Genomic DNA, 56664 nt, shown 5'->3' with positions numbered 1-56664 from the left:
ATTCGTATCGAATCGCCGCAGTCCGGCAAAGGCTATGGATTAGGGCTGGCGATTGCCCGCAAAGTGGTGATGGCGCACGGGGGGCATATTGAGGCAGATAACGGCCCTCACGGGGGATTGACCGTGCGTATCTTTATTCCTCGTTGGCAAGAGACCGCATCGCAAAGTCATTGATTAGCGCGTTTTATTAACGGCAACCTGGTGTATTTGTCCGAAACTTACTTTTCGGTGGATACGCCACTCCCGTTTCAGGATGCCCCAGATGCTTTCGGATTATCTCTGCCCTATCAATAATGCGTCTTTTCGCTTTCCTTCCAACGTCTCTTTTGGCTATAGGCTGGCAGCGCAGCCGCTACGACTCTTGCAAGAGGTTATCGTCGTCAGCAACGATGGCGCAGAGCCCACGGTGCCGTCTGCCCGTTGTGCTTTGCCTGCCTTGTCAGTACTGGCGGCCAATGCCTGCGTAAGTCGCATTACTCAGGTTAACCCGTTTTCTCAACCTGAAGATATTGTGCCGGTGGCGCGCTTCATCGGGGATAACCGGGAACGTCCCCTCGCCGTGCAACACGCGTTGCGTCAGGCGTTTTATCAACGCTGGAAATCCCTTTCTCTTGGCAGGCATGACTGGTTGGCAGAGGCGGTTTCACTAGAGCGCGTATTGGCGGGGCAATCATGCAAGACAGTGGCCGAGGCGCATGGCATTCCTGACCGTAGCGTACTCATGCATCGACTGAATATGCTGGCGGTTGATGGTGAGGCTGGCGCGCGGGTCTATGCCGGCGAATGCTGTTATGCCGTGGCGGAGAACTACGGGATTGAATCTGACAGTTTCGCTTTCAACGCATTGCAAAAGTGCGCAGTGATGGGACGGGCAGGGGAACGGGTGCGCAACGGTGAGTCATGCCTGCAAGTGGCAGAGGATCATGGCATTTGCATGCTGTATGAGTCGATGGATATGTTAGAGATGATCGCCGTAAACGCCTGTGCCGGAGAACGGGTACGTAATGGTGAGTCCTGCCGATTGGTCGCCAGAGAACACGGCATCAGTCCTTTATTTTCGGCGATGTGTGCGCTGGAGAACATTGCGGTGAAGACGGTCGCCGGGGCGCGAGTGCGGCAGGGAGAACCCTGCTATCGGGTGGCGTGGGAGCAGGGTATTCATCACTGCCACAGTGCGATGCATTTTCTGGAGATGATCGCGGTTGATACTTTTGGCGCTCAGCGGGTGCGAAACGGGGAATGCTGCGCATTAGTGGCCCAGTCGCTGGGGATTTCGTTGGTCGGGGATGCGGTAAAGGTATTAGCAGCCCTCGAAATGGCCTCTGTCGGTGCGGCAAAGCGCCCGCGTTTACGGTAAATAGGGTGGCAATAAATAGAAAACCCACAGTCAACGTACTGACCGTGGGCTGGTATGAGGTGCTGTACTCAGAAAAGCGTTACTTCTTGATACGGATAACCGGTGTTTCACCGACAACAACGGTGCCGCTCAACTTGGTCAGCTCTTTGATTTCGTCCATGTTGGAGATAACCACCGGCGTCAACGTCGATTTGGCCTTTTCTTCCAACAGCGCCAGATCGAATTCAATGACCAGATCGCCTTTCTTCACGTGTTGGCCTTCTTCCGCGATGCGTTTAAAGCCTTCGCCTTTCAGCTCAACGGTATCAATGCCGAAGTGGACGAACAGCTCAATTCCGCTGTCGGATTCGATAGAGAATGCATGGTTAGTTTCAAAAATCTTGCCGATGGTGCCATCAACCGGCGCCACCATCTTGTTGCCAGTCGGTTTAATGGCAATACCGTCCCCGACAATTTTTTCAGCAAAAACAACGTCAGGAACGTCTTCGATATTGACGATTTCACCAGACAGCGGTGCAATGATTTCAATGCTGCCAGTATCTTTTTTGTCATCAGATACCAGAGATTTCAGTTTATCGAACAAACCCATGATCTTCTCCTAATCATTAATATTGGGTCAGCATAGCAGAATCAGCAGAGCGTTTTTTCTTTGATGAATCGGCTCACTACATCGCTCAGTTCTTGCGCTGTGGGCTGGGAGAGCGCTTGTTCTGCCAACGCTTTGGCATCGTCGTAATTTGCATTACGAATGATCTTCTTGATGCCAGGAATTGAGATTGCACTCATGCTGAATTCATCCAAACCCATACCCAATAATAGCAGTGTAGCACGTTCGTCACCAGCGAGCTCGCCGCACATCCCCGTCCATTTGCCTTCGGCATGAGATGCGTCAATGACTTGCTTGATCAAACGCAATACCGCTGGCGACATCGGGTTATAGAGATGAGAGATAAGCTCATTACCGCGATCAACTGCCAGAGTATACTGGGTTAAGTCATTTGTCCCAATACTAAAAAAGTCCACTTCTTTCGCCAGATGGTTGGCAATGGCGGCCGCAGCCGGTGTTTCAACCATTACGCCCACCTCGATGCTCTCATCGAAGGCCTTCCCTTCCGCTCTCAACTGCGATTTCAGCAGTTCCAGTTCGGCTTTCAGCGCACGCACTTCTTCCACGGAAATGATCATCGGGAACATGATACGCAGCTTGCCAAACACCGATGCGCGTAAAATAGCGCGCAGCTGTGCGTGAAGAATTTCTTTACGATCGAGACAGATACGAATTGCACGCCAGCCAAGGAACGGGTTCTCTTCCTTCGGCAGGTTCATGTAAGGCAGATCTTTGTCGCCGCCGATATCCATGGTGCGCACGATAACCGCCTGCGCCCCCACGGCTTCCGCCACGGCCTTGTAGGCCTGGAACTGCTCTTCTTCTGTCGGGAACGCATCGCGGTCCATAAACAGGAATTCGGTGCGGTACAAGCCAACACCTTCTGCGCCGTTGCGCTCGGCACCGGCAACGTCACGCACGGTACCGATGTTGGCGCACACTTCTACCTGGTGCCCGTCGAGCGTGATGGCAGGCAAATCCTTCAGTTTTGCCAACGCATCTTTTTCAGCGTAGTACTGTGCTTCCAGCGCTTTCAACTGTTCGATAACGTCCGGCGTCGGGTTCTGATAAATCTTGTTGTTCACGCCATCCAGAATCAGATAATCGCCGTTTTTCACCTGTTTCGTGGCATCAGAGGTGCCGACAATCGCGGGCAGCTCCAGAGAACGCGCCATGATGGAGGTGTGGGAGGTCCGGCCGCCGAGATCGGTAATAAAACCCAGCACCTTGTCCAGGTTCAACTGTGCGGTTTCTGATGGCGTCAAATCGGTGGCGATCAGGATAGACTCTTCCTGAATATCGCCAAGATCGATAATCGGCATACCGAGAATGTTTCTCAGCAGGCGTTTACCGATATCGCGCATGTCGGCAGCGCGCTCTTTCAGGTATTCATCGTCCAGTTCTTCCAACGCTTTCGCCTGATTCTCAATAACCGAGTAGGCTGCCGCATCGGCAGAGTGATGGTCCTTTTTGATCAGGGCTATGATTTCCTGCTCGAACTCTTCATCTTCAAGCAGCATGATGTGCCCTTCGAAGATGGCTTCTTTCTCAGCGCCCAGGGTTGCACCTGCTTTGGTCTTGACAGCTTCCAACTGTGCGGAAGCCTTGGACCGGCCACTCAGAAAACGTTCGATTTCTTGTTCAACGTCTTCAGCAGTAATTTTCTTCCGGCTGATGACGATTTCGTCTTCCTTCAATAACAGTGCGTTACCGAAAGCAAAACCGGGTGATACTAATATGCCTGAAATCATAACCCTACCTTCACTCGAAACTGATGTTCACACGAAAAGCCTGCCGATTACTCAAGTTCGGCCATCAGCTTAACCAGATGTTCAACGGCTTTTTGCTCGTCTTCACCTTCTGCGGAAAGGGTAACGACAGTGCCTTGCGTCAGGCCAAGGGTCTGAAGCTTAAATAAACTTTTTGCGCTGGCGCTTTTTCCGTTGGAGGTAACGGTAATTTCGCTGGTAAACCCTTTGGCTTCTTTAACAAACTGAGCCGCAGGACGGGTGTGCAGGCCATTCGGAGCGGTAATAGTAACTTCTTGCTGGAACATTCTGTTTTCCCCAACTATGGTTTGGATTCGTGTTGTGGAACTAAAGTTTAGTGTATTTACCCAACTTTAGTCTGTTAGGTCAGCCCCATTTATGTTACGGGGTCGCCTTTGATGCGGCAAGGTTCAGACGAAACGCCTTCCTTGAATATATACGCCAAATAGCACCGCATTCCAGCCCAGTGTCCGATAACGTTGCTGCCACTGTGTTAAAAAACGGGGGCATTGCCATCAGCAGGAACAGGGTACGATGTTACGGTTATTAATTTCGCGCATCAAAATAATTGTTCGGTTAAATACTAAACCTGGACCAAAAAAGCAATCATTGATGGGTATAAACTTTGAACCCGACCACAAAAAAAGCACCTGTGAAGGTGCTTTTATGCCGTCAATGTAACGAAGGATTACTGCTGCAATTCTTGTTCTGTGAACAGATCGGCAAACAGCGCAGTACTGAGATAACGCTCACCGGAGGAGGGCAGAATCACCACGATGGTTTTGCCTTCAAACGCGGGTTCTTTCAGCAAATTCAGCGCGGCAGCCACGGCAGCACCGGAAGAGATCCCGGCCAGGATACCTTCTTCTTCCATTAGGCGACGCGCGGTTGATATAGCTTCTTCGTTAGAAACGCGCTCAACGCGATCCACCAGAGACAGATCGAGGTTACCGGGAATGAAACCGGCGCCGATCCCTTGGATCTTGTGCGGGCCAGGCTTGATTTCTTCCCCTGCCAACGCTTGCGTGATCACCGGAGAATCAACGGGTTCAACCGCCACGGTGGTAATAGCTTTGCCTTTGGTATTCTTGATAAAACGGCTGACGCCGGTCAACGTACCGCCGGTACCAACACCGGAGATAAACACGTCCACTTCACCATCGGTGTCTTCCCAGATTTCCGGGCCGGTGGTTTTTTCATGAATTTCAGGGTTAGCCGGGTTGCTGAACTGTTGCAGCAACAGGAAACGGTTCGGGTCGCTGGCAACAATCTCTTCTGCCTTGGCGATGGCCCCTTTCATGCCTTTCGCGCCTTCGGTCAGTACCAGTTTGGCACCCAGCGCTTTCAACAGTTTGCGCCGCTCAATGCTCATGGTTTCTGGCATGGTCAGGGTCAATTTGTACCCGCGGGCCGCAGCAACGTAGGCCAGAGCAATACCGGTGTTACCGCTTGTCGGTTCGACCAGTTCAACGCCAGGTTTCAATATGCCGCGTTTTTCCGCATCCCAAATCAGGTTCGCGCCGATACGGCATTTAACGCTGAAACTGGGGTTGCGCGATTCCACTTTTGCCAGAATTCGTCCATTACCGATACGGTTCAGGCGAACCAGCGGCGAGTGGCCGATGGTGTAGGAGTTATCTTCATAGATTTTGCTCATGGCCAGTCCTTATAACTGTATGAAATTTTTACCAACAAGATAGAGCATACTCACTCCTCCCTTTCAGGGAAGGAAAGAATTGCTATATCGTTATGTTCTTAAGAAATATCTTTTCATTACAGTCGGAAAAAACTACCGCGTTCCCGCAGATACCGAAAGATGACGATACCTGTCTACCCACAATGCGGTTGCACCGCAGACGGCGACGGGCATCACCACCAAATTCAGGAACGGCACCAGCGTGAACACACTGACCAGCGCGCCGAACTGCAAGTTATTGAGTTTATGACGTCGTAACGCTTCGCGCATGGCGGGAAAGCTGATTTTGTGATTGTCGAAGGGATAATCGCAATACTGAATGGCCAACATCCACGCGCTGAACCCGAACCACAGCAGCGGTGCCACGGTTTGCCCGATGCCGGGAATAAGATACAGCAACAACAGCACGATGGCGCGCGGCAGGTAATAGGCGAGCTTCTGCACTTCGCGCTTCATGATACGCGGGATATCTTTAACCATGCCCATTACGCCGCTATCCGGCAGGGCCTTTCCGGTCAGCCGCGCCTCAAGTTGCTCGGCCAGCAGTCCGTTAAACGGTGCCGCGATAAAATTGGCAATGGTGCTGAAAAAATAGCCAAATACCAACAGGATAGAAATGACGGCGAGCGGCCATAGCAGGTAGCTTAACCATTGCAGCCACTCCGGCACATGGCCCATCAGCCGGGCAATCCATTCTCCCATGCGGGAAAACAGCCACCAAAAGGCACCGCCCATCAACAGCACGTTGAGCAGCAGGGGAATGATGACAAAGCGCCGTATACCCGGCAGCGACATCAGTTGCCAACCTTGTGCAAAATAGTAAATGCCTGAACGCGGTGGCGTAGCGGGGGACGGGGTTACCATGACATCCTGTTCCTCAGTGTTGGGGTGATCCGGATCTTTGATGCGATCGGGATAGTTTGTGTGATCTGCATCATATCGGGATGATTTTCTGCTGACCAGTGACCCTTTGGACGAAAAAAAAGCAAAAAAGTGCGCCCGGTATATCTTTATTCCTATAAAATACTGTGCAGGCTTGCACTTGTGTACGCAGGCAAATAGAGTTAGGGGTACGAAAAAGTTGCCGCGGTGGCAATAAATTGAATTAACTGGGATAGCAATGATGCAGGACTTGCGTCTGATATTAATCGTTGTGGGCGCGATCGCTATAATTGCGCTACTGCTTCACGGCTTGTGGACGAGCCGTAAAGAGCGCTCGTCCCTTTTTCGTGACCGTCCGGTGAAACGCCTTAAGCAAAAGCAGAAGCGAGAAGATGCTGCGCCGCTTGAGGAGCTTGATGAAGGGGTCGGCGAAGTCAGAGTCACGCGAACTCGTGCAGAGGAAGAACCGGCATTGGGAACGTTCAGTGAGCCTGCACCGCCATCTGCATCCTCATCGCCTTTCGCTTCCGCGGCCGAACACGTTCGTACCGATTACGATCCGTTGTTAGGGGCGACCACCGCGCCACGCTCGGCGCCTGAGGTGCACGCCGACCGCGTTGCACAGGACGATCGCGCTGCGCCTTTGCACCCAGCCCCGGTAGCGCCTGCACCGCACGTTGACGTGCAGGCCGCAGAGCAAGACGCGTCCGAACGGGATACTGACCAACCGCACGTGCAAAATGCGAGCAGTACAGCGCAAGAAACGGTGCTGGTGCTGCACGTCGCTGCTCATCAGGGCAGTATCATTGGCGGTGAAGTGCTGCTGCAAAGCGTGTTGCAGGCAGGGTTCCAGTTCGGTGAAATGAATATTTTCCATCGCCATGTTAATCCTGCGGGCGCAGGGCCGGTGCTGTTCAGCCTGGCCAACATGGTGAAACCCGGCTCATTCAGTATCGACGATATGGCCGAGTTCTCCACGCCGGGTGTCTCCATTTTCATGATGGTGCCTTCCTACGGTGACGCGAGCCAGAACTTCAAACTGATGCTGCAATCTGCACAGCGCATTGCCGATGACGTTGGCGGCGTGGTGCTGGATGATGAGCGCCGTTTAATGACGCCGCAGAAAGTTGAAGCCTACAAGGGCCGTATTCGTGATGTGCTGCGGACTCATGGATAAACGTGATGGTGTAACCGCAAAGCCTCCTACGTGGAGGCTTTGTTTTTTCAGGGGATAGGGTGAGTTGACGTGGCGAGTAGCAATGGGTTAAAGCAGGATCTGGGGGTGATTCAGGGAGTGGGGCTGCTTTCCACTTCGCTACTGGGTACCGGTGTGTTTGCGGTGCCCGCCATTGTGGCGCAACTGTCGGGTAACGACAGCCTGTGGGCCTGGCCGCTGCTGATTGTGTTGGTGTTTCCGATTGCCATTGGCTTTGCCGCGTTAGGACAGCATTTTCCGAATGCCGGTGGGGCGGCTCACTTTGTCAACCTGGCGTTTGGTCCACGTCTGGCCCGCGTGACGCGCTGGCTGTTTCTTTCCGTGATCCCACTGGGGTTGCCTGCTGCGCTGCAAATTGCCGCTGAATTTTGGGCGCCGTTTATCGGCCACAGCAGGATGGGCATATTGGCGGTGCAACTGTTGACGCTGGTCGCCATTTGGCTGCTTGGGTCACGCAGCGCGGGCTCAAGTGCTTCCATTCAAACGTTGATTGCCGTGCTGGTGGTGCTGCTGGTCGCCGCCATTTGGTGGGGCGGAGAGATCAATCCCACGCATATCGCCTGGCCTGCACTGAGTGCTGTCTCTTGGCCGAACACCTTTGATTCACTCGCCGTGATGTTTTGGTGTTTTGTCGGGCTGGAAGCGTTTGCTCACCTTTCCACCGAGTTTCGCAATCCCGAGCGTGATTTCCCACGCGCGTTGATGATCGGCATGCTGATTGCTGGCATCGTCTATTGGGGCTGTACCGTGGCGATTTTGCAGTTGAATGTCTATGGCAGTGATATCCCCCCGACCTCGCTGCTGTTGAGTATTGTCGCGGACCTGTTTGCCAGCCAGTGGATCTATTGGGCCGCCTGCCTCGTCGGTTATCTGGCGTGCTTTGCCAGCGTGAACATATACACCCAAGGCTTTGCGCGACTGGTGTGGTCGCAGGCAGCGCCGGGGAGTCGTTTGGGGAGGCTTTCGCGAGCCCAGGTGCCACTCAGTGCGCTGTCGGCGGTGGTGCTGTGTAGCATGGTCTGTTGTCTGCTGATTTACTGGCTATCTTTGCCTTTAGCGACGCTGATCGTTTATGCCAATGGCATTTTTGTTCTGGTTTATCTGCTGTGCATGCTGGCTGGGTGCCGGTTGTTGAAAGGTCGGGCCCGCCTGATGGCGGTTATCGGCAGTGTATTGTGCTGCGCACTGTTGGTGATGGTGGGGGCTAAATCGCTCTATGCGTTGATTATGTTCGCTGTGTTGTGGTGGGGTTTACCGCGTAAGTCACAGCAACTGGCAGCAGAATAACCGCACCAGTACCGGCCAACGGGTGGCCGGTACTGGTGATGAAGCCGGGCAGCTTACGAGGGCTGCTGTTCAGCCGTTGCGGTTTTTTCCGCGTCCAGCCTGGCTTCCAGTTCGGTTAAACGCTGTTCCAGTCGCGCCAGCTTTTCACGGGTGCGCAGCAAAACCTGCGTTTGTACATCGAACTCTTCGCGGTTCACCAGATCCAGCTTGGTGAACTGCGCTTGCAGCACCTGGCGAATTTTTTTCTCGGCGTCTTCGCCCAACTCACGTATGCCTTTTGGCATGGATTCATGCACCTGGCGCGCAATTTGCTCAATCTTTTTCGGGTCAATCATGCCGTTTTCCTGATAGGTTCGTGTCATCTGTACTGTCAGTGTAATGCGTGAATGAAAAGGGATAAACCAAAACTCGCCCTGTAATGCTTTGTGTCGGATTCTTAAAGAAAAATTTTACAAATAGGCTAGCAGATATCACATTTTATCCATTGCGCTAATTGCCCCGCTCAGGCAATAGGGTTATAGTTACCACGCTTACTTCTCAGGGCGGGGTGTAATTCCCCACCGGCGGTAAACCAGACAGCGCAGGGTGTTAAAACATCGTGCTTTCGTCTGGAAGCCCGCGAGCGCTCGCCGTAACGTTATCAATAATTTATTATCGATATGCGTGGCGAGGTCAGCAGATCCGGTGAAATTCCGGGGCCGACGGTTATAGTCCGGATGGGAGAGAGTAACGGTATCCTGTTGGGTTTATGCCCACTCGCGTTATTTTGTTAGTCATTGCCCGGTGCGTATTGACACGCATTCGTCGCAATGGTTACTCCTCAAGCTCGCCCTGGTTCTGGTAATCCATAATAAACATGAGGTTTTTTTACCATGAATCAGACATTACTTTCTGCATTTGGCACACCATCTGAACGCGTTGAACGTGCGCTTGAAGCGCTGCGTCAAGGCGTTGGTGTTATGGTGTTGGACGACGAAGACCGCGAAAACGAAGGCGACATGGTATTTGCCGCCGAGAACATGACCGTTGAGCAAATGGCGATGACCATTCGCTACGGTAGCGGTATCGTCTGCCTGTGCCTGACCGAAGAGCGCCGCCGTCAACTGGAACTGCCCATGATGGTCGAGCATAACACCAGCCACTATCAAACCGGCTTTACTGTCACCATTGAAGCTGCCGAAGGCGTGACGACCGGTGTGTCTGCGTCTGACCGTATGACAACCGTTCGCGCTGCCATTGCCGATGACGCTCGCGCAAGCGATCTGAATCGCCCTGGCCACGTCTTCCCGCTGCGCGCTCAACCGGGCGGCGTACTGACTCGCGGTGGTCATACCGAAGCGTCTGTCGATCTGGCAACGCTGGCAGGTTTCAAACCGGCCGCTGTGCTGTGTGAACTGACCAATGATGACGGCTCCATGGCGCGTGCGCCGGAAGTGATCGCCTTTGCCAAACAGCACGGTATGCCGGTACTGACCATCGAAGATTTGGTCGCCTACCGTCAGGCAGCGGAACGCAAAGCCAGCTGATCGCTCTTCTTGGGCCGGTGAGACCGGCCCCTAAAAACGCAGTCTGTGCGCCTTACGCGCTGGGCTGCGTTTTTCTTGCCAGTAAGGTGGCGAAGCGCAGTTTGATGCGATTGCCATTCTCGTCGGTTTTATGCAACTCACCCACCTCTTCGTTGTATTTCAGGATATCCCACCCGGCGTAATACTCACGCAGTTCGTTGTGCTGGAAGGTGAAGGAGAAAGGCAGCGGGCAGGGGAAATCCTCGGTGGACATGGCTGCCACGATCAGGTTATAGCCGCCCTCTACGGTGCATTCCTGCAAGTTACGCACGATAAAAGGAATGCGCTCGCGCTCCAAAAACATCAACACCACGGTGGAGATGATCAGGTCATACTGTTCGTCTAGCGCGGCTTTATTAATGTCGTACAGGCTGGCGCGAATGCCGGAGAGGTTTTCGCCGTTGATGATATCTTTCAGCGACGAGATGCTGTTGAGATTTTTGTCATATGCAGTAACGTCAAACCCGCGCAGGTTCATGTAAAGGGCGTTTCTGCCGCCACCGCAACCAAGATCGAGCGCTTTGCCCGCCGGTATTTGCTCCAGTGCCGCCACCACTTCGGAGTGGGTTGCCGTCAGGCCGTGTTTTTTGGCGTAATAGTCTTCGGCGGTGCAGTAAAACGCTAACTGACACTCCAAATCCGCTGAGGCACTGACGATACGGTGCCAGGCTTGCGGTTCAACAAACGGCGGCTGGTTCTGTTCGGTAAATTGGTAGGTCTCAATCACTGAGCCATCTTCATGCAGCATGGCGAACGTCAGCTCTCCTTTCAGGACGGTCAGCTTGGCCCATGTACCCACTTGCGTGTTGTGTTTTTCTTGAAACGCGGCGGGCAGCGTCTGTGCATTCCACTGCGGTAGGGTTTTATAACAGATCAGGTTTTGCATCATACACCTCGGAGAGCTTATACATTCTTATCGCGTTTTACCGCGTTGCGGGTAGTTTATAAAGCCTGACAAAGAATAGCTATAAAAATGTATTTAAAATGCATCTTTAATAATGGGAGTATGAGCGATAAGGGGTTGACGTTCCGCGTCGAATAACGCTGAAGAAGAAGATGGCGCCAGGATGAGCCGCATGGATGCGGCGAAAGCTCCCGCCGCGTAGGGAACGCGTCGGGAGCGGTCCGTCCGGCGACAGCTTTTTCTGAAGGCACCGCGAAGCGGCGTTATTCCGCAAAAAGCGCGGGGTCACGGGGTGTGGGCGACTGCACACCCCGTGTCGGGCGCGTGCCACGCGGTTAGCAGAGAGAGGCGAACAGGTTCGCGCACGAAATATGACGCCTATGTCTGCATAAAGATCCGCTCATCCTGGCGTTACCCGTTTCCTCAGCGTCATTCAACGCGGGTTAACATCAAAAGATATCTGGTGCCATGCTAAAACAACAACCCTACGCGCAGCGAGTGCACTTGTTCGATTGGATCACCTGAAAGAAGTCATTCCCCTTGTCATCCACCAGAATGAACGCCGGGAAGTCTTCCACTTCGATTTTCCAAATCGCTTCCATACCCAATTCGGGATATTCAACACAGGTCAGGCTCTTGATGCTGTTCTGCGCCAGAATCGCTGCCGGGCCGCCAATGCTGCCGAGATAGAAACCGCCGTGTTTATGGCAGGCGTCGGTCACCTGCTGGCTACGGTTGCCCTTCGCCAGCATGATTTTGCTGCCGCCGTTGGCTTGCAACAGATCAACGTAGGAGTCCATGCGCCCTGCGGTGGTTGGCCCCAATGAACCGGAAGCATAGCCTTCCGGCGTTTTGGCCGGGCCCGCGTAGTAAATCGGGTGATCTTTCACGTATTGTGGCAACCCTTCACCGTTGTCGATGCGCTCTTTGAGTTTGGCGTGAGCAATATCGCGCGCCACAATAATGGTACCGGACAGAGAGAGACGCGTGGAAACCGGATACTGAGACAGCGTTTTCAGGATCTGTTCCATCGGTTGGTTAAGATCGATCTTGACCGCTTCACCTTCCCCGGCCTCACGCAGAGACTCAGGAATGTATTTGCCAGGGTTCTGCTCTAACTGCTCCAGCCAGATGCCATCGCGGTTGATTTTCGCCTTGATGTTGCGGTCAGCGGAGCAGGAAACGCCCATGCCAACCGGGCAGGAAGCGCCGTGACGCGGCAGACGAATAACGCGGATATCGTGAGCGAAATATTTACCGCCGAACTGTGCGCCTAACCCCAGATCCTGTGCCGCTCTCAGCAATTCATTTTCCAGTTCGACGTCGCGGAAGGCTTGCCCATGTTCATTGCCGCTGGTAGGCAGCGTATCGTAGTATTTGGTGGAAGCCAGCTTCACGGTTTTCAGCGTACTTTCCGCGGAGGTACCGCCGACAACAAAAGCGACGTGGTACGGCGGGCAGGCGGCGGTGCCCAGTGAGCGCATTTTTTCTACCAGATAGTTTTTCAGTTTTTCTGGCGTCAGCAGCGCTTTGGTTTCCTGATAAAGGTAGGTCTTGTTGGCAGAACCGCCCCCTTTGGTGACAAACAGGAATTTGTATTCCGCCCCTTCCGTACTGTACAGGTCGATTTGGGCCGGCAGGTTGGTGCCGGTATTGACTTCCTTGTACATATCCAGTGCGGCGTTCTGCGAATAGCGCAGGTTATCTTCAATAAAGGTGTTATACACGCCGCGTGACAGCGCTTCGGCGTCATTGCTCCCCGTCCAGACCCGTTGGCCTTTTTTACCGACGATGATCGCGGTACCGGTATCCTGGCAGGTCGGCAAAATGCCCTTGGCGGCAATTTCCGAGTTGCGCAGGAATTGCAGCGCAACGTATTTGTCGTTTTCGCTCGCCTCCGGATCGTGCAGGATATCAGCCACTTGCTGTTGGTGAGCCGGACGCAGCATAAACGATGCATCGTGGAAGGCCTGTTGTGCCAGCAGGGTCAACGCCTGCGGGTCGATCTTCAGGATCTCTTCGCCTTCAAACTGGGTGATGGAAACATAATCGCTGCTGATCAGGCGATATTGGGTGTTGTCTTTGCTTAGCGGAAAAGGTTCTTGATAATAAAATGGTTTATTCGACATGTTTTTCTCACTTGCAACAAATTAAAAGAAAGATTCGGTATCCTTTGAAGACTTTCTGTCTTGCATATGGTTATCATTTTTATGTGCAATTTTTCAGTCATGCATTAGCACAATTATCCTGACCATGGTAGGGGTTTCTGGCGCGACGTACCACTTTGGTATATCACAGTTTTTGCATTGAATCGGCGGGTTTGTACATCCTGGGCGATAAAAAAAACGCAGTGAAAATGGCGAAAATGCAATAATGCGCCAGGTGGACATTGATGCTTATTATATTGCGTAACTTGTTTAATAAAAATAAGTAAATTTATCGACTTATTTTCCCTTTAAATAATGTGGTTTTTTTATCGCGTCGCTATGAAAATAGTCGGTCTGCGATGATCTATCAAGGTCTCATCTATTTCAGGACAAGGTCGGATCTTTTTGCATCAGCAAATTATCAATCATCCAAAACCCTGCCGGTCCTGGCGGATACTGTTTTGACCACACCACATCCATTTCAATCAGTTGCGGCCAACCTGCCACCGAGAGTTCCACCAATATCTGATGACCAAACTGGGCGACCAACCAACGTGGCAGGATGCTCCAGCCAAACCCCTGTTCTGCCATTTCCAGTAGCATAAGGTAAGAAGGGGCAGACCAGATGACGCCTTCCTCTGGCTGACGCTGATTGCGTGTATAGGTATTCAGACAAAGCTGGCGTACCGTTGCCAACTGCTGCGGCGTGACAGACGGCTGCTGTGCCAACGCATGCTGTGCGGCAACAAAGAGGGTCATTTCGGTTTTAACGTGCAACCGCGAGGCGCTGATTTCTGTCGGATACTGTGGTTGGGTGCGAATCACGCCCATGTGCGCACGCTGCGCCTGAAGCAGGTCGATGGCATCCTCATCCTCGGCGATCAGACACTCGAATTCGATATCAGGAAAACGGGCAGAAAACGCGTGCAGCAAGGGATCATAATGATCCGCTTTCCACATATCCGACAACACAAAGGTCAGGCGCGGCTCAATGCGGTTAGCCAGGCGCACCGCCAGCGCATCCAGCGTGTCGCTGGCAGCAAGAATGGCCTGAACGTGCACCCGCACCTTATGACCATCATCGGTCAGTCGCGGTTGGTGCCCGGAACGATCGAACAGTACCAAACCGAGATCGGCTTCGAGGTTGGCAATCGCCGCGCTCACGGTGGATTGGCTTTTGCGTAACTGGCGCGCAGCGGCGGAGAAGGAGCCGGTTTGTGCAGCGGTAACAAAGGCAATCAGGGATTCGGGGGAATATCGCATCACCGCTCTCTTCTCAAGTCCATCGATTTTATCGATGGATATTAATTTCACTCTTCCAGTAATAACGATATAACCTGCCATCGTCAAGCGGTGAGAGGCTTTCTCCACCGCCTGTTTTGTTAATTGACCCAATACCAAATTGATGAATAAAAGTGTGGTGATGTATGCAATCTAACGCAGCAAAGAGACAAACAACCGCGGTACAACGCCGAAGCGTGGGTGAGCGTGTGTTTCATGCTGTCGGCTACGAAATCGTTGCTCTGTTGATCACGGCCCCCATTGGTGCCTGGCTGTTTAACAAGCCGCTGTTTTCCATGGGCGCATTGGCGATTATGCTCTCCAGCATCGCCATGGTGTGGAATATCATCTACAACGCCCTTTTCGATCGCCTGTGGCCGGTATCACGCGTGGCACGCGGTGCCAAAGTGCGTATCTTGCACGGATTAGGCTTTGAGGGCGGTTTTATCCTGTTCGGGTTGCCGGTCGCAGCCTGGATGCTGGAGATCACGCTGTGGCAAGCGTTGATGGTAGAGATCGGCTTTTTCCTGTTTTTCCTGCCGTATACCGTGGCGTATAACTGGGTATACGACAAACTGCGCGCCCGGTTTATGACGCGCAGTGACAGTGAATGTGGGAAGTCGCCCGCCGCATCACGCACCCGCTAATGCCATTAGCCTTTACGGTTGCTGGTTTTCAATCGGCTTTTGAAATCGGCGTAGTCTGGCATCATCGGGCTGCGCCATAAATACCAGGCGGCGACGGTGCGGTAAGGCTGGCACGGCAGACTGAGTTCCGCCAATGCTCGGCGCGAGGGTATTGCATCGCATTGATGCACATAGCTCAACCCTAAGCGGATGCCGAGATCGTCCAATGGCATGATATCCATTCGTTCCAATCCATAGATCAAATACATTTCAACCGTCCAGCGACCAATGCCTTTCAACGTCGATAACCGTTCGATGAGCGTGTCGTCGTCCATGGTCAACGCCTGTTCTCGCGTGGGCACTACACCGTCGCGTGCACCCTGTGCAATCAAGTGCAGCGTCTCCGCCTTGCGCGTTGAGAAACCGCATTGGCGCAGTGCGTCTTTTTCACTGGCGGCAATCTGCTCAGCGGAAGGAAATGCCTGCCCGTCAGGGCTAAAACCCTCCAACAGGCGGCGGATCATGGCATCACCCGCGCGGGTGGTGAGCTGTTGGTAAGCCACGGCGCGCATCAGCGCTTCATAGGGTTCACGATGCGGGTGCGTTTGGTGCTGGCATTCACCGATGTGGTCCAGCAGCGCTTGCCAGCGCGGCCCGAGCGTGCGCAGATGTTCGCATGCCAGATGCACGCTCTGTGCCGTATTCCATAATACCGGCTGCGGGTATGACATACTTGATCCTGAACGTGAGAGAAAGGGGCGAACTTGCAGCATAAAAGAGTGAATACGGGTTGTCATCCTGCGATGCGTTTCTGGAATGAGAAAGCAAGAATCAGGCAGGTATTTACCAGACGTAACCGCTAGGGTGAGATATCTTTTAGGACCAGAGACTGCGAGGTGAATGATGTCGACAAATGCGCGCGCTTTTCCTGAGCAAGAGCCTGCTGCTGGTGAAAATAGCTGGTGGGATGCCCTGTGTAGACGCGATAAACAGGCTGATGGTCGCTTTGTCTATGGCGTTAAAACCACGGGAATCTTCTGCATGCCCTCCTGCGCATCCCGGTTGCCGCTGCGGGAAAACGTGCAGTTCTTTGCCGATGCCGAGGCGGCTCAGCAGGCCGGGTTCCGGCCCTGTAAACGCTGCCGCCCAGGAAATCCGTCTCGTGAGCAACGGCAATGTGCGGCCATTGAGCACGCCTGCCAACTGATGGCGCAGGCCGAGACATCGCTGACGCTGGCTCAGGTGGCAAGCGCTGTGGGTATCAGTCCCTACCATTTTCACCGGCTGTTTAAAGCCCAGGTTGGCGTGACGCCAAAACGCTACGCTGCTGCGTTGCGCGGTCAGCGTGTGCGCGCGTTGTTAAGCGGTGATGCGCCGGTAACGCAAGCCGCATTAGCGGCGGGTTTTCATTCCAGCGAGCAGTTTTATCAGGAATCTCATCAACTGCTGGGCATGCCGCCGCGCAGTTTTAAACATAAGGGACAGGGCATGACGATCCATTTTGCTATCGCACCGTGTTCGCTGGGGACTGTGCTGGTGGCTGAGAGCGAGCGCGGGGTCTGCGCCGTATTACTGGGCGATGATGCTACTGCATTGATAAACGAGCTGCACGCTCTGTTTGCCAATGCGACCTTGGTTGAAGGCGATGCCGCGTTTGAGCAGCGTATGGCGCTGGTGGTCAGTGTGATTGATTCACCGGGCGCGCCGATGACGTTACCGCTCGATATTCGCGGCACCGCGTTTCAACTGCGTGTCTGGCAGGCTCTGCGAGACATTCCTCTGGGAACCACGCTCAGCTACCGCGACGTCGCTGAAAAGATTGGTCAGCCGGACGCGGTGCGTGCGGTGGCGGGGGCTTGCGCCGCCAATCGTTTGGCGATTATTGTTCCTTGCCATCGAGTGATTCGCACCGATGGTGCCTTGTCGGGCTATCGGTGGGGCATCGCGCGTAAACGCCAACTGCTGGAGAGCGAGGCTAAGGAATCTCATGACGGATGATCTGTTCGCGCTCGAGGGCACACCGCGCTGGACCCAGACGCTGGCACCGGGCGCAGTGGTGCTGCGCGGATTTGCCGCTGAATGTGCACCCACGTTAATGCAGATGATTGACCAACTGACGCGCGTGGCGCCGTTTCGACAGATGACTACGCCGGGCGGTTTTGTCATGTCGGCCGCCATGAGCAATTGTGGTTCGCTGGGCTGGGTGACGGATGCGCTGGGTTATCGCTATACGTCTCACGATCCCCTCACGGGCGTGCCCTGGCCCGCGATGCCGGTGCTGTTTGCTCAACTGGCGCAACAGGCCGCGCACGAAGCCGGATTCCCAGACTTTGTTGCCGATGCGTGCCTGATGAACCGCTATGCGGTGGGCAGCCGGATGTCACTGCATCAGGATAAAAATGAGCGGGATTTTTCGCAGCCGATTGTTTCTGTGTCGCTGGGGTTACCGGCTATCTTCCAGTTTGGTGGTATGCAGCGCAGTGACGCCGTGCAGCGTATCCCGCTGACGCAGGGCGATGTGCTGGTGTGGGGCGGGCCGTCACGCCTGCGTTTTCACGGTGTGCAGGCCATCAAAGCAGGAACGGAGGATTACCGGTTTAATCTGACGTTTCGTAAGGCGGGGTAGGGAAAAGAGCAACCTGCCCCTAAGGGCGCAGGTTGCCAGCGAACACACTTATTGTTTCTTGAAGTGCATGTAATCCAACGCGCTTTCTGCGGCAATACGGCCTGAGTTCAGGGCGAAACCGAAGGTGCCGCCGCCTAACAGCAGATCGTAAGTGTCGCCATACATGCCGCCTGCGTCATTACCGGTGACATACAGACCTGGGATGGCATTGCCGTCCTTGTTGATGGCCTGCATCTTCTCGTTAATTTTCACGCCACCCAGCGTGCCGAGTGCGGCAGGCTGCATTTTAACGGCATAGAACGGCCCGGTTTTCACCGGACGCAGGTAATCCATGTTCTTGTTGAACACTTCATCACGTTTTTGCGCGGCAAAGACGTTGTTCTGATCGATCGTCTCTTTCAGCACGCTGGCGTCAACGCCCATGGCTTTAGCCAGTGCGTCCAGCGTTTGTGCCTTGTAGACAAAACCGCGATTTTTCTGGAGTTCTTTATCAAACTCATCGTCAAATTTGGTGAGCTTGGTGTTGGCGATAACCCATTCACCGATCGGCACATCGATACCGTCTTCTACGTAATGTTTACGTGAGGTTTCATCAAATATGGAGTACATGATGCCGCCCGCTTTGGAGAGCGCATTACCGGAGTGAGGCCAAATGATGACGTTGGATTCATCGGTAAAACGGCGGCCATGGGTATCAACCCACAGGTAGGGTTGACGCGCAGCGGCCAGCATGTGGGAGTTCGGCGCATAGTCCGGCAGGCCAGGGCGGTATGCTTGCAGTACGCCCATCCCTTCATCTTTGGCACCGGCTTTCCAGGCCATTTTGATCCCGTCGCCATCTTTACCGACGTTACCCACCATGATGGTATCCGGGAAGGCGACGTATTTTTGCAGCATCTCTTTGTTGTTGGCATAACCACCGGTGGCGACGATAACCGCTTTGGCATCGATCTGGATGGTGTTGCCTTGCTCGTCTTGCGCCGTCACGCCAGTGACTTTGCCGTCTTTCACGATCAGGTCTTTACCGGCGGTTTTCACCATGGTGGTGACATCCATGCTTTTGAACTGCTCATGGAAGGTTTTGATCAGGAAACGACCATGGCCCGGTCCGTCGATAACGTGCCAGGTCAACATCCCGCCTGGCCCCCCAGGACCGATGTATTCGAACTTGATGCCCTTGGATTTCACCCATTCGATGGTATCGGCAGAGCGGTTAACAAACGCGCGAACCACGAACGGGTTAGCCAGCCAGTGGCTGTATTCCATGATGGTTTTGAACGCCATGTCCGGGGTTACGATAATCCCCTGACGTTTTTGCATGGAACTGTTTGCGGCGAAGATCCCTTCCGCAAAATTCCCGGTGCCGCCAACCACACCTTGTTTTTCCAGCAGAATAACTTTCGCGCCTTTTTCGGCGGCCGCCATGGTGGCGGAGGTGCCTGAAGCCCCTGCGCCGATAATCACCACGTCAGCCGTTTTTACGATAGTTTCTGCATTAGCAGCGCCGGTCCCCAACAGGGATAAGCAGGCGGCTGCGATCAGCGTTCTCCTGACTATTTTCATATACTCTCCACTCTCAATGGTTGTAATAAAAATATTGATGCGATGGTTTTACTCTTATTATTCCCCATCTTGTTTTTGGCAAAAGGGGGCCATGCTCGCGTTATCCTTTTTAAGGTAAAAAAGGAATAACGCGTAGTCGCTATCCTGCCGGTATTATTCAGCAGGAATGTTTAATTTAACTATTCATTGTGCAGCGCGGCTGCGAGAAATAAATAACAGTTATTTAGTGACTTTCGCTTGGTTATACGCGTTACCCGCAGCTTCTAATGCGGCTTCGCTGGTTAAGGTAGCACCAGACACGCCATCAATGTTGACGCTCTGTTTTTCAACGAAGCTTTTAGCCAACACTTTTGCCGCTTCTCCACCTACTTCTGGGGTTTCAGAAGGCGCGTCAACCGTGGCTTTACTGATTTTCCCTTGTGCATCAACATCGAGTGTGACAGTCACGTCGCCACCGATACCGGTGCTGGCGGAAGAATAGGTGCCTGCTTTAAAATCGCCGTCTGCAAAAGCGAAGCCTGATGCAATCAGCAGACAAAAGGCTGCCGTACCCTGAAATGTTTTCATATCAACGGTTCCAATAAAAAGTGTATAAATATTCAATGTGATATTGAACGGAAAAATTATTGCGCGTGCTCTCCTTTATCTCCCATGAATAAAATGTTGACCGTCATCTTCATTAAGATGCATGAATATAAAACAGCAAATGGGTAATCCGATACCGAGTAAAATAAATAACAAGCTGAAGCTGTTTACATTAATAGCGCTCTCCATCCGGCCAAGAAAACGCAGCATGGGAAAGGTCAATGCCATGCTTACCATAATGGACAGCAACTGAGTCACCGTCATAATGTTATTGCCGTTGTTATAGGTATGGTGACTCAGGTTGCTGAAGGCCAGCGTGCTCTCTGCGGAATGCAGCGTCGAAATCAGAATGCCGAGCAGCACCGCAATAAGGCCGATGAATACCGTTGCGTTCTCCTGCACTGCGGCACCCATGGCAAAAATACACAGTGAGGTAAAGACCGTGGTGTGCAGCAGCAGCTTACGGTAGCCAATCCGTTTGATCAGCGGCTCAAAGCCCAGTTTAGACAGCAGGGCACCGCTGGAAAACAGCAGCAAAATCAGGCTGACGGTGGCGGGCTCATACGCCAATTGGGTTTGCAACATCAGCGACATCACCACCGGGATTGAAGAGAGTAACACGCGCGTGACGATACCGCTGGTCACGCCGATGGAAAACGTTTTAATGGTAAACAGGTTTTCGCGCGGTTGAGGCCGTGTGGCAAGCATATCCCGTTTGAAATAGAGGAATGCCAGGCCGAATCCAGTGAGAGCCAATGCGGCGCTCAGCGGCAGGCTGATGATGTTTTTCGGCATCGCTGTCAGCAGAAAGGTGCCCAGGAACAGCATGCCGACCAGCAGCATCAGCTTGCAGGTATCCCCGCGAAAATGCGGAACCTGCATGTTGGCGGGAATATGGGTTCTCGCCAGCCACAGACACATCAGGCACAGGGGAATGTTAAGGACAAAAATCAGACGCCACGACAGCATATTGACCATCACACTCCCCACCACCGGGCCAATCATGGTGCCCAGTAACCCCAGCAGGGTAATGCGGTTGAGGAATAAAAGTTTCATGGTATCTGGCGTGGTCCTCAATATGATGGTTCTGATTATCGGCAGCATTAACGCGCCGCCGATCCCTTGTATAAACCGAAACGCGCTCAGACTGACGATAGAGGTCGCGGTGACACACAGCAGCGAGCCGGTCATAAAAATGACGATGGCGACAAGGTAGGTGTTACGTTCACCCAGTCGCTCCGCCATCCAGCCATTGACGGGGGTGAAGGCCACCACGGTGACAACATAGGAGATAACAATCAGCTCCATATGCAGCACCGGTTGGTGAAGCGCCTCCGCAATGGCGGGCAGTGCGATATACAACATCGTCGTGTCGACGGATTGCATGAAAAAAGTGATGGATGCAATCCAGAACAGGGTCCACGACGTCTTCATGATTCAGGCTACTGTCATCTGGCCGGCGTACAGGACAAACATACGCAGCAGGAACACACCGAGCAGACTGAGACCCGCCATAAACGCCATCTGCTTGCGGCTTGGCGCCCTGTCGTGGCGCTTCAGGAGCCCGGCGACCAGCGGAACCGCAATGCCCACGCCGATAACCCCAATCCAGAACACGCCGCCCCAGAAACCGGTCAGTGCGTTGTGGGCCGACAGGGTTTTCTGACCGCCGCCCAACAGCAAGCCGACAAAGAAGGCGAACAGCAGGAAGAGCTCGGCGAACACCACCGGGTTTTCAATCCTGTGGATGAAGTGCAGCGTGCCCTGGTGTTCGCTGATAAACCGGCGATTCAGGGCACCGGCCAGCAGCGCCACCGCAATGCCTGAGGTGGTGCCCGAGGCGAGAAACAGTACCGGCAGCACCGGGTTGTTCAGCATCGGGAAGGATTTGAGCGCCGACAGCAGAAAGCCGGTATAGCAGCCCAACAGGATTGCCAGCACCAGCAGCGTGTTCTCAAACCAGCTGATACGTTTCTGGATAATGGCACTCAGGTTGCGCACCAGAGAGAGCAGGCCACCGTTGTTGAACCTGCTCACCAGCGTCAGCAGTTCATCGCGGTACAGGCTGACCAGCCACAGGATGATAAACACGAAGTAGACCTGAAACAGCATCACACCGAGTGACATGATGGAGCCAGGGTTATAGAACACCATCAGATACCAGAAGGTCATCGGGCGTGTCAGGTGGAAGATCAGAATAATCAGACCGAGCATTACCGACAACGGTGCCACGACAGCCGTCGCGATAACGATGGGGTTTTTGCCGCTGTACTCGGCGGGCACGTAATATTTCAGCAGCATCGTCAGGGTGATCATGCCCGCGGAAATGCCCACCAAAAGCAGATAGATGGCGATGGGCCAGTCCCATACCAGCGTGTCGAAGTGGAAAGCATTAAGCATTGTCGATTACCCCGCGTTTGCCAGGAATGCGATAGAGCTGCGGTTCGGTGCCCAGATACACTTTGGAACGATAGGTCGGGTTCGCGAGGATCATCTGAGAAATATCGCTGGCCGGATCGTTCAAATCACCAAACACCAGTGCGTGGGTCGGACAGATCTCGACGCAGGCCGGTTTTTTACCTGCGGCCAGGTTGGTCTCGCGGCAGAAGTTGCACTTGTCGGCGGTGTTGGTTACCGGGTTGATAAAGCGCACGTGGTAAGGGCAGGCCGCGATGCAATAGCGACAGCCCACGCAGCGCTTGTCGTTGACGTCAACGATGCCGGTAAGCGCATCTTTAAAGGACGCGCCGGTCGGGCACACGGAAACGCACGGCGGGTTTTCGCAATGCTGGCAGGATTTACGGAAATATTGACGCACGGCACGACTGGTCGAGGTACGCGGAATATTCACCGAAGTCAGGATCTCGAGGCGGGTCACGCCATCGGGGACATTGTTGGTCTCTTTGCAGGCACCGATACAGGCTTTACAGCCGATACACAGTGACTCGTTGTGCAGCATGCCATAACGTACCCCTTTCGGGGCGCCGGTAGCGGGTGTCGCATTTTGCGGTGCAGCCTCATTTGCTAACGCCAATGAGGAACTGCCCGTGACAAAAATGGCACTCCCCATGTAGGCAAGAAATCGGCGGCGGGAATGATCTTCCATAACATCACCTTCAGTATTGAATGCTAGTTGATGTAGTCATGCTGATGTCGGTACCGAACAATCGTCGGGTGATTGGCTTTTGTAATGTCTGATTCATTGTGACGCAGCGTGGAAGAACTCCCCTGAGACAGTGAACAAAAACTTTTTTATATCGGTACCCAGCAGGCATCAGAAATTTTTTATCGATAAAAAATATAAGACGCACGTAAACCATGAGCTTCCTATGGGTTTTATTTGACCATACCTCATAGTGGTTAGAGTGTGCAGTAAATCACATTTGCGGGTTTGAAGATTAATATAAAAGTTATCTGGATTTATTATAAATTTCAGGAAGATAAATATAGCTTGTCATTAAATATCATGAGCGAGTGTGAATGAAAAGTAAATAATGTAATAGAGTCAATTGAGAATCATTTTTATTAGCGGCAAATAGTGTGATCGGCTTATAAATAATGATGAAAACCATGATGAACAAGTATCAGAATCTACGGGAAGATAACGCGCCTGAATATTCAGGCGCGAGAAAGAAGGGAAAAGGTTACTGTATTGTGAAAATTAGCCCTTTAAATGCTTATCCAGGAACTGGATCACAATTTTCATGATTTCTGGCTGCATCCAGTAATCACCGCCGTGCTGGGCGTTATTAACCGAGTAATAGGTAGAATCAATGCCCTTTTGTAATAATGCCTGATGCAGTATTTCCGTTTGGCGTGGTGAGACAATGGTGTCCTTGGTGCCGTGCATAATCAGGAATGGTGGGGTATTGCTGTTGATGTAATTGATGGGGTTAGCGGCGGCAGCGCGTTCCGGATAGCGTGTGATCGGGCCGCCATCGTTAAACACGGAAGTACCGTTCACCCAGATAGCCTCGGTGGCGGACGCGGAGGTGTGTTTTTGTACCACCTCATCGGGGAAGCCCTCGCCGACGCGCAGCAAATCGGAGAGCCCGTAGAAATCGATCACCGCTTGCACCTGACTGTTTTGATCCAGATTTTCCCCTTTATCAAACTGTTTGTCGCCGTTCGATGTGCCGGTAAAGGCGGCCAGATAGCCGCCAGCCGACGCGCCGAATACCGCAATATGCGCGCCATCAATGCCAAATTTTCCGGACTGTGCTCGCAGATAACGCACCGCTGATTTCACATCTTCAAGCGGCGCGGGGAACAGCACGGTCGGCGCTACACGGTATTCCATGCTGGCAACCACATAGCCAGCTTCGGCCATCGCCAGACGCTGCTGAACGTAGTTATCCTTGTTGGCGTTAATAAAACCGCCACCGGTGACAAACAGCACGGCAGGCAGGGCGTTGGGCGATTCAGGCTGCAAAATATCCATTTTCAGCGCCACGTTGGAATAGCCGCGCATTTGCACCTGAGAGAAAACCACGTTGGAGATCAATTTTACCGATGGAACACTCTTCTTAATGGACAACGTATGTAACGGCGCATCGGCAATAGCGGCAGTAGCGGGTAAGCAACCTAAGGTACAAAGCAGGCACAGCGCCATCGATTTATTGTTGGTAGACATCATCATTCCTTAGTGATTAACAAGCATTATTTCCCAACCTCGGTTACCCAGAAATAGGGCGCGCGCGAATAGCGCATCCAAAAAGAGGTTGGGCGCTATTCGCTCATCAAAGAGGCGAATACGATTTTTGCAGATGAATGCAGCCATGCGGCAATGTGTGTCTTTGCGCCACACCCTTGTGCATAACCTGAATAATGAAAAATATCTTTATGCTGCTAACATCGTTTTATTGAGATGCACGTTCCCTATGCCATTTATGCAACCTGGCATTCACATATAAATAATATATATTGTTTTGTTGTGCGGGATTCATTTAAGCACGTTCGGCAACCTGTTATTTGTGTCTCTTGTCACATTTGTTTTTTTGTGTGTTAATATAATAGTTATATCTATTAATTATAAATTAAGGCATCAATGATAAATATTAAGCGCCTGGTCTATTATCATGAGCTGATTCGCATTGGTAGTTTTACCAAAGCAGCGAAAACGTTGAATATTTCCCAGGCGTTTCTTTCGCAGGAGATAGCACGTCTGGAGCAGGAAACAGAAAGAAAACTGATAAATCGCACTACGCGCCAATTCTCTCTGACCCCCTTTGGTAAGGCATTTGCCAAAAAAATACGTGGCATAATTAGAGAATATTACGATATTGAGCAATTTATTCGTGGTTATGAAGACAGCCACGATGGCGCATTGTTAGTGGGTGTGCTTCCGATATTCAATCGTCTGCGGCATTACGAAATTTTTAGCCAGTTTCAGCGGCGCTATCCTAACATTGAGATGTCGTTTATCGATGGTGTCAGTATGGATTTGTTAGAAAAGGTGCGTAACGGCGATCTCCATTTCTCCTATTCCACGCCGTTTGCCGACTATCAGGACGATCCGCTGTTTGCCCATCAGGTGCTGTATGAAGATCAACTGGTGGCCGTGATGGCGAGCAATCATCCGTTGGCGCAGCACAAAACGCTGAGCCTTGAAACCCTGGCACAGGCACGGCTGATTGTGCCGCAGAAAGGCACCGGCGAGCATGCCATCGTTTCTGATGCCTATGCAAAACAGGGACTGAAGCCCAGCTATTTCCGCGAATGCAGTAATATCGATATCATCATGGATCTGGTGATGAATCAGAACTGTGTGGTGTTCTTGTGCACCCAGGTCGCCGGGAGCCTCGAAGGCTACGATATCACCATCACACCGCTGGAAACCCCGTTGCCACGCATTTTCGCTGTCAGCTATCTCAAGCGCAGTGCGCAAATCCCCATGGTGAAACTCTTCATTGATTTTATTGAAGAAAACCGTATCGCTCTTCGTCCTGCCTGCTAACAACGCCCGGTATTGGCCGGGCAGCACCCACTGATTCTCCTTCGAACAATTTTCCTCCATCGTGTCTAAATGTGAATTGGCTCATGTTTTCATACTAGATCTACTTGTATGGTAGTCAGCATAGAAAACGTGATGTAAAAGGATATTGACGTGAAAATTGTAAGTGCTGAAGTATTTGTTACCTGTCCGGGGCGTAATTTCGTCACCCTGAAAATCACTACCGAAGACGGTGTGACCGGTATCGGTGATGCCACGCTGAACGGACGTGAGCTTCCTGTCGCTTCTTACCTCAAAGACCATGTTTGCCCGCAGCTCATCGGGCGGGATGCGCAGCAGATTGAGGATATTTGGCAGTTTTTCTACAAAGGGGCCTACTGGCGTCGCGGCCCGGTGACCATGTCAGCCATTTCGGCGGTGGACATGGCGCTGTGGGACATCAAAGGCAAGGTTGCCAACATGCCGCTGTATCAACTGCTGGGCGGCGCGTCGCGCACAGGGGTAATGGTGTACTGCCACACCACCGGCCACAGCGTTGATGAAGCGCTGGATGATTACGCCAAACACCGTGAAATGGGCTTCAAAGCGATTCGCGTGCAGTGCGGCGTGCCGGGAATGAAAACCACCTACGGCATGGCAAAAGGCAAAGGTCTGGCATATGAACCCGCCACCAAAGGGAACTGGCCAGAAGAACAATTTTGGTCAACGGAAAAATACCTGGATTTCGCACCGAAACTGTTCGAAGCGGTGCGTGACAAATACGGCTTCAACGAACACCTGCTGCATGACATGCACCACCGCCTGACGCCGATTGAAGCAGCCCGCTTTGGTAAAAGTGTCGAACCCTACCGCCTGTTCTGGATGGAAGATCCTACGCCAGCAGAAAATCAGGAATGCTTCCGCTTGATTCGTCAGCACACGGTAACACCGATTGCCGTCGGGGAAGTGTTCAACAGCATCTGGGATTGTAAACAACTTATCGAAGAACAGCTTATCGACTACATCCGCACCACCATTACCCATGCGGGCGGTATCTCTGGCATGCGCCGCATAGCCGATTTTGCCTCGCTGTATCAGGTTCGTACCGGCTCACACGGCCCGTCCGACTTGTCACCGATCTGCATGGCCGCCGCGCTGCACTTCGATCTCTGGGTGCCGAATTTTGGCGTACAGGAATACATGGGCTACTCCGAGCAGATGCTGGAAGTGTTCCCGCACAGTTGGACGTTTGAGGATGGCTACATGCATCCGGGAGAAAAACCGGGGCTGGGCATCGAGTTTGACGAAAAACTGGCGGCGAAATATCCCTACGAGCCGGCCTACCTGCCGGTAGCGCGTTTAGAAGACGGTACGCTGTGGAACTGGTAAGTCGTCATCAACGGTGATGGTGCGGGAGAAAAGCAATGAGCTTGATTAACGACAATTTCATGATAGGCAGCCCGACTGGGGTCAAACTCTATCAGCAGGTGGCTCGGGATTTACCGATTATTGACTACCACTGCCATCTGGAAGCCAAAGACATTTATGAAAACCGCCGTTTCAGCAGTATCACGGAACTGTGGCTGGCAGGCGATCACTACAAATGGCGCGCGATGCGCGCCAACGGTATTCCAGAAGCAAAGATAACCGGCAATGCCTCCCCTGAAGAAAAATTTCAGGCGTGGGCAGAAACCGTTGAAGCGGCGTTTGGTAACCCGCTTTATCACTGGACACATCTGGAACTGAAACAGTACTTCGGCATTGACGAGATGCTGAGCAGCCGTAACTGGCGTGACATCATGGATGCCTGCAACCGCCAGTTGCAGGATGATGCCTTCACACCGCGAGCGTTAATGACGCGCTCTCGGGTTGAGGTTATCTGCACCACGGATTCGCCGCTGGATTCTCTGCATTATCATCAGTTGTTGAAGCAGGATGCCAGTTTCACCCCAAAAGTGTTGCCGACCTTTCGACCGGATGAGTTTTTCTCGCACGACAGACACCAGTTCTCTTCTGCCTTGGTGCGTTTGGCGGAATTAACCGGCGAAACCATTACCCGGTTCACGGATTTTGAGCGGGCGCTGGAAGCGCGGGTACAGTTTTTCCACGAGGTGGGCTGCCGTATTTCCGATCACGGACTGGGCGATTTAACCTTTACACCGTTCACTACGGTACAAGGTGATACGGTATTCCTGAAAAAAATGCAGGGTGAAGTCATCACCGCTGCGGAAGAGAGTATTTGGCAAAGCGTATTATTTATTACGCTGGCCCGGTTATATAAAAAATATGATTGGGCTATGCAAATTCATTTCGGCGCGATCCGCAATAATAACCAACGCATGTTGGAAAAAGTGGGGATAAATAGCGGGTTTGACGCTATTGCCGATCAACCCCGGTTGGCTGCCAATCTTAATGCCTTTCTCAATGCAATGGCCGAGGAGAATCATTTACCCAGGACAATCATTTATAACTTATACGCGGCCTACAATGACATTGTGGCCTCGACGATTGCCAACTTCCAGTCCGGAGAAGACGGGGTTAAATCACCGCTTCAGTTCGGGTCAGGCTGGTGGTTCAACGATACGCGCCGTGGCATGTTGAGCCAGCTTAACGCGCTGGCGGATCAAGGGCTGCTGATGAATTTTGTCGGTATGCTGACCGATTCGCGCAGCTTTGTTTCTTACCCGCGTCACGATTATTTCCGTCGGATATTATGTGGATTAATTGGACAATGGATCGATGCCGGGGAATTTCCCGCGGATGACATTATCCTGCAACGTATGGTAAGAAATATTTGTCACGATAACGCCCTACACTATTTTAAATTCTGATTATTACTCTCATTTTAATGAGGATAGAACATGTCTGCTTCTAAGAAAGTGACTATACCGGTCAGTATCGGTTATGGTTTGACGGATATTATGGGTGGCGGTGCCTTTACCGTTATCGGGGCCTGGTTACTCTTTTTCTATACCACTTTTGTGGGCTTAACGCCGGTGGAAGCTGCCTCGATTGTCGCCATTGCGCGTATTGTCGATGCCATTGTCAGTCTGTTTATGGGCAGTTTTACCGACCACTTTTATAAAAACTATTTCGGTAAGAAATTTGGTCGCCGCCGATTCTTTCTGTTAGTCGGCGCGCCGCTGATGCTGGTGTATTCGTTGCTGTGGCTCAACGGCATGAATTACTGGTTCTATCTGGCGGTGTACCTGGCGTTTGAAATCATTGCCGCGATGGTGCTGATCCCATGGGAGACGCTGCCGTCCGAAATGACCAAAGGGTTTAACTCGCGCACCAAACTCTCTACGTGCCGTATGTTCCTCTCGGCGTTGGGGACGTTTCTCGCGACCTTTATCCCTGGCCTGCTGATTAAGCACTACGGCGAACACGATGCGAATGCTTATCTGATCAACGGTGTGATGTTCTCGGTTATCTTTATGGTGTGCGTGTTCATCTCCTGGAAAGTGACCTGGGAACGCGAACTGACGCCGGAAATGCTGGCCGAGTTAGAAGCGGAAACGCCGCCGCGCACCCTGGGTGAAAAGCTGCGTCTGCTGGGTGGCCTGTTTAAGGATTATGCGTCGACGTTGCATGTGCGTGCCTTTAGAAAACACCTGGCAATTTATCTGTTCTCCTTCACGGCAAAAGATGTCTACAACACGGTGTTTGTGTTCTTCTGCGTCTACTGTCTGAACGTCTCTTCGGCGTTTGCCGGAAGCCTGCTCTCCATGAGTATTGTCGGGCTGCCAGTAACGTTGCTGTCCGGGTTGGCGATCATCAAATATGGCCCGTCGCGCCTGTATATCTTTTCCTACACGCTGATGATGCTGTGTCTGGCCGGGTTCTTCTACGTCTACCGTTTCCCGGTAGAAAACAAGATGGTGATGCTGGTGGCGCTGGCCGGTTTCTATCAGGTGGGTCGCTGCGTGCTGGAGTTCACCCCGTGGAACGTGTTCCCGTTCATTCCCGATATTGACGAAATGATCACCCGTCAGCGTCGTGAAGGGCTGTTCGCTGCGGTAATGACCTTCTCACGTAAAACCACCGTCGCGATTGCCACCTTTATTGTTGGCCTGTTGTTGCAGTGGGGCGGTTTCATGAAAGGCAGCCAGGCCCAACCGCAAGAAGCGATTCAAACCATTGCGGGTCTGATGTTTATCGGTACCGTCAGCCTGTTGTTGATAGCGCTGTGGCAGGCATTGACCTTCCGATTGAATAAGAGCACGCACAAGGTATTTGTGGATGAAGTGGAACGCCTGAAAGCCAATGGCAGAAAACAGGATGTGACACCAGAAACACGCCGTATCGTTGAGGACTTAACCGGGCATCCTTATGACACCCTGTGGCACCAGAACGACGCGTCATCGGTCAAAGGAACACGGACTGTCTCATCGGTAGGTGAATAATTGTAAACGGATGCGCGAGCATCAACGTTGGGAAAAACTGTTATGACAACGTCTCTCTTACAGGCAAAAGCCGCGGTGCCTGAATATGACCGCAGCAAACTGGTCGCTCGTATTGCTCATATTGGTTTCGGCGCGTTTCATCGCGCCCACCAGGCGGTGTGTGCCGACAAACTGGCCGCACAGTTCGGCAGCGATTGGGGCTATTGCGAAATCAACCTGATTGGCGGTGAGCAACAGATTAAGGATATTCGCGAGCAGGATCTGCTGTGGTCCGTATCGGAAATGGCGGACGATGGCTGGACCAGCCGCATTGTTGGCGTAGCCAAAACCGCCCTGCACGCGGAGTTGGACGGCATCGAGGCGGTGCTGGAAGCATTAAGTGCACCGGATATCGCTATCGTATCCATCACGGTGACGGAAAAAGGCTACTGCCACCATCCGGCAACCGGACAGCTTAACGCCGAGCATCCGATGATTGCGCACGATCTCCAGCACCCGGATCAACCGCGCTCTTTGCCGGGCGTTATTCTGGCTGCGATCAAACGCCGTAAAGCTCGCGGTGTGCCGCCGTTTAGCGTGATGTCGTGCGACAACATGCCGGAAAATGGCCATGTGACACGCAATGTGATTACCCAACTGGCGCAGCGTCAGGACCCTGAACTGGCGCAGTGGGTCGCGCAGCACGTGACGTTCCCTTCCACCATGGTGGATCGTATCGTACCGGCGATGACGCCAGAAACGCTGGCGCAAATCACCGAACTGCTGGGCGTGAACGATCCGGCGGGCATTGCCTGCGAGCCGTTCTTTCAGTGGGTGATTGAAGACAGCTTTGTCAACGGGCGTCCCGCATGGGAAAAGGCGGGGGCGGAACTGGTACAGGACGTGCTGCCGTACGAAGAGATGAAACTGCGCATGTTGAATGGCAGCCACTCCTTCCTGGCGTATCTCGGTTATCTGGCGGGTTATGCGCATATCAGCGACTGCATGCAGGACGAGGCACTCGTTAAAGCGGCACACCACCTGATGCTGCAAGAGCAGGCTCCCACGCTGCGCACCCAGGGTGTTAATCTGGCGGCTTACGCCGACGCGCTGTTACAGCGTTACCGCAACCGTGCGCTGAAGCACCGTACCTGGCAAATTGCCATGGACGGCTCGCAGAAGCTGCCACAGCGTATGCTGGATTCGATTCGCTGGCATCTGGCGCACGGCAGTCGTTTCGACATGCTGGCGCTCGGTGTGGCCGGATGGATGCGTTATGTCGGCGGCGTGGATGAGCAGGGAAATGCCATTGATATCAGCGATCCGTTGCGTGATGTGCTGGCAGACGTGGTGCGTAACAGCGAGCAGGGAGAAGCCCGCGTTCAGGCATTGCTGGGACTGGAGGCTATCTTTGGACAAGACTTGCCGCAGCAACGTGAGTTTGTAGCGACGGTGACCCGCTACTATCAGTCTCTGCTTCAGCATGGGGTGAAACAGACGCTGCGCACGCTGGTCTGGTAATTTTCCGCCTGATAATGCAAGAATAAAAGCGTTATTTATCTGTAAAATAACGCTTTTTTAAATCAGCCTATTCGAGTATCTCCACGTGTGACTGATGGTAAATGTGATGTTGCTCATAGGTTTTTTTTATGTTTTCTTGTATGGTAGTATGCATGTTAGCCATTAATGAGGTTGCTGAATGAAAAGTATTGTTATCGCACAACCCAACCAGTTGGATATTGAGGAACGCGCTATCCCGCAGCCCTTGCCAGGGGATGTACGGGTAAAAATCAGTTTGGCAGGGATCTGCGGTTCAGATAGCCATATCTACCACGGCCATAATCCCTTTGCTAAATACCCTCGAGTGATTGGTCATGAGTTTTTTGGCGTTATTGAGGCAGTAGGAGAGGGCGTTGAGGACGCGCGGGTAGGTGAACGTGTTTCTGTCGATCCTGTTGTCAGTTGTGGTCACTGTTATCCGTGCTCCATTGGCAAACCGAACGTGTGTACGGAACTGGTGGTATTGGGCGTGCATCGTGACGGTGGTTTCAGTGAATACGCCGTGGTGCCAGCCCGTAACGCGCATCATATTCCTGACGATGTGAGTGATGAGTTCGCGGTCATGGTTGAGCCTTTCACGATTGCAGCAAATGTAGCGGGTCAGGTTACACCCACAGAGCAAGATTGTGCCTTGATTTATGGCGCGGGGCCGATGGGTTTGACGTCTGTTCAGGTGCTGAAAGGCGTTTATCAGGTACAAACCGTGATCGTGGTGGATCGCATTCCAGAGCGGCTTGAAATGGCACGGCAAAGTGGTGCGGATTACGTTATCGATACTACGCACCTGTCCTTACCGGATGAGCTGGCTCGTAGGGGATATCGACCCACGTTGATTATTGATGCTGCCTGCCATCCATCCATTCTGCAAGAGGCGATTACGCTCGCGTCTCCAGCCGCCCGTATTGTGTTGATGGGCTTCTCTGCGGACCCGTGCACCGTCACGCAGCAAGGGATCACCAGCAAGGAACTGAGTATTTATTCCTCGCGCCTCAATGCGCATAAATTCCCGATTGTGATCGACTGGCTGCGCGCTGGATTGATCGATCCCAGTAAGTTGATTACTCACCGCTATCCGTATCAGGAAGTGGTCAGCGCGATGGCAACGTTTGAAAACGATCGTCATAGCTGCTGTAAGGTCATTTTACGTTTTTAGCCCAAGACGGGTGTCCAGACGTGAATGGAGACCCGTACTCATACCTGCCTACTCTACTCAAAAGAATGAGGATAATATGCAAAGAATTCAATTTGATGTTATGAAAGAAACGGTTAAAAAGGCGTTCATCAATGCCGGGTTGGATCAGAAAAAAGCAGACACGTGCGCACAAATACATACCGAATCCAGCTGCGACGGTATTTACTCCCATGGATTAAACCGCGTTGCCCGTTTTGTCGACTACGTCAATAAAGGCTGGGTAGATATTCATGCTGAGCCCGAGTGTGTCAAAGCGCTGGGTGCATTGGAAATCTATGATGGTCAACAAGGTGTGGGCATAACCAATGCGCTGTTTGCTGTTGAACGCGCGACCGCGCTGGCGCGTGAAAATGGTGTTGGTATCGTGGCGCTGAAGAACACAACGCACTGGATGCGCGGCGGCACGTATGGATGGAAAGCGGCTGAACAGGGCTATGCTGCTATCTGCTGGACCAATACCGAGTCTTGTATGCCTGCATGGGATGCAAAGAACCCACGTTTGGGGAATAACCCGTTTGTTATGGCCGTGCCGCGCAAGGCGGGGGCATTGGTTCTGGATATGGCGATGTCGCAGTACGCTTACGGAAAATTGCAGGTAACACGCCTCAAAGGCGAAAAACTGCCGTTCCCGGGTGGGTTTGATAAAGACGGCAACTTAACGGATGAACCGGGCCCCATCGAAGAGTCAATGCGTATTCTGCCTACCGGTTATTGGAAAGGTTCTGGTATGGCCATTTTGCTGGATGCCATGGCGGCATTGCTCTCTGCGGGTCATCCAACCAATGAAATTGATAAAATTCAAAAGGGGAGTTGCACCGGCGCCAGCCAGATATTCATGGTGTTTGATCCCGCCCAACTCGGTGGCAGCGAATTCAGCGACCGTTTGGCTGATAGCATTGCTGACTACGTGAAGACATCCCAACCCGCGGAAGGTAAAAGTGCTGTCTATTTCCCTGGTGAAATGGAAGTAAAAATGCGCGAGCAGCAACGCGACCAAGGGATTGTTGTTGATGACGGTGTCTGGGCTGAGATTGTCGCGTTAGCGAAATAGAGGGGGAATCGATGATAGTTGGCAATATTGCTCAATTAGCGGCGTCTCGCTTGGAGTTACCGGCAGCGATCTATCAGGTGTTAGAGACGCTGAAGGGGATTGATTTTGCTCAACACCCTGACGGTGAAATGCATCAGCAAGACGTGGTGTACAAAACGTTTCAGGCAACGACGGCACCCAGTCAGGCACGTATTGCAGAAACGCATTGTGACAACATTGACGTGCAATTCGTTATTTCTGGACAAGAGCGGTTGGAATACCGACCTGTACTTCAGTCGCTACCCGACGATCCGCATCCTGAACAAGACAATTACTTCTATCGCAGTAAAGCGGGGACAGAAAAGGATATCGTGTTAACGCCGGGTGATTTTGTCATTTTATTCCCGTGGGATATTCATGCTCCACTTTGCCATGTAGAACATGAAGCCCCGGTGCGTAAAGTGGTGGCTAAGGTTCCTGTGCGTCTGTTGCACCCAGGTTCATGATCCCGGATTAAATCCTCTTCGAACCCTCATACGGCGGCCTACATTGCTCTGATTTTCAGAGTGGTATGCCGCCGTTATCTGTTATGACGTGCTGGGAAAAATGGAGAGGAAAAGAAGGTAGGTAAGACAAAGAATTAGCATGTATTATGAAGGGTAATACTTTCGAATAGTCAAAAGCGATGTATGGAAACTTCCTTTCAGATCAACAGTAATGAGCCGGTCAATCAGCAAATCTATCGTATCCTGCGTAAGGATATCGTGGAGTGCGCGATTCCGCCGGGTAAGTTACTCTCAGAAAAAGAGATATCAACCCGTTTTTCCGTTTCGCGCCAGCCGGTGCGTGAGGCGTTTATCAAACTGGCAGAAGCGGGGCTGGTGCAGGTACTGCCGCAGCGCGGCACTTTCGTCATGAAAATTTCGGAACAACGGGTGGCTGACGCACGTTTTATCCGCCAGGCGCTGGAGTGCGCTATTGCGCGCCGGGCCGCAGAGTTCGTGACCGATGAGCAATTACTGGTGCTGGAGCACAATCTGCACCGGCAGGAATTGGCGGCACAGAATGAGCAGATTCGTGAGTTTCTCAGCCTGGATGACGATTTTCACCAACTGCTGACGCAGGTGGCACGCTGCCCGTTGGCGTGGGAAACCATCGAGTCAATTAAGGCGACCATGGACCGGGTTCGTTTTCTCAGCCTGAGTCAGGTTTCTCCACCGCTGAATTTGATCAAGCAGCACTACCTGATTTTTAACAGCCTGAAAGCGCACGATCCGGATGCGGCAGAAGCGGCAATCCGCGAACATCTGCAAGAGATGATCTATTCCATTACTCCGATAGCAGAGCAAAACCGCGACTGGTTCGATCACCCATAACGGGTCGGTGGTGGGAGAAAACGTGCATCGGGCGTGCTAACACGCCCGAAGGGAGACGAAAGCCGTGTTAGGCACGGCCCAAACGCATCAGTTCATCAGGGGAGAAGTAGTCACTGACCCCATTGAGTTCTACGCATTTGGCGTTGCGAACGTCTTCTCGTTTCAGCTTATCTGCATGAATGGCGGCAATGGTACCCACCAGACGAGAACCGTTTTGCATTACACGACAGCCCGTTTCCAGCGGGTTTCTGTATCTGTCATACGCTGTGTACATAAAAACCTCCTTCGTTGACCACAAAAAACCGCTATCGATCCTACTGCCGAACGGTGGCTGTCGCCAAGGTAAAGGGACGTTTTATGAATAATCCGTATATAAATCCTGGCGTTATTCCCTGAGGTAAATAACGCTATGGGATAACGGAGGAGCGATCACGGCTTAGCGGGGATTTGTCGGAAGCGCTAGGCGATATGCAGCGTATTAACCAACACCAGCAGTGCAGTCATGATGAACACCCAGCGAAACCCCATCATGGCGGACACGCCGGAGCCGAGCAGCGGACCTGCCACATTGCCCAGATACATAAAGGATTGGTTGTAACCAAAAATCCGGCCAGTCACCTGCTGGCTGCTGTATTTCAACAGCAGCGCCTGCGTCGCAGGCATCAGTGCGCCATCGGCAAAACCCAACAGGAAACGCAGTATTCCTAGCTGTAACGCATCATTGATGGTGGACATCAAACAAAACAGCAGTACGCAGGCTACCAGTGCGGCGATCAGCACGCGGTGCGCGCCGATTTTGTCGCCCAGACGGCCCAACCGAGGGGCTGACAACAGGGCTGAAACGCCGGGAACCGCAGCGATCACGCCGCTGAGAAAGGCCAGATTATTGGTGTCCGGCGTCAGTTCGCGAATAAACAGCGTCAGTATCGGACTGATAGAGCCGTTAGCGAGCTGAATCATCATGGTGGTGACAAACAGGCTGACGATCAACGCCGGGTAGGGCAGGGAAGAGAACACCGCTTTGCCACTGAGGCGATTGGCTTTAGTGACCTTGGTAACCCCTTCTTTGATGGTGAACAAGGTGATCAAAAAGCACATGAACAGCAAGGTTGCGGTGATAAAGAACACCACGCGCAGCCCGACGTGGTCGGCGAGGAAGCCGCCGAGCAGCGGGCCGATAATTACGCCAGCCACTTGGCCGGTTGAAAGCGTACCCAGCGCCCAGCCGCTTTTTTCACGCGGCACTTGCGAGGCGATCAACGCCATGGCATTGGGAATATAGCCGGAGGTTAGCCCCATTAAGGTGCGCAGGATAAACAGATGCCAGACATCGCTGGCCAGGCCTTGTAGCGCCATGACAATCGCCATACCCAACGCGGCGCGCAGCAGCATCAGCTTGCGCCCTTTGCGATCTGCCAGACTGCCCCACAGCGGCGCGACGATGGCCGAGACCAGAAACGAAGAGCTGAAAATCAACCCTGACCACAAACTCAGAGCAGCGTGGTCGGTGACGCCGAGTTGTTCAATATAGAGCGGCAGGAACGGCAGAATCTGGCTCATGGCAAGGCCAGTAAAAAAGCATCCCACCCAGGCGGCGTATAAGTTGAGTTTCCAGGTTTCCATGGCGTCCTGCATGCCGTCGCAGCGCGGCAGCGTTACGGGTAAAACAGCGATATCGGCGCGATATTGGCCGCTGAACGAACTTGCCTTCACGGCAACTGCCGGGAAACTATCACGTGATGTGATTAAAAGTTCTTCATATTTTAATAAGATAACATAACGAGCGCCGAGATGAGCTACCTGCACGTGTGAATATCGCCAGTTTCTGCACGCGACGGCACGCATACAAAAATTTTTTGTGATGCGCGTCACAAAAACTTGCGTCGTGATTATGACGAGCGTACACTCTGTTAACAGAAGACAACATCACCTGCAACTTCATTATCGGTTACGTTAAAAAGGCCAAAAATCGTGCGTAAATTACTGAAAAGAATCCTGGCTGCTTATGTTCTTGCCCACAAAGATGTTCCGCCGGGCGCTATGTACTGATAGCCATCGCAATGTGAACCCAGCCTATGGCTGGGTTTTTTATTGATGCTCATACCTACCCACATTCTCTCTGTTCTTATCGAAACCAAATCTCGCTCTTCATCACCAAACAACCGATGTTTTTCTGGTTGTAGCTTGAGCCGTTTACGTTCTGTCAATGAATTGGCTGATAACTCACATTAAGACGTTTAGCCAGCGTCTCAAGCCGCTTATTCAGTGTCCAAAGTCTTGCTCCCTGTGTTATCAGGGTTGATGCCAACAATGTAATATCAACCAGACCACAGCCGAGGTCGTACAGCTTTTCGTTTTCAATGAATGCCATCACCTCGCTGATAGTGGCTTGATGGCTCAGTGATAACAGCCCCAGGTCCCCAAGCGTTCTCACTCTTGGTGCCGGGGGGGTACCACACGCTATCTCTGCAAGAATCATAGGATGTGTTAAAACCAAATCCATGCCCAGCAACTTGATTAACCGGTCATTCCTGTTTTTGAAATGGTCAACCCAGATGGACGTATCAACCAAAATAGTCATTATGCGGATGGCTCCTCGCGGCGGCGAGGGATTGGCTGGATTTCAGGCGATGCACCGCCGAGCGACGCCAGCCTTTTTGCCGCTTGCACCCGAAAAAGTAAAATCAAGGCAATTGGCAAGAAAGGCATAATGACACTGGGTAACTTTATGGTAGCGGGTTTCTGTTCGCGCCCGGCGCGGAGTTTTAAGCTCTGCGGAGAAACACCACACCAATTCAGACAGCAACCCGGTTATCAGCGGTTCGGATTCCTGCGATAGCGCGCATTCTGTCAGTAATTTTCCCAAGGCAAGGCATGCCACCAGTCGGCCACACAGTGCCTGCTTTAATGCCGGATCGTTGCTTTCAAGCAGGGCGCCGGCGAAACGCTCACTGTGAGCGGCGAAATCCGTGGCGGAACTGAAAGGTAGGGTAAGTAACGGGTGAGTCTGGGTGAGGGTCACAACGGGATGTGGTTTAAATTTTTACTAAAACGTCGACTTGGAGGCGACAAATAGGAAAAATATTAAACCCAGCCTTGTCATGCGCGTTCACCAGAACCATAATGGTTTAAAAATAAACTGAATTGTCAACTGAGAGGCGACAATTGGCTAATTATTTAAACTGGCTAATGCAAAACACCTTACCGGGGCAGGTATTGCTTCAGTCATGGCTTAGTCGCAATGGCATCGATCGCACGCTCTCTTATCGCTATGTACAGAACGGTTGGCTTAAAAGGATCTCGCAGGGGGTTTATTGCCGGGTGGGCCGTGAACCTGATTGGGTCGATGCCGTATCCTGCTTGCAAATGCAGTGGGAAAGACCGGTACGAATAGCGGGGCTAACCAGCCTTGCTTTACAGGGTTATTCCCACTATATAGAACAGGGAAAGCCTCAAATCTGGCTTGCGCTCCCTGCTTATACCAAATTGCCTGGATGGTTTAGTGCATTCGAGTCATCAGCCACTTTTGTCAGGCTCTATACGTCGGGATTATCTGTTGATGTGATGTCATTTACGACAGAACTGAAAATTGGTGACAGGTTACTAACGGGCAGTATATCGGAGCTTGCAGCGTATGAAATCGCCAGTAGCGTTCCTGCTCAAATCTCATTTGAACATGCTGATGCGCTGTTTCAGGGGTTAAATCTGCTCAGCCCACGCAAATTACAGGTACTGCTCTGTGCCAGTTCTTCGGTGAAAACCAATCGGGTGATGCTCTACCTGGCCCAGCGCAACGGACATCCTTATTTTCAGTATCTCGATCGAAGCCGCATAGAAACAGGTGCAGGGAAGCGGCAAATCATTCCTGGTGGCTGGCTGGAGCCGGATTATCAAATAACCGTTCCCAGAGCATTCAAATCGAAAGGAGTCGAAGATGAATCAACGTGATATTTATGCCCAACAGGTCAGGCTGTTGATAAACGCACTACCCTATGTGGCGAAAGAGCCTTGCTTTGCGTTGAAAGGCGGTACCGCGATCAACTTGTTTGTACAAGATTTCCCTCGTCTGTCAGTGGATATCGATCTGGTTTATAACACGTTCTTGGATCGCGATACCGATCTGGCTGCCATCGATGACGCATTGAGGTGCATGGCGGAATCTCTGAACCGCAACCCCGGTTTCACCGCCATTCGACAGGATAATAAAGCTGACGAAAAACGTATCATCGTTAATTCCCGTGATGCACAGATAAAGATTGAAGTCAGCCCGGTTTGGCGTGGATTGTTGTTACCTTCAGCAGAAATACCGGTATGCGAGCCGGTGGAAATGGAATATGGCTTCACCACCATGAATGTCGTGTCATTGGCGGATCTCTATGGCGGTAAAATTTGCGCTGCACTCGATCGTCAGCATCCACGCGATCTGTTTGATGTAGTCAATATGCTGGAAAAACCGGGCCTCACTCGCGAGATTTTCGATGGCTTTCTTTGCTATCTGGCGGGTCATCCTCGTCCCATCGCTGAACTGTTGGAACCTCACTGGGATACTGCTCGGATCGCTACGCTGTACCAGCAGGAATTTTCAGGCATGACCCAGCAGGAGACCTCTTTGGAATCATTGCTTGCAGTAGTAACTTTGCTGCCACAGGCGTTGAAATCACATTTTACCGATCGCGATCGTCAGTTTTTACTCAGTTATAAGCAAAACAACCCTGACTGGTCGTTGTATCGCTATCCTGATATTCAGCATCTTCCCGCTATTCGCTGGAAACAGCGTAATTTAGCGACGTTGAATGCAAAAAATCCGGCTAAGTTTGGTGCTGCGGTGAGCAAGCTAGAGCGGGTTTTAGAACAGTATTTGGATTCTGACTCTCCTTTTAGAGGCCTAACTCATCGCTAGGCCTCTACTGATTAACACGGTTTTACGCACCGATCTCAAAGCGCATCAGCAATCGCGCGGCCTAAGGTTTCTGTATTGCCGCTGCCGCCCAAATCTCGGGTTAATGGTGCCTGTGTCGGACCTTGTGCCAGCACGGTTTCGATGGCCTGTAAAATCGCCGCCCCTGCCTCTGCGTGACCCAAATGCTCCAACATCATGGCACCGCACCAGATTTGACCAATCGGGTTGGCGAGGCGTTTACCGGCGATGTCCGGAGCGGAACCGTGCACCGGTTCAAACAGGCTGGGGAACGTGCTCTCGGGGTTGATGTTGGCGGAAGGCGCGATACCGATAGTGCCGGTGCAGGCGGGGCCAAGATCGGACAGGATATCGCCAAACAGGTTGCTGGCGACCACCACATCAAACCAGTCTGGATGCAGCACAAAATTGGCGGTGAGAATATCGATATGGAACTTGTCGACTTTCACCTCCGGGTAATTCTGCCCCATCGCGGCAACGCGCGTGTCCCAATACGGCATGGTGATGGCAATGCCGTTGGATTTGGTGGCAGACGTCAGGTGTTTGCGCGGTCGCTTCTGCGCCAGTTCATAGGCAAATTTCAGGATGCGATCGACGCCGACGCGCGTCATCACGGTTTCCTGCATCACGATTTCACGCTCAGTGCCTTCAAACATCATGCCGCCGACGCTGGAGTATTCCCCTTCGGTATTTTCCCGCACCACGTAGAAATCAATGTCGCCGGGGTTGCGGTTGGCGAGCGGGGCTTTGACGCCGGGCATCAAGCGGCACGGACGCAAGTTGACGTACTGATCGAAATCGCGGCGGAATTTGAGCAGCGATCCCCAGAGCGACACATGATCGGGCACCACTTCCGGCCAGCCAACGGCACCAAAATAGATAGCATCGAAGCCTTTCAACAGCGCGAACCAATTGTCCGGCAGCATTTTACCGTGCTTGAGATAGTAGTCGGCACTGGCAAAATCAAACCATTCCCACTGTAATTCAATGCCAAACTGCGCGGCAGCGCGCGTAACAACGCGAACCCCTTCCGGCATCACCTCTTTTCCAATGCCATCCCCTGGGATGACGGCAATCTTGTAGCGTGGTACAGACATAATGGCATTCCTGTTTTTATCGATTATCAGACCCAACAAGTGTATTTCTTGTCGAAATGATGAACAATAAGCCTAACGGGAAAGCTATTATTGAATTAAAGGTAATAATCGATGCGGGAAGTGAACGATCTGCTGTTTTTCAGTCGCATTGTCGCGCTGGGTAGCCTGACGGCGGTCGCCAGAGAGATGGGGCTGTCTCTTCCCGCCATCAGTAAACGCTTAAGCGCGTTGGAACACCGACTCGGCGTGCAACTGATTCAACGTACCACCCGACGGTTAGAGTTGACACTGGAAGGCCAACTCTACAGTGAAGGTGCGCTTCCCATCCTGAATGAGATCGCCGAACTGGAGAACGCGGTCAGCCGCAGCCAAATGACGTTACGCGGCAAGCTGACGGTAAACGCCTCGTTTGGCTTTGGTCGCCGTCATATTGCCCCGCTGGTGTCTGCTTTCTCCTTACTGCATCCTGAATTGGAGATACAGCTACAGCTGTCGAGCCAGCCCATCAATATGCTCGATGCCGGTATCGATATCGATATTCGCGTGGGCACCCCGCCCGATTCACGCCTGATTGCCCATAGGCTGCGCACTAACCATCGAATTCTGTGCGCTGCACCCGCCTACCTGGCCCGTGCTGGCGTGCCGCAAACGGTGGCCGAACTGGCCGGACATAACTGTCTGGTGCTGCGCCAGTACGAAAGTGATTATGCGATGTGGCGCTTTTACCGCGACGGTCAGGAGTTCAGCCATAAGGCCGAAGGCAATCTGTCGAGTAACGACGGCGAAGTGGTGATGCGTTATGCGCTGGATGGGCGAGGCCTGCTGTTGCGTTCCGCCTGGGATGTTGAACCTTATCTGGAACAGGGCGCGTTGGTGGCATTGTTGCCAGACTTCACAACTCAGGATGCGGGCATTCACGCTGTCTATCAGCAGCGGCGTCACGTTCCTGCCAGAATCACCACCTTTGTCCGCTACCTTCAGGCCGAAATGGCTGTCTAGATTGAAACGTAGTCGCGTTTTATTAAAGACGCTCAAATCTCCGATCGCTATGGTATCAATTTTAATCCCTTAGGCTTGCCAGAGGTCGCTGTGAATACGGCGATGACCTGTCTTGTGCCATTTGGGACATTTATCGATGCCTGTGCACAGGTACAATATTGTTAAAAGGAAAGGGTAAAAAACCACGCAGTCTTGTGCACAGGATCTGGCAGTACGGCAGCGCGATGGATGCGTGCTGTAAGTGCGACCAGGAGGGTGAAACAGCACGGTTTTGATTCAATGCCTAATAGGGGTGGTATTACGATGGTTAAAGCAGAAGAAGCGGCAATGGAAATCCTTGTCAATGCGGATGAGTCACGCAGCCTGTGTCTGGAGGCGTTGCAGGCGGCGCGTCACGGTCAGGTTGAACAAGCCACTGCGCTAATGACCCGCGCCGATCGGTTTGCAAGAGTGGCGCATCAGGTTCAGACCCAGTTGGTTGCACGAGAAACCGATGTGCCGATGACATCTATTATGGCGCACGCACAAGACCACTTGATGACGTCATTGTTGGTACGGGAATTGGCGAACGAAATGCTGTATTTATACCAGCGTTAGCAAAGGACAAAACGTGTCGAAGGGTGGGAATAGGCCCGTACCGTCTTTAATCAGGTCGGTACAGGCCGTGATGCGTTGATTAGCGGGTGGACTTGATTGCCGCGACCAACGTGTTCATCTGTTCGCCGATCAGTGCCGCGATTTTTTCATCCTGCAAGTTGCCCTGATCGTCAAAACCGCCTGCGAAAGCGTTAGCGAACACTTCCGGCTTGTTGAGCGGTTGCAGGTTCAGGAACACGGCGCTCTGGCGCAAGTGATACTGCGCACGTGAGGTCCCCATACCGCCACCGGCACCCATCAGCGCCACCGGTTTGCCGCTCAGCGGCTGGCTGTCCGGCAGTCGTGAAAGCCAGTCGAGGATGTTCTTCAATGCCGGTGCCACCGAGTAGTTGTACTCGGTACAGGCAAAGACAAATCCGTCAGCCTGTTGCGCCTGACGCGCGATGCGCTGCACGGCAGCGGGGATCTCGGTCAGATCGGCATTGTAAAACGGCACATCCAGCAGGTCGGCGATCTCAAGGGTGGTATCGGCCGGCAGAGCGGCTTGCGCCGCACGCAACAGCCCTTTATTCGCAGAGGCGCGGCGTAGGCTGCCCGCAATGCCCAATAGTCGTAGGGTGCTCATGGCGTTTCCTTAAAATTCAGCATCAATATCAACAACAGAAATCAGTTTGTGGTTCACAAACTCTTTAATGCCCAGCCCGGTCAGCTCACGTCCATAACCGGAACGGCGGATCCCGCCAAACGGCAGATCGGCCTTCACCCGGGTTGGGTGGTTTACATACACCATCCCGGTGGACAGGCGGGCCGCGACTTCAGCCCCGTGTTTGCCGTTACGGGTGAACACGGAACCCCCAAGACCGAACGGTGAGTCGTTGGCAATACGTACCGCATCATCCTCATCTTTAGCACGGAACAGCATAGAGACTGGGCCAAAAAATTCCATATGGTAGGCGGGATTGTCTGGCGTAATGTCGGTGAGGATAGTCGGTTGTACGAAGGCACCCTGAGTCGGCACTTTCGGGCCCACTTCCAGCGCCGTTGCGCCGTGCGATACCGCCAGTTGGATCTTCTGTCTTACTTCATCAGCGGCCTGTTGGGAAGAGAGCGGGGCCAGCGTGGTGTTTTCATCCAACGGATCGCCGGTGCGTAATGCCGCAACGCCCTGGGTGTAGCGGTCGAGAAACGCGTCATACACCGCATCTTCAATGATCATTCGTTTGGAAGATACGCACACCTGTCCGCCGTTCCAGTGGCGACCAAACACGGCCCACTTGACGGTTTTTTCCAGTTCGGCATCTTTCAACACCACGAAAGCATCGGCACCGCCCAATTCCAGCGTAGATTTTTTCAGCGCCAGTGCGGCCTGTTGGGCTACGGTGGCACCCGCGCCTTCCGAACCGGTCAACGCTACGCCCTGCACGCGCGGATCGTTGAGGATCATTTCGATGTGCTTGCGGGTGGCATACAGATTGGTAAACGCCCCTTTAGGCAAACCGGCATCGTGCATCAGTTTTTCAAACCGGGCGGCACTTTGCGGCACGTTGGAGGCATGTTTCAACAGAATGGTGTTACCGGCAGAAAGCTGCGGTGCGATGATGCGCGCAATCTGATAGTAAGGGAAGTTCCACGGCTCGATAGCCAGCAGCACGCCCAGCGGCTCGTGCACAATCTGCGCGGTGGCTTCTTTCGGGTTGGCGACCGGCAGCGTTTCGGGAGCCAACAGGCCTTCTGCGTGCTTGACGTAGTACTCAAAAATTTGAGCGGATAGCTCCACTTCTGCCCGCGCTTCTGCGACCAGCTTGCCCATTTCCAGCGTCAGCAGGCGTGCCATCTCTTCTTTATGTTGACGCAGCAGCGTGGCGGCCTTTTGTAGAATGGCCCCTCGGGTGGAAAACGGGGTTTCTTTCCATGCCAGGAAAGCGTTGTGTGCTTGACTGATGGCGTCAGTGACTTCTGCGTCAGTGGCGTCGGGGAACGTTTTAATGACTTCACCCGTGTACGGGTTGATAGTGGCATATCCCACGGTAAACCTCCTGAAAACAAATTTTTCAAGATACCCACGATCTCATCGGTTGCTTAGTAGGGTATCAACTGATAATTCACACCGTTTCAGGTTACTCCGCAGATAACATTCGGCTCCTGCCAGCATAGCGATGGCGAGAACGCTGCGAAGCACCTCTGACATCGTGATGGTGAAGCGATGCTATCCCGACGTCATCAAGCTATAATACGCTTAGCTAAAAACAATACAATATTAACCGCATTGCGATACAGTTTTGAGGCAAGTGATGAATAAAACGGCGGGGATACAGGTTATCTCCAGAGCAATCAAAATATTACGCCTGTTGCACGAACGGGGAACCAGCCTGGGCGAACTGGCGCGCTTGACGGATCTTCCTCGCTCAACGGTACAACGTATTGTCGATACGCTGGCGGCGGAACATTTGGTTGAGTGCGGCGAAGGCGGCGTGCGGTTGGGTTGGGGCATTAATGAGCTGGCTAGAAACGCCTATTCTGACGTGGCGGCACAGTTGCGCCACCCGCTCGAGCTGCTGTTTGAGAAGACGCGTGAAACGGTCGATATTTCAACCTTTCATGGTCGGGAAGTGATCTTCCTCGACAGAATTATCAGCGATCAGGCGGTGCGCGTAGTTCCGATACACGATCGTCCCAAACCGGTTTATGCCATGGCGAACGGCAAGGCGATGCTGTCGTTATTAACCGATGCGCAGATTACGGCACTGCTACACGATCAGATGCCTGCGTTAACGCCCCAGACGACGGTTTCGCTGCCAGCGCTGCTGCAACAGATAGCCGAAGTGCGTGCCAACGGCTTTTCTTACGACCGGGAAGAGCATGCGGAAGGCGTCTGTGCCGTTGGGATTGCGTTGCCGGTACCGGGAAGATCGGCGCACGCCTTGTCGGTGGTGCTTCCTTCCTACCGCTTTGCTGCTCGCCTTCCAGCTATCCAGCAGGCGCTGGAAGAGGTGCGACAAATGTGCCTGTGCATCCTTTCCCCGTGCAGCAAATAATGGGTGCATAGATATCAGGTGTTAATGGCATATAATGCATGTATAATCAATATATGTGGAATTATATGCTTTTCTTATGGCTAATGTGAGTCGATCATGAGGTCAGCGGCAGTGCCAACAAAAATCAATCCGCTGGCAACGGCACATACCTTAAAGGATGATATTTACGGATTGGCGCTGGGCGTGATGTTTATCGCCGTCGGCCTGAATCTGCTTAAATTTTCTGGCATGGTGACCGGCGGTATTGCCGGCATCGCGCTGCTTATCTCCTACTATCTACCGCTCTCCATCGGGTTACTGTTCACTCTGGTCAACATCCCGTTTCTGGTGTTTTGCTATTTCAGCATGGGGCGCGCTTTCACGATAAAAACGTTGATTGTCAGCATCACGCTGGGGTTGGCGACGCAGGCGGTACCGATGTTAATCACTATCAGCTACCTGCATCCGCTGTTCTCCGCGTTGGTAGGCGGTACCTTTATCGGCATGGGGATACTTTCCCTCGCGCGCCATAATGCCTCTGTTGGCGGCACCGGTGTGGTGACGCTGTGGATGTATCGTCGCTTTGGCATCAACGCAGGCAAAAGCCAGATGGTGCTGGATGCGCTGGTGTTTCTTCTCTCTCTGATCAAAATGCCGTTGCTGCTGCTTTTGTGGTCCGCGCTCAGCGCGCTGGCAATGAATGCCATGCTGATGAACTGGCACAAACCGGGACGCTATCAGGGCGGTGACGCCTGATGTCCGGCGAGTACGCTCTCCCACAGCGTTTCTGCCCCTGTCGCTAGCCGTGCTGCCGGGCGATAGAGCCGGATATCCAGCGGGATCGTCCATTTCTCTTCGTGGCGGGCAGCCCGACAAATGGCTCCACTTTTCTCACTTTCAGCAGCCAGTGCGTGTGGCAGCCAGGCGACGCCTTCACCGGCTTTCACCAGCGCCAACAGCGTGGCAGCCAAATCGGACGTGAACACCGTCTCCATGGTGCGCGTCAGGCGGTGCAGCGGTGCGGTATTACTGATAATGCGCCCCAATCCAGAATCCGCGCTGTAGGCGAGAAACGGAAACCCTCCCGCGGCATCAACAGTCCACCGGGCATTGCGGGTATCGGCAGTGGGAATGCTATAGGGAATCAGCCGATCCTGACCGAGCGAAATGCTCATAAACTTCTGGCTTGGCAGGTGTAACTGCATATGCGGATGGTGATGGCACAGCAGAAATTGTGCGCCGCCCTGGGTCAGCATGCGTTCGCAGGCGTGCAGGGTGGCGGAAACCAACTGAAATGCGCCATCACGCGAGATATCGCTGTTGCTTCTCAGCCAATCGGGAATAAAGGTGAACGAGAGGGCATGGGTGGCGCACATAATGACCTCGGGCGCGCGCTGTTCTACGCTGTTGCGCGTTTCGCTGCGCAGGGCATAGAGTGCTCGAATCAGATCCGGTGCCTGATGAAAAAAGACCTCCCCCGCCTGAGTCAGCCGCGTGCCGCGCCGGTTGCGTTCAAACAGCGCCACGCCGACCCAGGCTTCCAGTGCCTGAATACGTCGACTGAATGCGGGCTGTGTCACATACCGTGCCGCCGCCGCTTTTGAAAAGTTGAGCGATTCGGCCAGTGCTATCCCGTCTTCCAACCAGGCCAGTTCTAAGTGATGCCGATTTGGCATTACAGCGCTCCTTTTTCGCATTGGTCATCCGCCGAGCAATGCCCCTACTATAGACGCTATAGCGTGCTTTAGGGCATTGCTCTCGCAGAATATGACATTTTTCATGTTAAGAAAACGGCATAACAGTGCGTGTAACAAGGGCTGTTTTTTGCCGCTGGCTTAGCGACCATCAGGAGATTTGGCTATGCGTATTATCGATGTGTGTGAAGTCACCAAACCCATCGCTTCCCCGATCAGAAATGCCTACATCGATTTTTCGCACATGACGACTAGCCTGGTCGCCGTCGTGACTGATGTGGTGCGCGATGGTCGACGGGTTGTCGGGTACGGGTTTAACTCCAACGGGCGCTATGGGCAGGGCGGTTTGATTCGCGAGCGCTTTCGTCCACGTATTCTGGAGGCTGACCCGGAAACGCTGCTTAATGCGCGCGGCGATAATCTCGATCCCGATCGGGTGTGGAACACCATGATGAAAAACGAAAAACCGGGTGGGCACGGTGAGCGCTCGGTGGCGGTAGGAACGCTGGACATGGCGATTTGGGATGCGACCGCCAAAATAGCCGGTATGCCGCTGTTTCATCTGCTGGCGGATAGTAAAGGTGTGCGCGCCAATCCGCGCGTGTTCGTTTACGCCGCGGGCGGTTACTACTATCCCGGCAAAGCGCTGGATGCCTTGAAGCAGGAGATGCGCAGCTACCTGCGTCGTGGTTACACCGTGGTGAAAATGAAGATTGGCGGCGCGTCGATAGAGGAAGACCGTCGGCGTATTGAAGCCGTGCTCGAAGAGATTGGCAGCGAGGCCCAGCTTGCCGTGGATGCCAATGGGCGTTTCGACCTGGAAACCGGCATCGCTTACGCCAAGATGCTGCGTGATTACCCGCTGTTTTGGTATGAAGAGGTGGGCGATCCGTTGGATTATGCCCTTCAGGCGGCGTTGAGTGAGTTCTATCCGGGGCCGATGGCCACGGGAGAAAATCTGTTCTCACATCAGGATGCGCGTAACTTGCTGCGTTATGGCGGTATGCGCCCGGACAGAGATTATCTGCAATTTGATTGCGCCCTGTCTTACGGCTTGTGTGAATACCTGCGCACGCTCGAGGTGCTGGAGCAGTTTGGCTGGTCGTCTGCACGCTGCATTCCACACGGTGGGCATCAAATGTCGCTGAATATTGCCGCCGGGTTGGGGTTGGGCGGCAATGAAAGCTATCCGGATCTGTTCCAGCCTTACGGCGGATTCCCCGATGCCGTTCGGGTGGAGCAAGGGCACATTGTGATGCCGGAGCTGCCGGGCATCGGCTTTGAGGGCAAAAGCGATTTGATTGCCGAAATGCGCGCGCTGGCAGAATAAACGGTATGTTCAGGCTGGCGAGTGGCGCCAGCCTGAAACGGTCAGAAACAGACCAGATAGCTTTCCAGCAGCTTTTTTAACTGAACCTGCAAGGCGGCCGCTTTCTCTGCATGCCAGGCAAAGGGCGCTTGCTCTTCCATGTAGTTACACTGTGCCAGTTCCAACTGCACTGCATGTTGCTGCTGCGCGGGTTGCCCGTAGGCGCGAGTGATGTAGCCGCCCTTGAAACGCCCGTTAATCACCCAACGGTATTGATCCTGCGCGTCACAGCACGCGCGTATTGCGGCTTCCACCGCGCTGGAACAACTTTCGCCACCGTTGGTGCCGATATTCAAATCGGGCAGCTTGCCGTCAAACAGGCGCGGAATGTGTGAGGCGATGGAGTGGGCATCGAACAGCAGTGCATAGCCGTAACGCGCTTTCAGACGAGCGAGTTCTTGCTGGATTTGCTGGTGATAGGGCTGCCAGATATGTTGCAGGTAGCTGTTACGCTGCTCGGGCGTCGGTGTTTTACCCGCGACAAAAGTAGGCGTGCCGTCAAACAAAGTGCTGGGAAACAGTCCGGTGGTGGCGCTGGCGTAAAGCGGCGTATCGTCGGCAGGGCGATTAAGATCGACCACCATGCGCGAATAGTGGCCCACCAATACGCTGGCTCCCATCCCGCGCACAAAATCATACAACTGGGGAATATGCCAATCGGTATCCGGCTGAAGGCGCGCGGCATCACTCAGCCCGTCTTCGACTTCAGGCGTGAGACGGGTTCCCGCGTGGGGAATACTGACCAGCAACGGCAGCGTGCCACTTTGAAAATCAAACGGTTCCATGACGAATACTCCCTCGATAAACGGTGGTACAGGGCAACTGCCCACCCAGCCAATAGGTTAATTCTGCCGGGCGCGCTAGCGGCCAGTGTACAAAATCGGCCACTTTGCCGATTTCCAGCGATCCATGGCTCGCTTGCAGTCCCAGCGCTTTAGCGGCGTGGTAGGTGACCCCCGCCAATGCTTCTTCCGGCGTGAGCTGAAACAGGGTGCACGCCATATTGAGCATCAGACGCAGAGAAAGGGCCGGTGAGGTACCGGGATTGGCATCGCTGGCGATAGCCATGGGCACGCCGTACTGGCGCAGCAGTTCCACCGGCGGTCGCTGCGTTTCGCGCAGCAGGTAAAAAGCACCCGGCAACAGCACGGCAACCGTACCGCTGGCGGCCATGGCCTGAACGTCGGCTTCCGTCAGGTACTCCAGATGATCCGCAGAGAGCGCATGGTAGCGTGCTGCCAAGGCGCTGCCGCCTAATGCGGAAAGCTGCTCTGCATGCAGTTTTACCGGCAGCCCCAACTGGGTGGCGGTGTTAAACAGCGTTTCGACCTGCGCGGGTGAAAATGCCAGATGCTCGCAGAATGCATCCACGGCATCGGCCAACTGCTCGCGCGCGACCTGCGGCAGCAACCGATCGCAAAGTGTGGTGATCCATGCGTCGGCGCGCCCTGTGTATTCCGGTGGGACTGCATGGGCTGCCAGACAGGTAGCCACCACTTGCACGGGCACCTGCGCAGCCAACTGGCGTATGGCGCGTAGCATTTTTATTTCACTGTCGATATCCAACCCATAGCCGGATTTGATTTCGACGGTGGTGACGCCTTCGGCCAACATCAAGGCTAATCGTTGTCGTGCGCTTTCCACCAACTGCTGTTCCGTTGCGGCACGAGTGGCACGCACGGTGGAGAGAATCCCGCCGCCGTTGGCCGCGATGTCGGCATAGCTTACGCCATTGAGACGTTGCTCGAATTCGTCGCTGCGATCGCCACCGAACATCAGGTGAGTATGGCAATCAATAAAGCCCGGCGTAAGGATGCCGCCGTCGAAGTGGGTGGTGCTAGCGGCGTCGTAGGCCGGTAGCTGTGCCCGTGGCCCAGCCCAGGCGATCTTGCCCTCTGCTACTGCCAGCGCGCCATCATGAATGATCTGGTAGCGTCCATCGCGCAGGGTGACGAGATCTGCACCAAGCCATAGGCTGTCGCAGGATAATCGTTGAGTCATGATGTCACTCTTCTTGTATATACAACCAAAGACAAGCTAACCTACCCGCACCGGGACGACAAGGGGCGCAGGATAGCTTTTTCTTATTGTGACCATAATAATTCACTATAGTCGTTGGCCGGTGAGCTGGTGTATGTATAGGTATAGACAACCAGTAATACAACTCAAACCACAACCGTAAAGGATCAACCATGCCGAGTTTCTTCGCTCCGCGCGCCCTGTTGCCGCAGGGATGGGCGCGCGATGTCCGCATTGCCGTTTCCGCCGAGGGCGTGATTACTGACGTCGTGCAAAATGCCACGCCAGAAGAAACGCAGTCTTTGCCGGGCATCGTGCTGCCTGCGATGGCGAACCTGCATTCGCATGCTTTTCAGCGCGCGATGGCAGGGCTGGCAGAGGTGGCGGGCGATCCGCAAGACAGTTTCTGGACCTGGCGCGATCTGATGTACCGGCTGGTGGGCCACCTGACGCCGGAACAGGTCGGTGCTATTGCCAGCCGACTCTATATCGAGATGTTGAAAGGGGGCTATACCCAGGTTGCTGAATTTCACTACCTGCATCACGACCCGGCCGGGCAGCCTTACGCGCAGGATGACATGCTGCTGCAACTGATGACGGCGGCAGAGCGCGCGGGCATCGGCCAAACTCTGTTGCCAGTGCTCTACAGCTACGCCGGTTTTGGTGCCCAGCCTGCGCTGCCGGGGCAACGGCGTTTCATCCAGCATACCGAGCACTATTTAGCCCAGCAGCAGCGATTGGCAACGCTGTTACGGGATAAGCCGTTGCACACGGCAGGGATTTGTTTTCACTCGCTGCGTGCCGTCAGTGAAAGCCAAATCAACGACGTGCTGGCAGCCATGCCCGCGACGTTGCCGGTGCACATTCACATTGCCGAGCAGATGAAAGAGGTAGAAGACTGTGTGGCGTGGAGCGGCGAACGGCCCGTGAACTGGCTGTACGATCGCTTCGCAGTGGATGAGCGCTGGACGTTAATTCATGCCACTCATCTGGATGAACGCGAGCTACAGCGCGTAGCGGCCAGCGGAGCCATTGTGGGCCTGTGCCCGACCACAGAGGCCAACCTTGGCGATGGCATCTTTGCGCTGGACCGGTATGTCGCACTGGGCGGTCGCTGGGGTATCGGTTCAGACAGCCATGTCTCATTGAACCTGCTGGAAGAGCTGCGCTGGTTGGAATATGCGCAACGCTTGCGTGACAGACGGCGTAACCGGGTGGTGACGCCTGACCAGCCTGCGGTCGGAGAAGTGCTTTATCGGCAGGCGCTGGCGGGCGGCGCGGCAGCCTGTGGGGTTGCCATCGGCGCGCTGGCTCCGGGTTATCGCGCCGATTGGCTGGTGCTGGAGGATAATGCCTGGTTGCACGGTCTACCGGACCGCACGCTGCTCAATCGCTGGCTGTTTGCCGGTGAGCGCCAGCAGATTCGCGATGTGTGGGTTGCTGGAAAACAGGTAATCGATCAGGGGCGTCATGCGTTGGATGATGAATCTGACCGCCAGTTCGCCATGGTCATGGATGCGTTGGGGAGCCTCTGATGCGATTTTTTGATGTGAACACCTTGCCAGTCAGCCGTTGGCGCAATGGCGGCGGAGAAACGCGGGAAATTATCAGCGTGCCAGCGGTGGAGGGGGACGGATTTGCCTGGCGCGCCAGTATTGCCACTATTGCGCAGGCCGGTGACTTTTCTGCCTTTCCGGGCGTTGATCGCATTATTACCTTGCTGGAAGGCTCCGGTGTTTCGCTGCGCTTTCCGGCTTTTTCGCACCGTTTGCGGCGCGGCGAGCCGCTGTTTTTTGCCGGTGAAACGCCACTTTCCGCCACGCCGATCGTTGCGCAAGACGGGGATGCTGCCAACCGGGATTTTAATATCATGACCCGGCGCGACAGCCATTATGCCACCGTGATGGCGGTGCGTGACGCGATGTCACTGGGCGCGCAGGAAGCCGGCGTGCTCTATGTGATGGACGGCCGCTGGCGCATTGGTGAGGAAACCTGTCAGGCGGGACAAGGCGTGTGGTGGACAAGCCAACAGCCTCAACGCGATCTCACGCCACTGACTGAGGATGCCTGGTTGCTCTACACCGCAGTATTTCGCCGCGAGAGCAACCCCTGACAGCCATCAGCCGTGGGTCTTGAAACGGCCCAGCAGGCGATAGCGTGAACCGGGATAGATAAGGCGAGCGACGGTAACAATACGTGCGTCGTGCCAGGTACGGCGGCGGATCATCAGGCACGGCTCTTGCGGATCTAACGCCAACACCTGGCGCTGGTGGTCGTCAGGAATAAAAGCTTCCACGATGTGTTCACCGGCGGTGAGCGGTGCCACCTGACTGAGATAGGTGTAGGGGGTGCGGGTGGTGAAATCCTGTTGCAGATAGTCCGGCGCTTCCACTGGATTGACGTAGCGATCTTCCAGTTGGACCGGAAGATCGTTTTCGTAATGGACGATCTGTGAATGGAACAGCGTTTGCCCCGGCGAGATATCAAACTGTTCTGCCAGCTCACTTTCCGCTTTCAGGCTTTGCAGCGCCAATACGCGGCTGCTGTGGCGATGCCCACGTTCGGCAATCTCTTCGGCGATATTGCGCACTTCCAGCATGGCCGCGTAGGCCTTGATCTCCGCGACAAAGGTACCGACCCCTTGCATGCGCAGCAAAAAGCCTTCACTGGTCAGCTCGCGCAGCGCGCGGTTAATCGTCATACGGCTAACGCCGAGCTCGTTGACCAACTCGCTCTCTGACGGAATACGCTGGTGCGGCTGCCAGGCACCGGTGCGAATCTGGCTGATAATCGCCTGCTTGACCCGTTGATAGATGGGGGCAGGTATATCGCTCATGGCGCCTGCAAGTTGCGATGCGCGCTGCTGTGTCACCACCGTGTTCTCCTTGACCCTACGCTTTTGTGCAGTGTAGCGAATTTTATGCGCGTATGTATATGTATAGACAATAGTGCAAGGACAGTGCTGTGCTGCTGATGACCGGTTGTGCAGGGCGGCAAGCGTGTTTCTGCGAGCTGCCTCGTTAATGGCGAATCATCATGGTGCGCCAAAGGGGAGCAATGCACTATTCTGGAACCTGCTTTCCTGCATGAAACTTTCACACTATTCCCGCTAATAAAGGGCTAAACGCCGCTTCTGTGGCATTGGCACATTGCTTGCTAGGTTGTCTATACAAGTTTGGACAATAACGTTGGCACAGTTTGCCGCATGGGTAATGACTTCTCTCACAGGAGCGGAACGAATGAACAAAGCACGAGGTAACATGGGCTGGAAAGCGACCCTGATGGCGCTTTGCATGGTATCGGCAGGCGTGGCGCAGGCGGCAGATACGCCGGTGGCGATCGGTATTTCTGGCTGGACCGGTTTTGCGCCGCTGACGCTGGCCGATAAAGCCGGCATCTTCAAGAAGCACGGACTGGATGTGTCGATCAAAATGATCCCACAAAAAGATCGCCATCTGGCTGTGGCCTCCGGTGCGATTCAATGTGCCGCCACCACGGTGGAAACCTATGTCGCCTGGAACGCCAACGGCGTGCCGATCAAACAGATTGTGCAGTTGGATAAATCCTACGGCGCTGACGGTTTGGCGGTGCGTGGCCCAATCAGTGATATCAAATCGTTGAAAGGGAAAACCGTGGGCGTCGATGCACCGGGCACTTCACCGTACTTTGCGCTGGCGTGGATCCTGGATAAAAACGGCATGACGCTGAAAGACGTGAAGACGGCAACGCTCTCGCCACAGGCTGCCGCACAGGCGCTGCTCGCCGGGCAAAACGATGCTGCCATGACCTATGAACCCTATCTCTCCTCGGTGCGCGACAAGCCTGAAAGCGGCAAGATCATCGCCACCACGCTCGATTACCCGATGGTGATGGATACGCTCGGCTGTACGCCGGATTTCCTCGCGAAAAATCCGCAGGCTGCCAAAGCATTGGTGGAAAGCTATTTCGATGCGCTGGAAATGATCAAGGCCGAGCCGGAAAAATCTTACGAAATCATGGGCGCAGCAGTGAAATCCAGCGGAGCGGATTTTGCTAAATCAGCCAACTATCTGCGCTGGCAGGACCGGGAACAGAACCGCAAATTCTTTAGCGGCGAGATTGAAACCTTCAGCAACGAAGCGGCCAAACTGCTGCTGGAAATGGGCGTGATTCGCAAGATCCCTGATATCAGCACCCTGTATGACGCCAGCTACGTGAAATAAGGATATTGGCATGATGAGTGATTCTCGCGCGACTGACAAACTGCCCTTGCCGCCTGCGGCGTTACCTGACGCCGCACCGCGCTGGCACAATCCGTTGATGGTGCCGCTGCGGCCGGTTGCCGTGCGGTTGCGCGTGGCGCTTGGGGTGGCCTTTTTTGTCCTGTTTTTTGCCCTGTGGGGAATGGTGACGTTCAGCGGTTCGGTGTCACCCACCTTTCTAGCCGATCCGCTGACCATGCTGCGTGAAGGGGCGATCCTCTTCACCCAGTATAACTTCTCTGAAGATATCGCCATGACGGTGATGCGCGTGTTGGCAGGGTTCCTGCTGGCCGCGATCATCGGTGTCCCGCTCGGTATTCTGATGGGCGCGTACAAGCTGTGCGAGGCATTTTTCGAACCCTTTGTGTCGTTTTGCCGCTATTTACCAGCATCTGCGTTTATCCCTCTGCTGATCCTGTGGGCAGGCATCGGTGAGATGCAGAAGATTCTGGTGATCTTTATTGGCTCCTTCTTTCAAATCGTGTTGATGGTGGCGGTAGCCGTCGGGGCTGCACGTCGCGATCTGGTGGAAGCGGCCTACACGCTGGGATGCAGCAATGGCAGCGTGGTGCGACGCGTGCTGATCCCCGGTGCGGCACCGGAAATTGCCGAGCTGCTGCGGCTGGTGCTCGGGTGGGCGTGGACTTACGTGATTGTTGCTGAGCTGATTGGCTCATCGAGCGGTATCGGCCACATGATTGTGGACAGTCAGGCACTGCTGAATACCGGACAGATCATCTTTGGCATTATCGTCATCGGGGTGATTGGCCTGCTGTCGGATTTTCTGTTCAAGGCGATGAACCGACGCCTGTTTTCCTGGAGCTTATTGTAATGTCCTACAGCAAAGTAGCGGTACGTCAGGTCGAGCGCATCTTTACCGGCCCGCGCGGCGAACAGACTCAAGCGCTGTTGCCCGTCGATTATCAGGTACAGGAAAACGACTTCATCACCATTCTCGGGCCGTCCGGATGCGGTAAATCCACCCTGTTGCGCATCATCGCCGGGTTGGATTCGCCGACCAGCGGCGAAGTGTGGCTCGATGGCGCGCTGGTGGAAGGGCCGGGCGCGGATCGCGGAATGGTGTTTCAAAGCTATACGCTGTTTCCCTGGCTGACGGTGGCGCAAAACAT

56 protein-coding genes, 1 pseudogene and 1 riboswitch (2 of these 58 cut by a window edge) are annotated in these 56664 nt (G+C 53.6%); of the genes and pseudogenes, 30 read left to right on the top strand and 27 right to left on the bottom strand.

Annotated features, from left to right (window positions below; translation table 11 throughout):
- Nucleotides 1–174, top strand: partial view of an ATP-binding protein gene (locus J5067_RS10710; RefSeq protein WP_264644246.1) — the end only. The gene continues 1245 nt to the left of window position 1, outside the view; the window shows 174 of its 1419 coding nt (coding positions 1246–1419); its start codon lies off the left edge, out of view; it ends in the stop codon at nt 172–174.
- Between the two features lie 88 nt (nt 175–262).
- Entirely contained in the window at nt 263–1357 is a 1095-nt protein-coding gene (locus J5067_RS10705) for a hypothetical protein (RefSeq protein WP_264651084.1), read from the top strand.
- A 79-nt stretch (nt 1358–1436) separates the two neighbouring features.
- Here J5067_RS10705 and crr read toward each other — a convergent pair whose 3' ends face one another.
- The 5 genes from crr to cysZ form a co-directional block, all read right to left on the bottom strand.
- The gene (gene crr, locus J5067_RS10700; RefSeq protein ID WP_196908569.1) at nt 1437–1946 is read right to left on the bottom strand and encodes a PTS glucose transporter subunit IIA; all 510 of its coding nucleotides are present in this window, start codon (nt 1944–1946) and stop codon (nt 1437–1439) included.
- A gap of 41 nt (nt 1947–1987) precedes the next feature.
- On the bottom strand, nt 1988–3715 hold the full coding sequence (ptsI, locus tag J5067_RS10695; RefSeq protein ID WP_264651083.1) for a phosphoenolpyruvate-protein phosphotransferase PtsI: 1728 nt from the start codon (nt 3713–3715) through the stop codon (nt 1988–1990).
- Between the two features lie 47 nt (nt 3716–3762).
- Entirely contained in the window at nt 3763–4020 is a 258-nt protein-coding gene (gene ptsH / locus J5067_RS10690) for a phosphocarrier protein Hpr (protein ID WP_002913505.1), read from the bottom strand.
- A gap of 401 nt (nt 4021–4421) precedes the next feature.
- Nucleotides 4422–5390 (bottom strand): cysteine synthase A, encoded by a 969-nt coding sequence (gene cysK, locus J5067_RS10685; RefSeq protein WP_264644249.1) that lies wholly within the window; start codon nt 5388–5390, stop codon nt 4422–4424.
- Between the two features lie 132 nt (nt 5391–5522).
- On the bottom strand, nt 5523–6293 hold the full coding sequence (gene cysZ / locus J5067_RS10680; RefSeq protein ID WP_264644250.1) for a sulfate transporter CysZ: 771 nt from the start codon (nt 6291–6293) through the stop codon (nt 5523–5525).
- Between the two features lie 256 nt (nt 6294–6549).
- Between cysZ and zipA the strand changes: the two genes are divergently transcribed.
- Both zipA and yjeH read left to right on the top strand, forming a co-directional pair.
- Entirely contained in the window at nt 6550–7488 is a 939-nt protein-coding gene (gene zipA / locus J5067_RS10675) for a cell division protein ZipA (protein ID WP_264651082.1), read from the top strand.
- 69 nt (nt 7489–7557) lie between these two features.
- Nucleotides 7558–8814, top strand: a complete 1257-nt coding sequence (gene yjeH, locus J5067_RS10670) for an L-methionine/branched-chain amino acid transporter (RefSeq protein ID WP_264644252.1) — start codon at nt 7558–7560, stop codon at nt 8812–8814.
- Nucleotides 8815–8867: 53 nt separating this feature from the next.
- Here yjeH and J5067_RS10665 read toward each other — a convergent pair whose 3' ends face one another.
- On the bottom strand, nt 8868–9149 hold the full coding sequence (locus J5067_RS10665; protein ID WP_264644253.1) for an accessory factor UbiK family protein: 282 nt from the start codon (nt 9147–9149) through the stop codon (nt 8868–8870).
- Between the two features lie 193 nt (nt 9150–9342).
- A riboswitch (FMN riboswitch) is annotated at nt 9343–9546 on the top strand.
- Nucleotides 9547–9686: 140 nt separating this feature from the next.
- Here J5067_RS10665 and ribB point away from each other — a divergent pair.
- Nucleotides 9687–10340, top strand: coding sequence for a 3,4-dihydroxy-2-butanone-4-phosphate synthase (ribB, locus tag J5067_RS10660; protein ID WP_264644254.1), 654 nt, complete (start codon nt 9687–9689; stop codon nt 10338–10340).
- Nucleotides 10341–10392: 52 nt separating this feature from the next.
- Here the strand turns inward: ribB and tehB are convergent, their stop codons facing one another.
- The 3 genes from tehB to J5067_RS10645 form a co-directional block, all read right to left on the bottom strand.
- Nucleotides 10393–11265, bottom strand: a complete 873-nt coding sequence (tehB, locus tag J5067_RS10655; RefSeq protein WP_264644379.1) for an SAM-dependent methyltransferase TehB — start codon at nt 11263–11265, stop codon at nt 10393–10395.
- A 503-nt stretch (nt 11266–11768) separates the two neighbouring features.
- Entirely contained in the window at nt 11769–13412 is a 1644-nt protein-coding gene (gene fumA, locus J5067_RS10650; protein WP_264644255.1) for a class I fumarate hydratase FumA, read from the bottom strand.
- 402 nt (nt 13413–13814) lie between these two features.
- Nucleotides 13815–14693 carry a LysR family transcriptional regulator gene (locus J5067_RS10645; protein WP_264651081.1) on the bottom strand — a complete coding sequence of 293 codons (879 nt, stop codon included), beginning with the start codon at nt 14691–14693 and terminating at the stop codon, nt 13815–13817.
- A 164-nt stretch (nt 14694–14857) separates the two neighbouring features.
- Between J5067_RS10645 and J5067_RS10640 the strand changes: the two genes are divergently transcribed.
- A complete protein-coding gene (locus J5067_RS10640) occupies nt 14858–15358 on the top strand; it encodes a multidrug/biocide efflux PACE transporter (protein ID WP_264644257.1) in 501 nt (166 codons plus the stop codon).
- Nucleotides 15359–15363: 5 nt separating this feature from the next.
- Here the strand turns inward: J5067_RS10640 and J5067_RS10635 are convergent, their stop codons facing one another.
- Nucleotides 15364–16068: a DNA-3-methyladenine glycosylase gene (locus tag J5067_RS10635; RefSeq protein ID WP_264651080.1), complete on the bottom strand. Its 705-nt coding sequence runs from the start codon at nt 16066–16068 to the stop codon at nt 15364–15366.
- Between the two features lie 169 nt (nt 16069–16237).
- Here J5067_RS10635 and ada point away from each other — a divergent pair, with 169 nt between their 5' ends.
- On the top strand, nt 16238–17335 hold the full coding sequence (gene ada / locus J5067_RS10630; protein WP_264651079.1) for a bifunctional DNA-binding transcriptional regulator/O6-methylguanine-DNA methyltransferase Ada: 1098 nt from the start codon (nt 16238–16240) through the stop codon (nt 17333–17335).
- The gene (gene alkB / locus J5067_RS10625) at nt 17325–17963 is read left to right on the top strand and encodes a DNA oxidative demethylase AlkB (RefSeq protein ID WP_264651078.1); all 639 of its coding nucleotides are present in this window, start codon (nt 17325–17327) and stop codon (nt 17961–17963) included. The genes ada and alkB overlap by 11 nt, the downstream gene beginning before the upstream one ends.
- Before the next feature lie 48 nt (nt 17964–18011).
- On the opposite strand, the gene J5067_RS10620 is transcribed toward alkB, so the two are convergent.
- From J5067_RS10620 to J5067_RS10595, 6 genes are all read right to left on the bottom strand, one after another.
- A complete protein-coding gene (locus J5067_RS10620; protein ID WP_264644261.1) occupies nt 18012–19526 on the bottom strand; it encodes an FAD-dependent oxidoreductase in 1515 nt (504 codons plus the stop codon).
- A gap of 219 nt (nt 19527–19745) precedes the next feature.
- A complete protein-coding gene (locus J5067_RS10615; protein ID WP_264644262.1) occupies nt 19746–20093 on the bottom strand; it encodes an FMN-binding protein in 348 nt (115 codons plus the stop codon).
- Between the two features lie 75 nt (nt 20094–20168).
- The gene (locus J5067_RS10610) at nt 20169–21545 is read right to left on the bottom strand and encodes an MFS transporter (protein ID WP_264651077.1); all 1377 of its coding nucleotides are present in this window, start codon (nt 21543–21545) and stop codon (nt 20169–20171) included.
- Nucleotides 21546–21548: 3 nt separating this feature from the next.
- Nucleotides 21549–22511: a cytochrome c nitrite reductase subunit NrfD gene (gene nrfD, locus J5067_RS10605; protein WP_264651076.1), complete on the bottom strand. Its 963-nt coding sequence runs from the start codon at nt 22509–22511 to the stop codon at nt 21549–21551.
- A complete protein-coding gene (locus J5067_RS10600) occupies nt 22504–23217 on the bottom strand; it encodes a 4Fe-4S dicluster domain-containing protein (protein ID WP_264644265.1) in 714 nt (237 codons plus the stop codon). The genes nrfD and J5067_RS10600 overlap by 8 nt, the downstream gene beginning before the upstream one ends.
- A 555-nt stretch (nt 23218–23772) precedes the next feature.
- Nucleotides 23773–24744 (bottom strand): alpha/beta hydrolase, encoded by a 972-nt coding sequence (locus J5067_RS10595; RefSeq protein ID WP_264644266.1) that lies wholly within the window; start codon nt 24742–24744, stop codon nt 23773–23775.
- Nucleotides 24745–25158: 414 nt separating this feature from the next.
- Here J5067_RS10595 and J5067_RS10590 point away from each other — a divergent pair, with 414 nt between their 5' ends.
- The 9 genes from J5067_RS10590 (at nt 25159) to J5067_RS10550 (ending at nt 35586) form a co-directional block, all read left to right on the top strand.
- A complete protein-coding gene (locus J5067_RS10590) occupies nt 25159–26067 on the top strand; it encodes a LysR family transcriptional regulator (protein WP_264644267.1) in 909 nt (302 codons plus the stop codon).
- 150 nt (nt 26068–26217) lie between these two features.
- Entirely contained in the window at nt 26218–27432 is a 1215-nt protein-coding gene (gene manD, locus J5067_RS10585) for a D-mannonate dehydratase ManD (protein ID WP_264644268.1), read from the top strand.
- 35 nt (nt 27433–27467) lie between these two features.
- Nucleotides 27468–28874 carry a glucuronate isomerase gene (gene uxaC, locus J5067_RS10580; protein ID WP_264651075.1) on the top strand — a complete coding sequence of 469 codons (1407 nt, stop codon included), beginning with the start codon at nt 27468–27470 and terminating at the stop codon, nt 28872–28874.
- Between the two features lie 30 nt (nt 28875–28904).
- Nucleotides 28905–30449, top strand: a complete 1545-nt coding sequence (locus J5067_RS10575; RefSeq protein WP_264651074.1) for an MFS transporter — start codon at nt 28905–28907, stop codon at nt 30447–30449.
- A gap of 42 nt (nt 30450–30491) precedes the next feature.
- Entirely contained in the window at nt 30492–31949 is a 1458-nt protein-coding gene (locus tag J5067_RS10570) for a mannitol dehydrogenase family protein (RefSeq protein ID WP_264651073.1), read from the top strand.
- A gap of 178 nt (nt 31950–32127) precedes the next feature.
- The gene (locus J5067_RS10565; protein ID WP_264644272.1) at nt 32128–33141 is read left to right on the top strand and encodes a Zn-dependent oxidoreductase; all 1014 of its coding nucleotides are present in this window, start codon (nt 32128–32130) and stop codon (nt 33139–33141) included.
- Between the two features lie 76 nt (nt 33142–33217).
- Entirely contained in the window at nt 33218–34231 is a 1014-nt protein-coding gene (yiaK, locus tag J5067_RS10560) for a 3-dehydro-L-gulonate 2-dehydrogenase (protein ID WP_264644273.1), read from the top strand.
- Between the two features lie 11 nt (nt 34232–34242).
- Nucleotides 34243–34716: a YhcH/YjgK/YiaL family protein gene (locus J5067_RS10555; protein ID WP_264628871.1), complete on the top strand. Its 474-nt coding sequence runs from the start codon at nt 34243–34245 to the stop codon at nt 34714–34716.
- A 183-nt stretch (nt 34717–34899) separates the two neighbouring features.
- Nucleotides 34900–35586 carry a GntR family transcriptional regulator gene (locus tag J5067_RS10550; protein ID WP_264626598.1) on the top strand — a complete coding sequence of 229 codons (687 nt, stop codon included), beginning with the start codon at nt 34900–34902 and terminating at the stop codon, nt 35584–35586.
- A gap of 67 nt (nt 35587–35653) precedes the next feature.
- Here J5067_RS10550 and ydfZ read toward each other — a convergent pair whose 3' ends face one another.
- Complete coding sequence (gene ydfZ / locus J5067_RS10545; protein WP_264644274.1) at nt 35654–35860, bottom strand: putative selenium delivery protein YdfZ; 207 nt, start codon at nt 35858–35860, stop codon at nt 35654–35656.
- A gap of 185 nt (nt 35861–36045) precedes the next feature.
- Nucleotides 36046–37209, bottom strand: a complete 1164-nt coding sequence (locus J5067_RS10540; protein ID WP_264651110.1) for a multidrug efflux MFS transporter — start codon at nt 37207–37209, stop codon at nt 36046–36048.
- Between the two features lie 348 nt (nt 37210–37557).
- On the opposite strand from J5067_RS10540, the gene azuC reads away from it, so the two are divergent.
- The gene (gene azuC / locus J5067_RS23295) at nt 37558–37635 is read left to right on the top strand and encodes a stress response protein AzuC (protein ID WP_350338160.1); all 78 of its coding nucleotides are present in this window, start codon (nt 37558–37560) and stop codon (nt 37633–37635) included.
- Nucleotides 37636–37789: 154 nt separating this feature from the next.
- Here azuC and J5067_RS10535 read toward each other — a convergent pair whose 3' ends face one another.
- Nucleotides 37790–38167 carry a type II toxin-antitoxin system VapC family toxin gene (locus J5067_RS10535; protein ID WP_264651072.1) on the bottom strand — a complete coding sequence of 126 codons (378 nt, stop codon included), beginning with the start codon at nt 38165–38167 and terminating at the stop codon, nt 37790–37792.
- A gap of 162 nt (nt 38168–38329) precedes the next feature.
- Nucleotides 38330–38608: pseudogene (locus J5067_RS10530) on the bottom strand (hypothetical protein); the annotation flags it as partial.
- 143 nt (nt 38609–38751) lie between these two features.
- Here J5067_RS10530 and J5067_RS10525 point away from each other — a divergent pair.
- Both J5067_RS10525 and J5067_RS10520 read left to right on the top strand, forming a co-directional pair.
- Nucleotides 38752–39534: a type IV toxin-antitoxin system AbiEi family antitoxin gene (locus J5067_RS10525; protein WP_264627924.1), complete on the top strand. Its 783-nt coding sequence runs from the start codon at nt 38752–38754 to the stop codon at nt 39532–39534.
- Nucleotides 39521–40486 carry a nucleotidyl transferase AbiEii/AbiGii toxin family protein gene (locus J5067_RS10520; protein WP_264627923.1) on the top strand — a complete coding sequence of 322 codons (966 nt, stop codon included), beginning with the start codon at nt 39521–39523 and terminating at the stop codon, nt 40484–40486. The genes J5067_RS10525 and J5067_RS10520 overlap by 14 nt, the downstream gene beginning before the upstream one ends.
- A 35-nt stretch (nt 40487–40521) precedes the next feature.
- On the opposite strand, the gene J5067_RS10515 is transcribed toward J5067_RS10520, so the two are convergent.
- Nucleotides 40522–41601: a tartrate dehydrogenase gene (locus J5067_RS10515; protein WP_264651071.1), complete on the bottom strand. Its 1080-nt coding sequence runs from the start codon at nt 41599–41601 to the stop codon at nt 40522–40524.
- Nucleotides 41602–41712: 111 nt separating this feature from the next.
- On the opposite strand from J5067_RS10515, the gene J5067_RS10510 reads away from it, so the two are divergent.
- Nucleotides 41713–42600: a LysR family transcriptional regulator gene (locus tag J5067_RS10510; RefSeq protein ID WP_264644276.1), complete on the top strand. Its 888-nt coding sequence runs from the start codon at nt 41713–41715 to the stop codon at nt 42598–42600.
- Between the two features lie 303 nt (nt 42601–42903).
- A complete protein-coding gene (locus tag J5067_RS10505) occupies nt 42904–43197 on the top strand; it encodes a PTS lactose/cellobiose transporter subunit IIA (protein WP_264644277.1) in 294 nt (97 codons plus the stop codon).
- A 79-nt stretch (nt 43198–43276) separates the two neighbouring features.
- On the opposite strand, the gene J5067_RS10500 is transcribed toward J5067_RS10505, so the two are convergent.
- Nucleotides 43277–43822 carry an NADPH-dependent FMN reductase gene (locus J5067_RS10500; RefSeq protein WP_264651070.1) on the bottom strand — a complete coding sequence of 182 codons (546 nt, stop codon included), beginning with the start codon at nt 43820–43822 and terminating at the stop codon, nt 43277–43279.
- A gap of 9 nt (nt 43823–43831) precedes the next feature.
- Nucleotides 43832–45223: an NAD-dependent succinate-semialdehyde dehydrogenase gene (locus J5067_RS10495; RefSeq protein ID WP_264651069.1), complete on the bottom strand. Its 1392-nt coding sequence runs from the start codon at nt 45221–45223 to the stop codon at nt 43832–43834.
- A gap of 265 nt (nt 45224–45488) precedes the next feature.
- Here J5067_RS10495 and J5067_RS10490 point away from each other — a divergent pair, with 265 nt between their 5' ends.
- Nucleotides 45489–46232 carry an IclR family transcriptional regulator gene (locus tag J5067_RS10490; RefSeq protein ID WP_264644280.1) on the top strand — a complete coding sequence of 248 codons (744 nt, stop codon included), beginning with the start codon at nt 45489–45491 and terminating at the stop codon, nt 46230–46232.
- A gap of 96 nt (nt 46233–46328) precedes the next feature.
- Nucleotides 46329–46967 carry a YitT family protein gene (locus tag J5067_RS10485; protein ID WP_264651068.1) on the top strand — a complete coding sequence of 213 codons (639 nt, stop codon included), beginning with the start codon at nt 46329–46331 and terminating at the stop codon, nt 46965–46967.
- Here the strand turns inward: J5067_RS10485 and J5067_RS10480 are convergent.
- Nucleotides 46949–47887, bottom strand: a complete 939-nt coding sequence (locus J5067_RS10480) for a LysR family transcriptional regulator (protein ID WP_264651067.1) — start codon at nt 47885–47887, stop codon at nt 46949–46951. The two genes, J5067_RS10485 and J5067_RS10480, sit on opposite strands and share 19 nt — an antisense overlap.
- Nucleotides 47888–48065: 178 nt before the next feature.
- On the opposite strand from J5067_RS10480, the gene J5067_RS10475 reads away from it, so the two are divergent.
- A complete protein-coding gene (locus tag J5067_RS10475; RefSeq protein WP_264651066.1) occupies nt 48066–49235 on the top strand; it encodes a mandelate racemase/muconate lactonizing enzyme family protein in 1170 nt (389 codons plus the stop codon).
- 41 nt (nt 49236–49276) lie between these two features.
- Here J5067_RS10475 and hutG read toward each other — a convergent pair whose 3' ends face one another.
- Together hutG and hutI are read right to left on the bottom strand one after the other, a co-directional pair.
- The gene (gene hutG, locus J5067_RS10470; RefSeq protein WP_264651065.1) at nt 49277–50059 is read right to left on the bottom strand and encodes an N-formylglutamate deformylase; all 783 of its coding nucleotides are present in this window, start codon (nt 50057–50059) and stop codon (nt 49277–49279) included.
- A complete protein-coding gene (gene hutI / locus J5067_RS10465; RefSeq protein ID WP_264651064.1) occupies nt 50046–51275 on the bottom strand; it encodes an imidazolonepropionase in 1230 nt (409 codons plus the stop codon). Before hutI ends, hutG begins: the two co-directional genes overlap by 14 nt.
- Nucleotides 51276–51466: 191 nt before the next feature.
- On the opposite strand from hutI, the gene J5067_RS10460 reads away from it, so the two are divergent.
- Nucleotides 51467–52828, top strand: coding sequence for a formimidoylglutamate deiminase (locus tag J5067_RS10460; protein WP_264651063.1), 1362 nt, complete (start codon nt 51467–51469; stop codon nt 52826–52828).
- Nucleotides 52828–53406, top strand: coding sequence for a HutD family protein (locus J5067_RS10455; RefSeq protein WP_264651062.1), 579 nt, complete (start codon nt 52828–52830; stop codon nt 53404–53406). The genes J5067_RS10460 and J5067_RS10455 overlap by 1 nt, the downstream gene beginning before the upstream one ends.
- Before the next feature lie 6 nt (nt 53407–53412).
- On the opposite strand, the gene hutC is transcribed toward J5067_RS10455, so the two are convergent.
- Nucleotides 53413–54129 (bottom strand): histidine utilization repressor, encoded by a 717-nt coding sequence (gene hutC, locus J5067_RS10450; RefSeq protein WP_264644381.1) that lies wholly within the window; start codon nt 54127–54129, stop codon nt 53413–53415.
- Between the two features lie 403 nt (nt 54130–54532).
- On the opposite strand from hutC, the gene J5067_RS10445 reads away from it, so the two are divergent.
- The 3 genes in view from J5067_RS10445 to J5067_RS10435 are tightly spaced (at most 10 nt apart) and all read left to right on the top strand, a layout consistent with a single transcriptional unit that may run on beyond the window.
- A complete protein-coding gene (locus J5067_RS10445) occupies nt 54533–55495 on the top strand; it encodes an ABC transporter substrate-binding protein (RefSeq protein ID WP_264651061.1) in 963 nt (320 codons plus the stop codon).
- Nucleotides 55496–55505: 10 nt separating this feature from the next.
- On the top strand, nt 55506–56366 hold the full coding sequence (locus J5067_RS10440) for an ABC transporter permease (protein ID WP_229044116.1): 861 nt from the start codon (nt 55506–55508) through the stop codon (nt 56364–56366).
- A protein-coding gene (locus tag J5067_RS10435) for an ABC transporter ATP-binding protein (protein ID WP_264644289.1) crosses the window boundary here: on the top strand, nt 56366–56664 show its 5' end (the start). Its footprint extends 487 nt past the window's final position; 299 of the gene's 786 nt are visible here — the first part of the coding sequence; its start codon is at nt 56366–56368; its stop codon lies beyond the right edge, outside the window. The genes J5067_RS10440 and J5067_RS10435 overlap by 1 nt, the downstream gene beginning before the upstream one ends.

It is taken from the genome of Candidatus Symbiopectobacterium sp. NZEC151 (assembly GCF_025962655.1).
In the GTDB taxonomy this organism is placed as follows: domain Bacteria; phylum Pseudomonadota; class Gammaproteobacteria; order Enterobacterales; family Enterobacteriaceae; genus Symbiopectobacterium.
The sequence above is the reverse complement of the archived record's forward strand: the minus strand, read 5'-3'. Positions and strand labels throughout refer to the sequence as shown.

Excerpts from the sequence above, each read along its gene's own strand:
- J5067_RS10705 (WP_264651084.1), top strand. The coding sequence starts at position 263 with ATGCTTTCGGATTATCTCTGCCCTATCAATAATGCGTCTTTTCGCTTT.
- crr (WP_196908569.1), bottom strand. The coding sequence starts at position 1,946 with ATGGGTTTGTTCGATAAACTGAAATCTCTGGTATCTGATGACAAAAAA.
- ptsI (WP_264651083.1), bottom strand. The coding sequence starts at position 3,715 with ATGATTTCAGGCATATTAGTATCACCCGGTTTTGCTTTCGGTAACGCA.
- ptsH (WP_002913505.1), bottom strand. The coding sequence starts at position 4,020 with ATGTTCCAGCAAGAAGTTACTATTACCGCTCCGAATGGCCTGCACACC.
- cysK (WP_264644249.1), bottom strand. The coding sequence starts at position 5,390 with ATGAGCAAAATCTATGAAGATAACTCCTACACCATCGGCCACTCGCCG.
- cysZ (WP_264644250.1), bottom strand. The coding sequence starts at position 6,293 with ATGGTAACCCCGTCCCCCGCTACGCCACCGCGTTCAGGCATTTACTAT.
- zipA (WP_264651082.1), top strand. The coding sequence starts at position 6,550 with ATGATGCAGGACTTGCGTCTGATATTAATCGTTGTGGGCGCGATCGCT.
- J5067_RS10665 (WP_264644253.1), bottom strand. The coding sequence starts at position 9,149 with ATGATTGACCCGAAAAAGATTGAGCAAATTGCGCGCCAGGTGCATGAA.
- ribB (WP_264644254.1), top strand. The coding sequence starts at position 9,687 with ATGAATCAGACATTACTTTCTGCATTTGGCACACCATCTGAACGCGTT.
- tehB (WP_264644379.1), bottom strand. The coding sequence starts at position 11,265 with ATGCAAAACCTGATCTGTTATAAAACCCTACCGCAGTGGAATGCACAG.
- fumA (WP_264644255.1), bottom strand. The coding sequence starts at position 13,412 with ATGTCGAATAAACCATTTTATTATCAAGAACCTTTTCCGCTAAGCAAA.
- J5067_RS10645 (WP_264651081.1), bottom strand. The coding sequence starts at position 14,693 with ATGCGATATTCCCCCGAATCCCTGATTGCCTTTGTTACCGCTGCACAA.
- J5067_RS10640 (WP_264644257.1), top strand. The coding sequence starts at position 14,858 with ATGCAATCTAACGCAGCAAAGAGACAAACAACCGCGGTACAACGCCGA.
- J5067_RS10635 (WP_264651080.1), bottom strand. The coding sequence starts at position 16,068 with ATGTCATACCCGCAGCCGGTATTATGGAATACGGCACAGAGCGTGCAT.
- ada (WP_264651079.1), top strand. The coding sequence starts at position 16,238 with ATGATGTCGACAAATGCGCGCGCTTTTCCTGAGCAAGAGCCTGCTGCT.
- alkB (WP_264651078.1), top strand. The coding sequence starts at position 17,325 with ATGACGGATGATCTGTTCGCGCTCGAGGGCACACCGCGCTGGACCCAG.
- J5067_RS10620 (WP_264644261.1), bottom strand. The coding sequence starts at position 19,526 with ATGAAAATAGTCAGGAGAACGCTGATCGCAGCCGCCTGCTTATCCCTG.
- J5067_RS10615 (WP_264644262.1), bottom strand. The coding sequence starts at position 20,093 with ATGAAAACATTTCAGGGTACGGCAGCCTTTTGTCTGCTGATTGCATCA.
- J5067_RS10610 (WP_264651077.1), bottom strand. The coding sequence starts at position 21,545 with ATGAAGACGTCGTGGACCCTGTTCTGGATTGCATCCATCACTTTTTTC.
- nrfD (WP_264651076.1), bottom strand. The coding sequence starts at position 22,511 with ATGCTTAATGCTTTCCACTTCGACACGCTGGTATGGGACTGGCCCATC.
- J5067_RS10600 (WP_264644265.1), bottom strand. The coding sequence starts at position 23,217 with ATGGAAGATCATTCCCGCCGCCGATTTCTTGCCTACATGGGGAGTGCC.
- J5067_RS10595 (WP_264644266.1), bottom strand. The coding sequence starts at position 24,744 with ATGTCTACCAACAATAAATCGATGGCGCTGTGCCTGCTTTGTACCTTA.
- J5067_RS10590 (WP_264644267.1), top strand. The coding sequence starts at position 25,159 with ATGATAAATATTAAGCGCCTGGTCTATTATCATGAGCTGATTCGCATT.
- uxaC (WP_264651075.1), top strand. The coding sequence starts at position 27,468 with ATGAGCTTGATTAACGACAATTTCATGATAGGCAGCCCGACTGGGGTC.
- J5067_RS10575 (WP_264651074.1), top strand. The coding sequence starts at position 28,905 with ATGTCTGCTTCTAAGAAAGTGACTATACCGGTCAGTATCGGTTATGGT.
- J5067_RS10570 (WP_264651073.1), top strand. The coding sequence starts at position 30,492 with ATGACAACGTCTCTCTTACAGGCAAAAGCCGCGGTGCCTGAATATGAC.
- J5067_RS10565 (WP_264644272.1), top strand. The coding sequence starts at position 32,128 with ATGAAAAGTATTGTTATCGCACAACCCAACCAGTTGGATATTGAGGAA.
- yiaK (WP_264644273.1), top strand. The coding sequence starts at position 33,218 with ATGCAAAGAATTCAATTTGATGTTATGAAAGAAACGGTTAAAAAGGCG.
- J5067_RS10555 (WP_264628871.1), top strand. The coding sequence starts at position 34,243 with ATGATAGTTGGCAATATTGCTCAATTAGCGGCGTCTCGCTTGGAGTTA.
- J5067_RS10550 (WP_264626598.1), top strand. The coding sequence starts at position 34,900 with ATGGAAACTTCCTTTCAGATCAACAGTAATGAGCCGGTCAATCAGCAA.
- ydfZ (WP_264644274.1), bottom strand. The coding sequence starts at position 35,860 with ATGTACACAGCGTATGACAGATACAGAAACCCGCTGGAAACGGGCTGT.
- J5067_RS10540 (WP_264651110.1), bottom strand. The coding sequence starts at position 37,209 with ATGGAAACCTGGAAACTCAACTTATACGCCGCCTGGGTGGGATGCTTT.
- J5067_RS10535 (WP_264651072.1), bottom strand. The coding sequence starts at position 38,167 with ATGACTATTTTGGTTGATACGTCCATCTGGGTTGACCATTTCAAAAAC.
- J5067_RS10520 (WP_264627923.1), top strand. The coding sequence starts at position 39,521 with ATGAATCAACGTGATATTTATGCCCAACAGGTCAGGCTGTTGATAAAC.
- J5067_RS10515 (WP_264651071.1), bottom strand. The coding sequence starts at position 41,601 with ATGTCTGTACCACGCTACAAGATTGCCGTCATCCCAGGGGATGGCATT.
- J5067_RS10510 (WP_264644276.1), top strand. The coding sequence starts at position 41,713 with ATGCGGGAAGTGAACGATCTGCTGTTTTTCAGTCGCATTGTCGCGCTG.
- J5067_RS10505 (WP_264644277.1), top strand. The coding sequence starts at position 42,904 with ATGGTTAAAGCAGAAGAAGCGGCAATGGAAATCCTTGTCAATGCGGAT.
- J5067_RS10500 (WP_264651070.1), bottom strand. The coding sequence starts at position 43,822 with ATGAGCACCCTACGACTATTGGGCATTGCGGGCAGCCTACGCCGCGCC.
- J5067_RS10490 (WP_264644280.1), top strand. The coding sequence starts at position 45,489 with ATGAATAAAACGGCGGGGATACAGGTTATCTCCAGAGCAATCAAAATA.
- J5067_RS10485 (WP_264651068.1), top strand. The coding sequence starts at position 46,329 with ATGAGGTCAGCGGCAGTGCCAACAAAAATCAATCCGCTGGCAACGGCA.
- J5067_RS10480 (WP_264651067.1), bottom strand. The coding sequence starts at position 47,887 with ATGCCAAATCGGCATCACTTAGAACTGGCCTGGTTGGAAGACGGGATA.
- hutG (WP_264651065.1), bottom strand. The coding sequence starts at position 50,059 with ATGGAACCGTTTGATTTTCAAAGTGGCACGCTGCCGTTGCTGGTCAGT.
- hutI (WP_264651064.1), bottom strand. The coding sequence starts at position 51,275 with ATGACTCAACGATTATCCTGCGACAGCCTATGGCTTGGTGCAGATCTC.
- J5067_RS10460 (WP_264651063.1), top strand. The coding sequence starts at position 51,467 with ATGCCGAGTTTCTTCGCTCCGCGCGCCCTGTTGCCGCAGGGATGGGCG.
- J5067_RS10455 (WP_264651062.1), top strand. The coding sequence starts at position 52,828 with ATGCGATTTTTTGATGTGAACACCTTGCCAGTCAGCCGTTGGCGCAAT.
- hutC (WP_264644381.1), bottom strand. The coding sequence starts at position 54,129 with ATGAGCGATATACCTGCCCCCATCTATCAACGGGTCAAGCAGGCGATT.
- J5067_RS10445 (WP_264651061.1), top strand. The coding sequence starts at position 54,533 with ATGAACAAAGCACGAGGTAACATGGGCTGGAAAGCGACCCTGATGGCG.
- J5067_RS10440 (WP_229044116.1), top strand. The coding sequence starts at position 55,506 with ATGATGAGTGATTCTCGCGCGACTGACAAACTGCCCTTGCCGCCTGCG.